Source organism: Bradyrhizobium sp., assembly GCF_049519115.1.
Taxonomy (GTDB): domain Bacteria; phylum Pseudomonadota; class Alphaproteobacteria; order Rhizobiales; family Xanthobacteraceae; genus Bradyrhizobium.
This window is the reverse complement of the sequence record NZ_JBEKRB010000046.1, coordinates 1-52,691: the sequence shown is the minus strand read 5'-3', so window position 1 is coordinate 52,691 and position 52,691 is coordinate 1. Positions and strand designations below refer to the sequence as shown.

Below are 52,691 nucleotides of genomic sequence, written 5' to 3'. Positions count from 1 at the left end.
CCTGCGCCGGCTCGCATCCCTGGTTGCCCGGCCGCCGCCATATCTGGTCCAGCGCACTGCGTAGCGTCGAAGTTGCGTAGAGAGCGTCAACGCCGGCAGATCAAAGCCGGGCGATCTCAGCCGGATGACTGCCGCGCACCCATCGGTGCAGCCGACTTCTGCAACAAAATCGATCATGAGCGGAAGTCCTGGAACTCGGTTTTCGCTCGCGAGTTAGTGATCGAGATCGAGTTTCCGTGATTGGAAGGTTTTTGGATACCCATGCGTGAGATGTCTCAATTGGCGACCGCGATGCTGGCCGTCGTCTTTGCAGCCGTAATGTTGATCGCCGGGCAACTTTTCCTCAAAAGCAGGCCGGAAACGGCTTTCATTATTCCAGCGGCTCAAGCGTTGCCGAGTCGGTTTCCCGATGCACCCGGCACAAAGCATTCACTACCTCCCCAATTCTCCCGCAACGATCAACATCGCTAACCATGCGCTTGACCCACAAGTTCGCGCGGCTTGCATCCGAGAGGAGGCCGCAAGACCCGCAAATGGATGGAAGCGGCCTCCGCTTTGAGATGATGGACCACGGCGGGGAGTATCCCGACACAATGCCTCAAGCGATCAAGCTGATCGACGCCCAAGGCCGCTCGTGCATCTACGTGCCGATCACGCAGGACGGCAAGGTCGTAGATAGTCAAGGATGCACGATGGATATCGAGGACGATGATTGGGGACGCTGACCTCGATTTGTCGGCCGTCACAACGATCGATCAAAGCGCAAATTTTCCAAAGATTCAGGGTCAACCCCGGAGTGAACAGCCCAACATTTGTTCAATGGGTTTAGGAACCATGGGGGTGCCGTTTGGCTTGCCAACAGCTGAACAAATTCAAGGAGATTTTCGTGAAGATCCGGGCAGGCTACGACATCGCATTCCAATGTTCGCAAGCGGTTCCCATGGTGCTGATGCTGACCACGCATCCCTCGCGCGACGGGGACATTGTAAGCGATCAGACCATGCGGTTTTCGCCGGGCGTGGACGCTCGCGACTACTTCGATCCCTTTGGCAACATCTGCACGCGGCTTGTCGCCCCATCCGGTCTGCTCGAAGTCCGCAGCGAATTTGTTGTCGAGGACAGCGGCCTGCCGGATGAGGTATGCCCGGCGGCGCAACAGTGGGACGTCGGTGCGCTGCCCGGCGAGGTTCTGCCGTTCCTGTTGGCGAGCCGCTACTGCGATACCGAAAAGCTCTCGAACCTTGCCTGGTCGCTGTTTGGGGGCATCAACGGCGGCTGGCAGCGGGCGCAGGCGATCTGCGACTACGCGCACGAGCGCATCGAGTTCGGATACCATCATGCCCGCAAGGATCGCACTGCGTCCGAGGGACACGACGAGCGTCGCGGCGTATGCCGCGACTTCGCCCATCTCGCGGTCACGCTTTCAAGATGCATGAACATCCCGGCGCGCTACTGCACCGGTTACCTCGGCGACATCGGCGTGCCCGTGGATCCGGCGCCGATGGATTTCAGCGCATGGTACGAGGTGTATCTCGACGGCCGCTGGTTCACCTTCGACGCAAGGCATAACCATCCCCGGATCGGACGCATCGTGATTGCGCGAGGACGTGACGCGGCCGACGTCGCAATCTCGACGGCCTTCGGTCCCGCCGAGTTGGTGCGCTTCAACGTGATCACCGAAGAACTCAAGCAAACCGATGCCTATCGGGGCGCGCGAATCATGCGGGCCGCCTAGAGCATGATCCGGAAAAGTGTGTAGCGGTTTTCCCTCGCGACAAACGCCTTAAGGCGTTTGTCGCGGAGATCATGCTCAATCAAAAAAGCCAAAGCGCGATGACGATTTAATCAATCTCATTGCGCTTTAGAGGCCAGCAACCGGCAATTTCAATCTGCACCCATCATTCGTGCTGCATGCTGCGCTGCTTCTTGAGCGAGCGTTTCCTCGCTGTCTCAGCCTGGCTGCGCGGCATTTTGGAAGCTGGTGTTTGCTGCACTTGACCGCGTTCCGACGAAGCCTGCGCCATTGGCGTTGCAGCTTCGTCGCGACCCGGCTGGGTTTCCATCGGGACAGATTTGCGCCTCTTGGCCATCGCGCGCGATCCTTCGAACCGGCGATGCAAAAAGGCGGCCCGGGACTTATGCCGCGCCGCCTTTGTTGGGACTGTCCCGCTCCTCGCAGAATTCCATCGCCGGCTAGATAACGCGCAAGGGGCTTTCAGGTTCCTCCGGCGACGCGCCAATCACGTGTCAGACCGTCAACCTCCCTTCATCACATCGATCACCGCTTCGGCAAAGGCTTGCGGGGCTTCCTGCGGCAGGTTGTGTCCGATACCGCCGGTGATGGTCCGGTGCGAATATTTTCCCGAAAACATTTTTGCGTAGGCCGAAGGCTCCGGATGAGGTGCGCCGTTGGCGTCGCCCTCCATGGTGATGGTCGGCACGGCGATGACGGGGGCTTTGGCAAGCTTCGTTTCCAGCTCGTCGTATTTCGCTTCGCCCTGGGCAAGTCCACGCCGCCAGCGGTAATTGTGAATCACAATCGCGACGTGATCCGGATTGTCGAACGCCTTCGCGCTTCGCTCGAAAGTGGCGTCATCGAAATTCCATTTCGGCGAAGCGAGCTTCCAGATCAGTTTTGAAAATTCGCGGCGATATTTCTCGTAGCCTTCGCGGCCGCGCTCGGTCGCGAAATAGAATTGATACCACCATTGCAGTTCGGCCGCCGGCGGCAGCGGCATCTTGCCGGCCTCCTGGCTGCCGATCAGATAACCGCTGACGGATACCAGCGCCGTGCAGCGCTCCGGCCAAAGCGCGGCCACAATATCGGCGGTGCGCCCACCCCAGTCGAAGCCGGCCAGCGTGGCCTTGTCGATTCGAAGCGCGTCCATCAGCGCGATGGTGTCGACTGCCAACGTCGAGGGCTGACCATTGCGCACGGTAGCGTCGGACAGAAACCTCGTCGTCCCATAGCCGCGCACGTGGGGGATGATGACGCGATAGCCGGCCGAGGCCAGGATCGGCGCCACATCGACAAAGGCGTGGATGTCATAGGGCCAGCCGTGCAGCAGGATGACGGGCTTGCCATCGGCGGGACCGGCTTCGACGTAGCCGACATTGAGCAGCCCGGCATTGATCTCTTTCAGCGAGGCAAAGGACGTGGCGCTTCCCGCCTTGACGGAAGTATTTTGCGCGACCGTTTGCGCTGCGGCCGTTGCGTTCAAGCCGAATTCGGTTGCGGCGACGGCCATGGCGGCGGTTCCCAAAAAGCGGCGGCGATCGATTGGGTCTGACATGTTGCACCTCGCTCAAGACGCGGCGACAGAGAGAGCGTTATAGACCTGAATGGGGCCGATTGTGGGATGGCCGGCCGCCCGCCCTGAAGCACCGCCGAAACACCAGCAGTTGTAAACCGGCTGCGCGATAGGTTACTCTCCGGATGAGGGGGTGGGCGCACGGAGCACCAACCGCGATGAAATTTCGAGTAGCATTTGTCATTATGTCCCTTTCGTTCGTCGCTGCCGTGTTTGTTGCAGCGATGACGACCAAAAGGTTCGTCGATACGCATCGGGCAGAAGGATCCGTGATAACGCGGCCTGCCGGCTGATCGGCGTTCCGACAACAGCGATGTCTCCGACCTAGTGTGTTTCTATCAATGACCTCCCTGTCAGAATGTACCAACCAAAGGGTTCTACGGAAGACACTCGGCGCCGAAATGAAATTTGTAACTGTCTTGATCGTAGCACTATTGTTCCCGGTCGCTGCTTCCGCGGCCGAAACTGCCGCGTTGTTCGCCAGACGCGCTATTGCCGAGCCCGGCTTGCATCCCTGGACAATCGTCACGTTACCCGATGAATGCCTCGTGGTTGAGTTCACGCTCGATCCATTCGTTGCGAAGCAGCGAGACTTGAAGAGCGAGTTCGGCGCCATAGCGCGAACGATTGTTCCCGCGGCATTGGCCAAATTCCCGAAACTCAAGAGCGTTCAGCTGACGGGATTGATCACGGCCCACGACAAACACGGTAACGACCACGAGGTCCAGGCCGTCGTGGCGAAGTTCTACCGGGCAAACTCGGCTTCGATAAAATGGGATACAGTCGATCCCGCGGACGTCATCGATCTTTCCGACAAGAAGACCATTTCACCGATGCTTTCAGCAATCGTTGCACGATGACAGCCGTAAGTCGACAGCGGCTCGTTGGCGGACAACGAATAGAACACCCGACCGATGAACCCGATCTATTTTGACCTCGATGGAACGCTGACGAATCCGAAGCCTGGAATCACGCGTTCGATTCAATATGCGCTTCGCAAGCTCGATCACGAAGCGCCATCGGAGGATGAGCTGATCTGGTGCATCGGTCCCCCGCTTCTTGCCAGCTTCAAAAAACTGCTCGGCACCGACGCGCTCGCCGATGCCGCCATCCTGCTTTACCGCGAACGGTTTGCCGATATCGGCCTGTTCGAGAACGAAGTCTATCCGGGCATCGAAGCCACGTTATCCGTGCTTGCCGGGCAGCGCCGGCGCCTGTTCGTTGCGACCAGCAAGCCGAGCGTCTACGCCGAGCGCATTATCGATCATTTCAAATTGCGCGGCTATTTCGAGCGCGTGTTCGGTTCTGAACTCGATGGCACGCGGTCCGACAAGACCGAGCTGCTGGATTACGCGCTGAAGGCGGCGCAGGTCGATCCGGCCGCGGCGACCATGATCGGCGACCGAAGCCACGACATGGTCGGCGCGAGAGGCAACGGCATGACGGCGATCGGCGTGCTCTACGGTTACGGCAGCCGGGAAGAACTACTCGCCGCCGGGGCGCATCAGGTGTGCACGACGCCGCAGGAACTACTTGATCACACGGGCTAGAGCTTGAACTCATGAAGGCCCGCTTCTGAGAGCGAAGCGGAAGCTCCTTGGTTCGGCCGTCGTCGACGGCTTTTGACCCACAACCGAAGTCCCAGAGCTTCATTAAAACTTTAGCGATCTGCCGCCAAACTGGTTGAGAGAAGAAATTTATACAACTTGCGTACTGGGGCGGCGGCGAGGAATGCCTATGAAGCTGCGAAACCTTCAGAGCGGCACGATTATTTTCGTATTTGGTAGTCGTTCTCGCTGGCTGCGGCGAAAGGACCGAGAGCTATCGATATAAGCTGACGGTCGCGGTCAATACACCGGACGGGGTCAAGCGTGCTTCGAGTGTCGTTGAAGTACTGTTCGGGGAAATCTCAATTCCCGGAAGAGGCATCTTACACAAGCTTCGCGGCGAAGCCCTGTATTTGGATCTTGGTTCTGGCGCTAAGCCGCTGATCGCGTTATTGACACGTCAACTTCACGTCCAACACGGCCGCGGCAGAGAGCCGCTTTGGTCGCGCGACGGCGGACCGGGACCCAAGCTTTATGGTCTAGCTCTATCGGGCGATACCATGGCTGACGTGTCGCGTCTTGCTCGGATGCGCGGGCTGCACAGGATTACTCCTGCTGATCTGCCCGACCTCGTAACGTTTGCGGATGTGAACGATCCGAAGACCGTCATTGAGGTTGATCGAAGTGATCTCCAGGCGACGCTTGGACCCGACATCAGCTGGAACGAAATCACGCTTGAGAGCACCGATGAGCCAATCACTGCTGGGATCGTGCGGAAGCTACCGTGGTTGTCCGCGTATTATGTCGGGATGTTAGACGGCAGTCGATATCACGACCGAGGAACGCTTGCGAACACGTTGAGCGCTGCTGACTTCGATCACTCCGGTGATTTGAAAGAGAGCAAATAAGGGTGGCAAGCGAGCGGTTTAGACCGTATGTCCCTTTCCATGTGAAGGCGACTCGCCCTCGATGTGATGACGAGGGTTGCCCGGATAGGCTGGGTAGAGCCTCACACAAAGGGGCGAGTCATGGAGCATCATAGCGAAGCGTTCGTGGCGTTGGACACTGCGAAATTGCGCAATGCGGTGGCGATTGCCGATGCCGGTCGAGCCGGGGAGGTTCGATATCTCGGCGAGATCGACAATACTGAGGCTGAGACACGCAAGCTCGTGGCAAAACTTGCGAGCAAACATGCTCGATTGACGTTCTGCTACGAGGCTGGCCCGACAGGTTACGGTCTCTACCGCTTGATCAAGAGCATCGGCCATGACTGCATTGTGGTGGCACCGTCGCTGATCCCATCCAAGCCAGGTGATCGGGTCAAAACCAATCGGCGCGACGCCGTCAATCTTGTGAAGCTGCTCAGGGCCGGTGAGTTGACGGCGGTCTGGGTGCCTGATGAGCGTCACGAGGCGATGCGGGACCTCGTGCGGGCTCGCGATGCCGCGGTCAAGGACTACAGAATCAAGCGCCAGAACGTCTCCTCGCTTCTGCTGCGTCTCGGCCGTCACTATCCGGGCAAGAAAACCTGGGGGCGGGCACACATCAACTGGCTCACCGGCCTCAAGCTTGAGCATCGCGAGCAGCGCATTGCCTTCGAGGAAATGCTGTTGGCTGTACGACAGGTACGGGAACGGATCGAACGGTTGGAGCAGGCCATGCGCGAGGCCGTGGCGGACTGGACTCTGGCACCAGTCATCGAGGCAGTCCAGGCGATGCGTGGCATCGACATGGTCGGGGCGATCGCGTTCCTGGCCGAGCTTGGCGATCTGTCGCGCTTCGAGAACCCCCGTCAGTTGATGGCCTATCTTGGCCTTACCCCGTCAGAAAGATCGACCGGGGAGAGCGTCAAACGCGGTGGCATCACCAAGGCCGGCAATACGCGTGCACGACGGCTGCTCATCGAGGCTGCGTGGAGCTACCGATTCCCGCCACGCGTCAGCAAGGACATGCAGGCCAGGATCGGCGCCGCGCCACGGACGGCCCGCGAGATTGCCTGGAAGGCGCAAATGCGGCTCTGTGGCCGCTTCCGGGCACTGACGCGAAAGGGCAAGCGACCGACGATCGTGGTGACTGCGATCGCCCGCGAGCTGTCCGCGTTCATCTGGGCGATCAACCGTGAGGTCGTAGGATCTCATGCAGCGGCGAACCAGTAGTCCGGGGTCATGGACCGCTCGAGCTAATGAAGGGCTCGACCGGCCCACAACTCCTCCACCCTCACACGTAGCAACAGGCTAATAACAGCGGAGCACCATCGAACACCAATCGTGCAGCAGCGAGGGCGGGGCCACGGCAGGGGAATTCCCGCTTGGACTATGTGGCCGATCGCAAGATCGATGCCCGCGTTTAGACAGGGACAGCCCCGGACGAACAAACGGAAATGCGGTACCCAACCCGCGAATCAGAGTTTGATCACCGACGTCTTCAGGTCCCGCCCTCACCCCTGCACGATCCATCGCCAAGACCCTCCAGCCAACAGGGCAGCAAGAGGGCGATCAATCGCGCGCTCGGCGCTTGACTAGGGACATCAGAGTCCTATGGCCCGAAGCCGACCTGCATTTAGACGGACTTCCAAGTCCGCGTTCTGATGACAAAGCGGACGCAGCTCTTGATCGGTTCAGGCCCTAGTCGGTCACCGTCAGGATCGGCATCGGCGTCTCGATCCCGCGCAACAGATGCTCGCCGCAAGGACGCCAGGGAGCGGCGACGGCCTCCGCGAAGGGAGCGGTTACCAATAACGGATGGCCGAGTTGCTTGGTCAGGTCCTGTACCCGGACGACCTCGTTGACCGCGGCACCGACCACCGTGAACTGCAATCGCTCGGGTATGCCGACATTGCCATAGATCACCTCGCCGAGATGAAGCGCGATGCCGAAGTTGAGAACCGGGTCGACTGCCGGCGACGGCAAAGCGCCAAGGCGACGGCGGGCTTCGTGCGCGGCGGCGAGCGCGCGGCCACAAGCTTCCTCCACTGAACCCTCGACGCGGAACAGGCCGAGCACAGCGTCGCCGATCAGCGAGACGACCTCGCCGCCATGGTCGAGCACCGCGGCTGCCGTCATTTCAAAATAGCGCCCCAAGAGGTTGAGGAAATCCTCGGTCGAGAGCCGGCCGGCCAATTTGGTCGAGTGGCGAAGATCGCTGTACCACAGCGCGGCCGTGATCTTTTCGCCGTCGCCGCGCCGGATCAAGCCGTTGAGCACGGCCTGGCCGGCGCGCTCGCCGAGATAGGCGTGCGCGACGTTCTGCGCGACGCTCCGCTCGATCTTAGATTTCAGTGCAATGGCGAGTTGGCGGGTGACGCGCTGGAGCAGCGCGATCTCGTCATCGGTAAATCCTTCCGGCCGATCGCCGAGCCAGGAGCAGATGATTCCGTTCCGCCCGACCTGATCGTAGCCGATGAGAAAGACGAGATAGTCGGTGCCGCCCTGGGCGTGAAATTCCTTCAGCACCTCGAAATCGAGAAGCGCGGTATCGCCGGTCAGCCGGCGCCGCAGCACCGGCAGCCGATGAGTCAGGGTGTGGCCAATCGGACCAAGCACAAACCGGTCCTGCGCACTGTCCTCGGCGCTGAAGTTTTCGACGACGATCCCTGTCGCCGCGGTCCAGTTCACCGTGCTGGCAGCATAGAGCGGATGCAGGATCCGGAACGCCACCTGCGCTCGCAATATCGGCAGTCCAATAGCGCGCAACCGCCGGCACAATTCACCGTAGAGCGCGGCGGGTTCGGATTCGAGTAACGCCTCGTGAGCCAGCCACTCGATGATGGTGTGGCCCAGAACCGTCGATGCCGTTGACTGATTGTCCATGCGGCACAACTTTAGCGGAGATTGCCGGGATGACCAGTGCGATCGAAGCTCCCACAAGCGCGACGGCGGCCCGGATCAACCGGACCGCCATCGCGGCGTTAGCTGTTATTGCTGGAGCGATCAGCTCGGAGGATTGAAGTCCGGATCGTGGTCGCCGATCCGCGAACGGTCGAAGCTGCGATCGAAGGCCGAGCCGTTGACCGACGTGCGCGGGGCAACGAAAGCGGGATCCTGCACCTGGTTATAGCTGCCGCGATAGTGCCGGAGCGCGTGGGCCGGCTTTTGCGGGGCGGCTTCTTCCTGAGCAAAAGCGGAGCTGGAGAGTGCGGCTGTAACGAGTGCGACAGCGCTGAGAGTTTTGATCATGATCAAGGGTTTCCATCTTTAATGTGGTGACCCCCCCAAAGGAAGTTTCCTGATGGTGGGTTACATCCCGACCACCGGAATAGCGAAACACGATACAGGAAATGAATTCAAACGGGCGTGAGTCACGATGACAGACCGCTCCGCCGTTCGTGATCGAGCAAGCGAAGTGCGACTAGCGCCTATTCGTCCTCGAACTCGTCTTCTTCGTTCACCTTCTCGCCGTGCTTGCGCGCGGACGCGGTCTTGTGGCCGCCGAGCGATCCCGTCACCGACTGCTCGCGCGAAGCATAGGGATTGCGCTGCACGGCGTGCGCGGCGACTTCCTCGCCGGAAACCGCGGCAGGCTGGCAGATCAGACGTCGCGAGGCGCGGCGCATCAAGTCGACGTGAATGTGGTCGTAGTGATAGACGTTGGAGCCCGGCGCCAGCACCGTGGTGAATTGCTGGCATGCGCCCGCTTCGACATCGCGCAGAAAGCCCTGCTCTTCCGGCAAGCCCCTCCAGCCATCCTTCACCGAGACGTGACGTCCGTCGGCAAGCGTGAAGGCGGCGATATCGAGCGCGTTGCCGAAAGCGTGTTCGGAAATATGCGCGCTCGGATTGCCGTTCATGCCGCGGCAGGAATAGGCGGAGATCTGCTTGATCTCGACCACGCGCTGGCCGAACCAGCGCTGCGCCGCCGGCTGCACGTTTTCAGTAAGCCAGTGGTCGAGCACGGAGACGATCGGGCATGCGAGTGTCGCCGCCGGCCTCACCGCGACCGGACCCGCTACCGCAAACGGCTGCATCGGCCCCGGACCCAGCCGCGGCGACTGATAGGTTGGAGCCGACGGCACCGAGCCAGGTGCCTCGACGCGCTCCGGCGGCTGGGCATAACGGTCGCGCGGATAAGGAGCTTGCGGCGCATAGCGCGAAGACGGTCCGGCCTGCCAGCCCGGCGCACTTTCGCTCGGCAGAGCAATGTCATCCTCCTCGGGCGGCGCGACACCCGGCGCGCGCAGTGAAATCGGGCCGTTGGACGGCGCGCCGTAATTGGACGATCCATAGCTGGAGCCGCCGTAGTTCGGCGCGCGATACGGCTGGTTGGGATAATAGGACGACGGCGGTGGCGGAGAAGGCGGCGGCGGATTGGCCGGCCAGCGCGGCTGATTGCCGATGGCGCCGGGCGGCCGTAGGTCCTCGTCGGCAAAGCCGAAACTGCCGTTGCTTTCGCCGAGCGCTGCGACCTTGAGCGGGAAATCGGCGCCGCAGGCACCGGGGCCGGAAATCGGGCTGATCCGAACCAGATCCGGGCCTTCCTTGACGCTGCCTGACTTCAGACACGCGACTTCGGCCTCGGCCCGCCACGGTTCGCGCTCCTCGGAAAAAAATCCGTGGCCGCAGCCCGCCAGCGATACGAGGACGAAGGAGCCGACGAGAGACCAACAAACTCCGCGCGTCATGCGGAGAAACTTCAACCAATATATTTAAGGACTCATCAACGCCTTGATTTCACGACTCTTTAACCACGCCGCAACGATTGTGCGCCGCCGAGATGGGCTGGATGGACAGCACGCCTGACTTTTTTGGCGTGAAACCGATCGCTACCTTGTGAGTTATGGCGAGCAGTGGAGCGGATTGGCATTCGCTACAGAGATGAGCTTCGGAGGATTTTCATGACCCTTCGTCCTTTCGTCAGTCAACTGAGCATCGTGACCGCCTATATCGCCTTCGCCTTTGTCGGCGCCATCGTGCTTGGCGTGTTCTAGGTTTGGCGTGTTCTAGAGCGGTACTTGCATCCCTATCCATCGCAGTGAAAAACCCGACGGGCCGCCCGCCGGGTTTTTTCATGGCCGCAATGTTCATGCCGCGTTCAGTCGCAAACCGCCTCAATCGGTGAAGACACGCCTTGCCGCGATCCCTTCGCTCGGCGAAACTGTGTTTTTGAACAGGCGGATTGAAAACGGGCATGTTTTTTTCATTGACGGCGCCGCGTGATCGCGGATCGAACGCGAAGATCGCGCAGCTTATGTCGTCATCGCTGCTTGTCCTGTTCGTTGGCCTGGCGCTTGAAGTTTTTGCGCCGGCCGCTCCCGCACTGGCTTACGCGATCACCGATACGATCGAGAGCGTGGCGGCTTCATCCGTAGCGCTGAGCGCGACCGCCGCACCGATGCGGCTCGCACAAGCGCAATCGGCGCCCTCACCTGCACCGGCCTCATCTGCGCCGACCTCGACCGCGGCTGGGTCCGCCCAGCCGGCGGCACCGGACGAGCCGATCGGCAATGTCGCAACGCTAACCGGCACCGCCAGCGTGACCCGCAACAACCAGAGCGCGGTTCCGTTGAAACTCAAGGACGACATCTACCTCAACGACGTGCTGCAGACCTCAGCGAGTTCCACCCTCGGCGTCACCTTCAACGACGAGACCACCTTCAATCTCACGGCGAACGCCTCGATCACGGTCGATGACTACATCTATCAGGATGGCGGCAAGCAGAACTCGGCGCTGTTCGACGTCACCAAGGGCACGGTGGCCTTTGTCGCCTCCGCCGTCGCCAAGACCGGCAATATGAAAATCACGACGCCGACCGCCACCCTCGGCATTCGCGGCACCACCGGGCTTGTCGAAGTGAACGGCGCCGGCGGCGGCGCGCACAACATCAAGCTCTATCCCGATCCGGATGGGCACGTTGGCACCATCGACGTCAACGACCGCAGCGGCGCGCGGCTCGGCTCGCTCACCCAAGGCTCCAGTGGCTTCACCATCCGTGCCGGCGCCGGCGGCCGCTTGACGGCCGCGCCGCTGATGATCTCGCCGCAACAGGCCGCGCGCGACCAGGGCATCGTGCGTCAGGTGCACGCCGCGCAAGCGGTCGGACGCCGCGTCGTCACCGAACAACGCGCGCTTCGTCGCGCCAATCCGAACCGGACCAACCCGCGCGGTGCGCCCGGCCAGAACGGCCCACAGCGCCAGAACAACCTGCAACAGCGGCCCGGCGTGCAGCCGCCCGGCACGCTGCGGCCGAACGCGCCTGCGCTTCGTCAGGGCGGATTGCCGAACCGGGCAGCGCCGCCACCCAAGCGTCCGCCGCCGCCGAAGAAGCCGCCGCCAAAGGAGAAGAAGCGGTAAGAGGCGCGCTTTACGATCATGTCGTCCCTGCGAACGCAGGGACCCATAATCACCAGCGGGCGCAAGGGCCAAGGCGCCGCCTATCTTTTGCCAACAACAAGGGCCGCGGCGTATGGGTCCCCGCTTTCGCGGGGACGACAAGAACTGATGTCCCGCAGCAAGGGACCGGCCGGCCCAGACCCGCGCTCACGCCGCACGGCGCAACCAGGCCCTGACCCTTTGCAGGAGATCGACGCGCGGGCTTTGCTGTTGCTCAGTCGCCGCGCCCTGAACAAACGGCACCGGATCGCGAGAGGCCCGATCGGCCGGCATGGAATCGGCCGCGGCAGTTTCGGCGGCCGTTTGCGCCGTGTCCGGCATGGCCCAGAGGTCGGACGGGCCCCTTCCGATCGCCTCGTGCTGGGCAAATGCCGGCTGAACCGGCTCAATTGCCGGCACCGCGACGTCAGGCAGCGGCGCAATGGACGGAGCGATTGCCGGCGAAGGTTTGGGCGCAACGGTGCGGCGCCGTCGGCGCTTGACCTGCGCGGCGACCCTGGCTTCTTGCCTGGTCTCCTCGGATCGCCTGGTTTCCTGGGATCGTTTCGCGAGCGCCGCTGACTGGAGCGCGAGCGGTCCGACATTGGCGAGAAACGCCCGTTCATGCTCGCGCGACAGCCGCTCGACCGCGGCTTCCAGCGGCAGCCAGTCGACCGCTCTCACATCGTTCGTCAGTTCGCGGATCGGGCCGCTACTGGTTTCCATCCGCCAATAATGAACGATCTTGGATCGTCCGCCCAAATCATAGGCCAGCGTTCCCAGAAATTCATGCACCGACACATCGTGGCCGGTTTCCTCCCACACTTCGCGCATCGCCGCATCGCGCGGCGTTTCGCCGTCGTCGAGCTTGCCCTTTGGAAGTACCCATTCGCCCTTGCGCAGCCGCACGACCGCAATCAGCGGCGGCCTCGTCTGCCGCAGCACAATACCGCCCGCCGCTAAAACTGGCGCTCGCGCCATCGCCAAAACCCTTGTCGACCCCTTGTCGACCTTTGCCGAATATCGAATCCGCTCGACTCAAGTTTTATATAAGTCAGGAAGTTCGCAAAATCGACGGCGGATTTTTTCTGTTCATCGGCTTTCGCTTTCGGAACTATTGCGGTTTACGCAACAGCGGCTGTCCGGCCTTGATCCACGCGCCCTCGCGCACACCGTCGCAAAAGTCGAAACGGTCCGGCGTCAGCACGATGATGGTCGAGCCATGCTCGAACCAGCCCATCTCGTCGCCTTTGTGCACGTCGACGTCGCAGGGAAACACGGTCGGCCCGCGCGTCTGCGCATTCAGCGTGCGGTCGATGCAATGCAGGCGAAGGCTGGCGACCAGAATGGCGGCGACCGGCACAATCGTCAGCGCTTCGCCGGACGTGAGCCGCGTCTCGATCACCGCGCGTTCGTTCTTGCAAAACAGACGCTCGACCCGCTTCAGCGCGATCGGATTGACATTCCAGGTGTCGCCCGAGATGAAAGTCACCCGCTCGACCCTAGAGTCGGCCGGCGCGTGGAAGCGGTGATACATGCTCGAGGTCAGCCGAAGCGTGATGAAGCGGCCGTTGCGATGCCGTTCAACCACCTCGTCGTCGCCGAGCAGGTCCTTCAACGAGTAATTGGCGCCCTTGATCTGGAACAGTTCCGTGTCTTCGATCGCGCCATGCGCGCCGATGATGGCATCGCTCGGGCTCGCGACGATGGAAGCGTCTTGATCGAACGGGCGCAAACCGTCCTTCAGCTCGCGCGTGAAGCAATCGTGCAGGCTCTTGAATTCGGTCTTTTTGGCCTCAGAGAGGTCGAGGTCGGAAAACAGCCGCCAGCAGGCGATCGAGGCGGCGCAAACCAGCGGGTTCTCGATCTGGCTGAACCAGCCCATAAAACGGGTGACGGCGGCGCGCGGAATCCGGTTGGTCAGGAGGAAATTAACGTTCTCCTGTTCCGTCACGGCTGTAATGATTCCCTTGATTGTCATGAATCTGTCAGATGGAGGCGCTAGCGCTTCTGGCATGGATTCGTCTCTCCCGATTCTCTCATTGTCCGCCGTGGCGGTGGCCGGCGCCGCCGCCACCCTGCCCAGGATCAAGGCGCGCCTCGAATTGTCGCGCGCCAAGCACCGCTCGCTGAGCGGACATTCGAAGATGTCCCGCCGGGTAGCACGCCTGCTGCCGTTCTACGAATTTTCCGCCGATAAATATTTCAACGCCGACGGCGCGCCGCCGGAAATCGCCAGCCAGCGCAAGGATGCCTTCTTTGCGCTCGCCAAACTCTATGCCGAGCGTTTCGCTAAGGGACGGCAGATGACGGCGGAAGCCGTCACCCACATCTCCGACCTGCAGTTCACCCGCGCCTACCGAGTGCCGTTCCAGTTCTCGAAGCTCGTGCAGGAAAACCTCGGCACGTCCGCCTTCATGGCATCGTCCACGGGCGTCACCGTCACCGATGTCGACGGCAACCTGTTCTACGATCTGACCGGCTCCTACGGCGTCAACATCTTCGGCAACGACTTCTATAAAGAATGTATCGCCGAGGGTGAGAAGCGCGCAGAAGGGCTCGGCCCGATGCTCGGCTTCTATCATCCCGTTGTCGCCGACAATGTCCGGCGCATCTGCGACATTTCCGGCCTCGACGAAGTTTCCTTCCACATGTCCGGCACCGAAGCGGTGATGCAGGCGGTGCGGCTGGCGCGCTATCACACCAAGCGCACGCATCTGGTTCGGTTCGCCGGCGCCTATCACGGCTGGTGGGGCGACGTGCAGCCCGGCGTCGGCAATCCGATCTCGCCGCACGAGACCTATACGCTCGCCGAGATGTCGGAGAAGACGCTGCATGTGTTGCGCACGCGCCGCGATATCGCCTGCGTTCTGGTCAATCCGCTGCAGGCGCTGCATCCGAACGCCAACGCCCCCGGCGATTCCGCGCTGGTGGATTCGTCGCGAAGCGCGCATTTCGACCGCGACGCCTATACCGCGTGGCTGAAGGAATTGCGCCAGGTCTGCACCGAGCGTGGCATCGTGTTGATCCTCGACGAGGTGTTCTTGGGTTTCCGGATCGCCGCCGGTGGCGCCCAGGAATATTTCGGCGTCCGCGCCGACATGGTGACCTACGGCAAGAGCCTCGCCGGCGGTCTCCCCATCGGCGTGGTGTGTGGCACCAAGGAACTGATGCGCCGTTTCCGCGACGATCGTCCGGCCGACGTCTGTTTCGCCCGCGGCACCTTCAACTCGCATCCCTATGTCATGACCGCGATGGACGAGTTCCTGTCTCGTCTCGCGAGCCCGAATTTCCGCAGCATCTATGACGGGCTCGAAGCCACCTGGAATGGCCGCGCCGAGGCGCTCAACGCGCGGCTGGAGCAGGAAAACCTTCCCGTACGCGTCGCCAACATGTCCTCGGTCTGGACCGTGCAATATACCGAGCCTTCCCGCTACAACTGGATGCTCCAGTATTACTTGGGCGCCGAAGGGCTGGCGCTGAGCTGGGTCGGCACCGGACGGTTGATCTTCAGCCTGAACTTCACCGACGGCGATTTTGCGGAAGTCGAGCAGCGCTTTGTCGCGGCTGCGCAAAAGATGAAGCGCGACGGCTGGTGGTGGCATTCGCCCACGCTGACCAACAAGGCGATCCGCCGCCAGATCCTCAAAGAGATGATCGCCAGCAAGTTCGGGCGCTGAGGTTTTCCCATCTCTTCCCAAGGCGGGGAAAATGATTGCAGCAAGCCGCTTTCTTTTCCCTCCCCCTTGTGGGGAGGTCCGAGGCGAGCAAAGCTCGCTCGCGGGATCATCGAGAGCGCAAGCGAACGATGAGCCGGGTGGGGGTATCGTTACAAGAAAGAACCCCACCCGACCGTCGCTTCGCTCCTGCCACCCCCCCCACTGCTCGCTGCGCTCGCGGGGGAGGGATAAGAAGCAACTCATCGATTTCCCGCAAAAAAGCACATGCCCGGAACAAGCCCGGGCATGACGCAGATTGTAGCGGCGCAAAGCAAGTCTCAGGCGTGCTGCTCGGTGAGCTCGTTGTGCTCGATGATGTCGAGGCCCGGATCAATCAGCTCGCCGCGCAGCAGCGCCAGTGGCGCCTTGCGATAGAGCTGGAAGTCGTTGAAGGGGTCCGTGAGGATCTTGGTCATCCAGACGAGGCCGGTTTCGACGTCGCGGATGAAGAACAGGTGCACGGTGCGGAACAGAAGACCGCCGACGCCGACCACCAGCCAGATCTTGGCGACCTGCCGCATGAAATCGGCCGGGGTCGCCCAGGGCGTGAACAGGCCGAACAGCGTCGGGTCAACATAGAGCACGACCGGCGACAGAGCCCAGATCGTCATCAGCACGACCTTGCGGCGCAGGTTGTAGCCGACCTTGATCTCTTCCTTGTGCTCGTGGGTCACGTCGTTGATGTGGTCGTAGTCGCGCGGCTCGAAGAAGAAATGCCCGGCTTGGCGCGAGGTCATCGAGACCAGCCAGCCGATCAGCGCCGACATCATCGGATCGAAGAACATCATGACATAGCCGATCATGAAGCTTACGGCGCTGACGAAGTGCAGGCTCTGGTTGATCCGGCTGTGGTGATAAAAGCGATGGTCGTCCCAGCGCTGGATACGCAGCTGCTCCAGGAAATTCTTGATCATGGTCTTCCCCAAAAAGGATGAGTCGAAGGAACTCTACAGGACTTCGATGTCCGGCGTGTGACATCATCATAATGTCACACTCGGCTTTACGGCGACGCTGTCACAAAAGTCGGCCGGGCTTGAAACGCCGGCCGAAAGATCAGGCGGGTTTGGCGACCTTGCGGATCCGGACCAGCGAGAAGTGGCCGAGCGGCGGAATCAGACGGCGCTCCGCCAGTTCGACGTTCTTCGCGCCCGCCAGCCAGGTCGTGTAGCGCGACCAGGAGAATTCGGCGGTACGGAAGCCGAGATGGCGGACCACCGGCTGCAATCCCTGCTCGATGAAGCGGCGCACGCCTTCGTCAGCGCTGACACGGGTCAGGATGATCAGTTCGCCGCCCGGCCGCAGCACGCGGGCGAATTCGTCCAGCGCCACTTCCGGATTCGGCACCGCCGTGACGACATATTGCGCCATCACGACATCGAAGGAGTCGTCTTCGAATTCAAGCTTCTCGGCATCCATTACCGCAAGCCCCTCGACATTCTTCAGCTTCTGCTCGGCGACGCGCTTCCTCGCCTTGTTAAGCATCGCTTCGGAAATGTCGGTACCGAAGATGCGCACGTTCGGCGCATAGAGCGGCAGCGAAATGCCGGTGCCGACGCCGACTTCGAGCACGCGGCCACCGAGCTTGTTGGTGGCCTGGATCGCGGCGGTGCGGCCCTTCGAGAAGACCCCGCCGAACACGAGATCGTAAATCGGCGCCCAGCGGTCATAGGCCTGCTCGACCATTTCGCGGTCGAAATCCAGATGCGTGGCGTCGTCCAGTTTGATGCTCTCTGCCATAGTTGCTTTCTCGTTTTCCTTCTGAGGCCGATCTGGCGTCGCCCGATCCAGCCTTTGCTGTGGTGTTTAGCCGCCCACCGCGTGGCTTTCGGCGGTGATCGGCACGGCGCGGGGAGACCGGCTCGGCTGCAACGCACTCAAATTACCGATGAATTGCCGGGCGCTGTTTTCCCAGGAACGCTCCAGCGCGAATTGACGGCAGGTTTCGCGCGACATGTTGAGCGCGCGCAGGCAGGCGAGCCTCAGATCCCTGTCCAGCGCGCCAATCGGATGGTTGGCGATCACGTCGATCGGGCCGGTCACCGGGAATGCCGCAACCGGCGTGCCGCAGGCCAGCGCCTCAAGCTGCACGACACCGAACGTGTCGGTCAGGCTCGGGAACACAAAGACATCGGCGGCGGCCAGATGCGCGGTCAGGTCCGCGCCTTTCTTTTCGCCCAAGAATTTGACATCGGGATATTTCTGCGCCAGTTCGCGCCGCTGCGGCCCGTCGCCGACCACGACTTTGGAGCCGGGCAGGTCGAGCGACAGAAACGCCTCGATGTTCTTCTCGATCGCGACACGTCCCATGGTCATGAAGATCGGGCGCGGCAGATCGAGGTAGGCGGGGTGATCCGGATTGAACAACTCGGTATCGACGCCGCGCCCCCAGAAGCCGAGCTTGCGGAAGCCGCGTGCGGCAAGCTCATTATAAAGAGAGGGCACCGCGACCATCGTCGTCGCCGCCGCGTTATGAAACCGGCGCAACACCGCATAGGTGACGGACGCCGGAATGATCGAGCGGACCGCGATATATTCCGGAAACCGCGTGGTGTAGGACGTCGTAAAGGCAAGCCCGCGGCGCAGGCAATAGGCCCGCACGGCCCAGCCGACCGGGCCTTCGGTCGCGATATGAATGGCTTCAGGAGCCGCCGCCTCGATACGCTGCGCGATCTCGCGCCGGTTGGTCCACGCAACCCGCAAACCCGGATAGGTCGGCAGCTCCATTGAGGGAAATCCCTCGGGCGTCAGGAATTCGATTTCGGCGCCGAGCGAGCTCGCTGCACGCTTGAGCGAGGTCAAACTCCGCACCACGCCGTTAACCTGTGGGTGCCAAGCGTCTGTCGCAATCAAGATTCGCATCGGCCAGCGCCCCTTTCCGAAGTTCGTTGCACCTCAGCACCCACCTTTCGCGAACTTCGGAAAGTAATGGGCACTAGCAAATTTAAGACTCTAGTACCGCTTTCCATTTGAAGTCCCCGAACCGGATTCGCCGCTTGCGGTGCGGGGACTTCGAATGGGCGGCACTAACGCCTCGTTGATTCTTTAAGGGGCGACGTTGTGCCAGAGATATTTCAAGCGTGTGACGTCATAGAGGTTAACGGTCCTGAATTTGGTATGCCGGGTCTGTTTTCCCGTTTTCCAGCCCTTCATGACAGTGAGATGAAATAATTGATGAACGTGGAGAGGGCATTTTGGGCCTATGCCGAAAATGTCCGGAAATGATTTGCGGTTATGAATCGCCGCCAACGACGCACGGAAACCGTGCGCACAAGAGATCAACAGAACAAGAAATCGACAGGAAACGGCAGATGTTTGCTTGCAGCGCCTTCAGACCAAAGATCCGTCGCGCGTTCGCAACTGTTACGCTGACCGCTGGCGTGACAGTCTTGGCTGGTTCGGCGATCGCCGTGCCGTTCCCGTTGTTTCCCTTTGCGGTGCCGGAACCGCCGCAAGCGGTTCAACCGGTGCCGTCCGACGAGCCGGACGCACCGTTCGAATTGCCGGCGCGCTTCAAGCGCCAAGTCGTCAACTATTCGACCCGCGAGGCGGCCGGCACCATCATCATCGATACCCCCAACACTTATCTTTATTATGTGCTCGGTAACGGGCAGGCGATCCGCTACGGCATCGGCGTCGGCCGCGAGGGCTTCACCTGGTCTGGCACGCAGACGATCACGAAGAAGGCCGAGTGGCCGGACTGGACTCCGCCGCCGGAGATGATCGCGCGCCAGCCTTATCTGCCGCGCCAGATGGCCGGCGGCCCCGGCAATCCGTTAGGCGCGCGGGCGATGTATCTCGGCGGCACCGTCTACCGCATTCACGGCACCAATGCGCCTTCGACCATCGGTACCCATGTTTCCTCCGGCTGCATCCGCCTGATCAATCCCGATGTCAGCGATCTCTATTCGCGGGTCAATGTCGGCACCAAGGTGATCGTGCTGCCGATGGATCGCCGCGCGGAGAACCCGTTCGGCCGACAGGGCTGGTCAAAACAGCCCACTTAAACTGGGTCAATCGGTCACAAACCGACTAAAAGGCACGGACCCTTTCATCGTGCCAGGCATTTAACCAATGCAGCATTTCGCTGCTCGGAGAGCAGCGCGATGTTTGGCCCCTTTTTCTCGACCGTGTCCCTGGCATTTGAATCCGGCAACGTCATTGGTCTTCGAATGATGAAGATCATGTCTGGCGGCAGCGGCTCGCATGACGAAGCGAATCTGATGGTGACGGAAAAGGTGCAGGCTATGATAGAGGCCAGTGCAAGCCTTTTGTCCGGAGCCACGGCAAGCAGTGTTGTTGATCGGTTTCGAGAACACGTCGCCGCAAACGCCAAGCGACTGTCGCGTTAAACTTGGCTTGAAGCCTTACTTGGCCGCCCGCCATCTGCAGCGCGAGAGGGACGGCCGGGAGGTCGCCCGGTACGCCCGATAGATCGATCCGGGATACCGATGCATCGGGCGCGTTCCCCCACGCGCCTTTCTTTTGCATTTCCGGCCAGCAATCATTCCACCACAATGCGGCCAAGGCCTTGAGCTATATCGTATTTCCTCAAGGCCGGGTCCGCCGCTCTAGCGCCCTCCACCCCGGCCCTATAGACTCTCCTTGAATCAGTCCGGGGGGACGATGCGTCTTAACGCCATTTTGCTCGCGATCGCGGTGGTCGCGGTCTCGTTCTTCGTTAGCCTGAAAGCGATGGACTGGTTTTCGCCGCGCGGCGTGGACGTTCGGCTGACCCGAGCCGACCTGCCTCCGTTGCCGCCCGCCCCCCGCAGTTCCGTAATTCTGGCCCAGGTGGTCATTCCCATCACCGCGATCCGCGATGCGGCCGATCGCGGCGCGCCGCGCAATTTTTCCGGCAAGGCCGACAACCCGGTATCGCAGGTGCTACAAAACGCCGATATCGGCTGGACCGCCTCGCGCGGGCCGATCGGGATCACCGGCGGCCAGGACGTGCTGTCGCTGAACACGGCGCTCAACGGAAAGCTCAACGTCACGGGCTCGCTGGCGGCGAAGGCCACCGGCGCGGTCGGGGACGCCATCGGCGGACTGCTCGGCGGCAATGTCGCCAAGCAGATCGGCAGCATCAACATCAAGAACGTCAATGCCTCTGCCGAGATCAAGGGTAATGTGACGGTCACGGCACGGCCGAAGTTCGCAGCCAACTGGCGGATCGAGCCCAATCTGAACGGAAGTGTGAATCTCGGCGACACCAGCCTGTCGGTGGCCGGCGCAAAGCTCAACGTGCCCGCCCAGATCAAGCCGGTGCTCGACAAGAATGTCGCCGACCAGATCAACGCCGCAAGCAACCGCATCCGCAACGATCCGTCCTTCGAGCGCAATGCGCGGATTCAATGGAGCCGGGCCTGCCGTTCGATTCCGCTGACGGCAGGCAACTCTTCGGCGCCGCCGCTCTGGCTTGAGTTGCGGCCGACGCGGGCGGTGGCGGTGCAGCCGAGCATCAGCGCGACCGCGATCAACATGACGCTCGGCATCGAGGCGGAAACCCGAATCACGCCGAAACAGACCACGCCGATGTGCCCGTTCCCCGACAAGATTTCGATCGTGCCGCCGACGCAGCCGGTGGTGAGCATCGGAATCCCGATCGACATCCCCTTTGCCGAAGTCGACAAGCTCGTGGAAGCGCAATTGATCGGGCGCAACTTTCCCGAAGACGGATCGAGTTCGGTGAACGTGACCGTGAAGCACGCGCAGGTCTCCGCCTCGGGCGACCGGCTGTTGATCTCGCTTCTGATCAACGCCAAGGAGAAGGCAAGCTTCCTCTCGTTCGGCGGCGAAGCCACCGTGCAGATCTGGGGCCGGCCGGTGCTCGATCAGGCGAACCAGATCCTGCGGCTCACCAATGTCGAAATGGCGGTGGAGTCGGAGGCCGCCTTCGGACTGCTGGGCGCGGCGGCGCGCGCCGTTATGCCGCATCTGCAAAAGACGCTGGCCGAGAAGACCACCGTGGACCTCAAGCCGTTCCTGGGTGACGCGCAGAAAATGGTCGCAGGCGCCATCTCGGATTTGCAGAAGAACGACGCCTCGGTGCGGGTGACCGCGGATATTGCGAACCTCGCGCTTTCCGACATCGCCTACGATTCCAAGACGCTGCGTCTGATCGCGGAGGTCTCCGGTACCATCAACGTCATGGTGGCGGCGCTGCCGGGTCTTTGAGCCCCTCTTAACCTCCCCGCCTCCCCTAACGCTTCTGGAGCCGCCGAAGAGCGCAAGGTTAATGCGCGACCTGCCTGACGTTCAGGCTTTGCGGGGCCCGCCGAAGCCGGTTAAAACAGGCGATCAAAAACAAAAAACAGCCAGATAACTCCGAGAGGGAACATGATGAAATCATTTGCAGCCACGTTAATGGCCGGGCTTGCCATCGTCGCGTCAGGTGGCGCCGCAAACGCGCAAATTTCCGACGACGTCGTCAAGATCGGCGTCTTGACCGACATGTCGAGCCTTTACGCCGACGCTACCGGCAAGGGTTCGCTCGCCGCCGTGCAGATGGCGGTCGCCGATTACGGCGGCAAGGTAAAGGGCAAGCCGGTCGAAGTGATCGCGGCCGACCACCAGAACAAGCCGGACGTCGGCGTTTCCATCGCCCGCAACTGGTATGACAACGAGAAGGTCGATGCGATCTTCGACGTACCGACCTCCTCGGTCGCGCTGCCGATTTCGGCGCTGACCCGCGAGAAGAACAAGATCCACATCAATTCCGGCGGCGGCACCTCCGATCTCACTGGCGTTGCCTGCTCGCCCAATACCGTGCACTGGACCTACGACACCTATTCGCTCTCCAACGTCGCCGGCAAGGCGATGGTCAAGCGCGGCGAGGACACCTGGTTCTTCATCACCGCCGACTACGCTTTCGGCATGGCGCTGGAGCGTGACGCGGCCAATGTCGTCAAGGAGAACGGCGGCAAGGTGCTGGGCGACGTCCGCCATCCCTTGAACTCGTCCGACTTCTCCTCGTTCCTGCTGCAGGCGCAGGCCTCGAAGGCCAAGGTCATTGGACTTGCGAATGCCGGCGGTGACACCACCAACGCGCTGAAGCAGGCGGCCGAATTCGGCATCATGCAGGGCGGCCAGAAGATGATCGCGTTGCTGCTGGAAATCACCGACGTGCATTCGCTCGGCGTCAAGGCGACGCAGGGCCTGATCGTCACCGACGCATTCTATTGGGATCAAGATGACGAGTCGCGCGCCTTCTCCAAGCGCTTCAACGACAAGGTCGGCCACATGCCGACCATGATCCAGGCCGGGCTTTATTCGGCGACCATGCATTACCTCAAGGCGATCGATGCCATCGGCACCGACGACTCGATGAAGGTGATGGCGCAGATGCGGGAAACGCCGGTCAACGATTTCTTCGCCAGGAACGGCAAGATCCGGATCGACGGCCGCATGGTCCACGACATGTATCTGTTCGAGGTCAAGAAGCCCGAAGAATCCAAGGGCGAGTGGGATCTTTACAAGCTGCTCGCCACGGTTCCGGGCGACGAGGCGTTCCGTCCGCTCGACAAGGGCAATTGCCCGCTGGTGAAGACGAACTGAGGCTCGCCAATTTCACCGAGGCATCCACAAAAAAGGCCCCGACCGAAGTCGGGGCCTTTGATTTTCTGGATGACCGCGTTCGTCAATACTTCGCCACGACCGGCCCAAGCGGGGTAATCGGATCGAACTTCAGTGAAAAGCGCGCCTGAACGACGTCGGCGCTGGTCCTGATGGTACGACAGTCGACAGAGCAGAAGGCGACGCCATCCACCGGGCTGATCATCGTGGCCGTGCCAAGGTCGACATGCTTGTACTCCAGACCGACGATGATCGCGGTTTGCCTGCCCTTCCAGACGGCATAGTCGACGCCGGCACCAGCGAACCAGCCATCCCGGCGCTTGCTAAGGTTATCCTGAATACCGCCCGCGCTCATAGCACTGGTATTGATTTCGCCGCTTGCGTAACCGCCGGTGCCGTAGAAGAGGAAGTCCCGGAACGCGTAGCCGACACGCGGACCCACGGTGAAAACACTCGCCACGCCGGCTGCGCAGCTGAAGGCGACATTGGGACAACCCGTATTCGGCGCGCCGGTGACCTGCGTGTCATCAAAGCCGCTGAACCAGGCGAGATCCAGGCCGAGCACCCAGTTGTTGCTCCACTGATATTGGGCCCCGGCATGAAAGCCGCCGACGCCGAACGACCCATCGTGGCCGAAGTTACCTATCAGGGTTTGTGGAATTCTGTTGGGCCAGAAGGCGCTCTGAGATGTCCACGTGCCTCCGAAGTTGGCTCCGACGTAAACACCGGTCCAGCTGAATTCAGGGACGATGCACTGGCGGCGCTTTGACCGGCAAATCCGCAGCGACCGCCGCGGTGGTTCCGAAAGCCAAAGCGGAAAGCAGCAATGCGATTTTCTTCATGACACCTCCCAATGACTTCTAAAAAAGCTGCCGCTAGCATAGCGCCAACGCTTCCGAAGGCGACGAATACCTCTACGCTTGCGCGGTTCCACAGCGTTTTGCTGCCGCGAGTGATCCGCTTGCAACAAAATGAAACAAATATTCTCTACGCGACCAGACCTGACCAAGTTGCCGCACTGCAAAAAACGCGCCCGGCAAACCGGACGCGTTTTCTGTATTCGGAAATCCGAACTCGAGCCTGTTCGTCGGTGTGGCAACTCCGACGTTCCTTTTCAATTTCGCCGCCAGTTCTTCGAAGGAACGTCACAGTCAAAGCCACACTGAAATCGCATGGTTGCTAGTGTCCTTTTTGGTTCTGACATTCGTAAAAGTGTCCGCAGCGATGTCGTGCGAATGTCAGAACCGGGACACTAGTCCTCGAATTTGAACGAGACGTTGAGCTTGGCGCGGTAGGCTTCAACCTTGCCCTTGGCATCAAGTTGCAGGTCGAGCTTGACGACTTCGGCGACGCGAAGATCTCGCAGAGATTTTCCGGCCCTTTCGATGGCGGCCCCGGCAGCCTTCTCCCATGATTCCTGGCTGGTACCGATCAGTTCAATGACTTTGTAGACGCTCTCAGCCATGTCGTCCTCCCGTTCGATGTTAGGCAGGACGCAGGTGCTCCTGCCGCTTGGGAGCGTAGCATCGGGATATCGGCGCTGAAAGGCGCAAAGCTCCCAACAAATACTCCAAAATGAAGCGCGCCCGGCAAAAACTGGACGCGCTTTTGTCCTGCGATCTCTATCTACGCAGAGACGACAATTCTTCCTGCGTCAGTCAATTCGAATACTTGAACTCCGGCATTGCGGTCAGCTCATCCTTGGTCGCGTTGAACACCGCATGATCCGGATACCACGGATTGGCCTTGGCTGTAGCCGGACCACCGGCGGAGCCGGTGGTGGTCGAGGCAGGCGGAGCCGGCGGATTCATCATGGTGCCGCCACCGCCATTCGGCGCGGCGGTAGAGGCCGTGCCGGCGTAAACGATCGGCTCGTCGACGAATTTCACCTTGTCCAAGGAAACTGCGACCAGGTGCTCGCCCATGCCGAGGAAGCCGCCGACGCCAAGCACGACCGCCTTGATGTTCCCGCTCTTGTCGATCAAGAAGTCGTTGATCGAACCGAGCTTCTCTTTGTTGTCGTTGTAGACGGAAATACCAACGACCTTCGAGGCACGCCAGTCACCTTGCAGCTGGGAAGCTGACATCGTGTCGGACGCCGCCGTATTGGCGCGATCGGTGGTCGGGGTCGGGGTTTGCGCCGAGGCCACCGTTGCCAGCAACGCTGTACCGGCCAAAGCTGCCGTGAGTGTTTTTACAAACATGTGCTTTCTCCATCAGTCGAAACGTGAAGAGAAAACACGATGAAGCTGTCGCCGTTCCGTTGTTCCCCTAATTTCGGTTTGCGTGCGGTGCGGCGTACATGTTCCGCAGGAACCAAAGTTCAACCAAAGTTCCTGGTCCGATCATGTTGGCAGCGGTGAAGTGAAGATCAGGTTCTGCCCAAGAGCTCAATATCGGCCACGGCTGAAGGCTGCATCACGGCGCGAAATTCCACGCCGTGCAGATGGATCGTCGGCGACACCCCGAAGTAACCGCCGCCAAACACCTTCAGACGAAGCTCCAGTTCGCTCTTCGAAATGTCGAGTGGAATCTCGCACATCGCGCGATAGCATTTGCGCGAATATTTTCTGTTGGCCCACTGCACCGGTAGCGCCGGCGGTGGGACAACATCCGATGCCAGCCATTTCGCCATGCGCCAGAACAGGAACGCCAGGTGCGCGTAGGCAAGACCTTCGAGGCCGAGCACGGAGGTGTGCGGCGGAATCGGAAACGACGCGAACTCGAGAATCGGACCGGCGTCGACCTGCTCGACCATCATGTGCACCGTGGCGCCGAATTCGGTGGCCTGGTCGTAGAGCGCAAAATGCGAGGGCGCCCAGCCGGGATAACTCGGCGGCCCCGGATGAAAATTGAAGGCGCCGTAGCCGAGTTGGCTCAAGATCGAGCCGGGCACGATCACCGGCGTTACGAAAGCGACCAGCCGCGAGCGGGCCAGTACGTCCGCGTTCACGTCCGCGAGTTCGCTCGACCGTTCGACCGGCAGCACAGTGAGCGCCGGGTTGTGCCCGAGAAGAGCCGCCGGCAAAACCGTTCGTTCGACCGGGCCGGTAAGGAGAATGACGGTATCGAACATGAGTTTTTTGTAAGACTTCTTGCCGACGACCCCGTGCTAAGAATCACCCGGAGCTGCGGAATCATCTTTCCGGTGACGCGCTCGCATTGCAAAAGCGGACATGTTGCATCGTGTTGCGTCTGCGAGATCGGAAATATCTGGAAACAAAAAAGTGGCCACGTTGCCGTTATTCTCAGGCAGAGGACTCATGATGCCGCCCGTGCCGCCTAACATCCTTGTCGTGGAAGACGACCGCGAGACGCGGGCTCTGATCGCGAAATATCTCCGCACCAACGCCTGCAACGTCACGACCGCCAACGACGGCCGCGAGATGGCCCGCGCTTTGACCGACCATCGCGTCGACCTCGTGATCCTCGACGTGATGCTGCCCGGCGAGGACGGCTTGAGCCTGTGCCGGAAAATCCGCAGCGAGTCGCAGGTGCCGATCATCATGCTGACCGCGCGCGGCGAAGACGTCGATCGCATTCTCGGCCTCGAAATGGGCGCCGACGATTATCTTGCAAAACCCTTCAATCCCCGCGAACTGCTCGCCCGTATCAATGCCGTGCTGCGCCGACAGGCCGCGGCCCAGACCGCAAGCGCAGTGATGGGCGCCACCGTGCTGACCTTCCAGGGCTGGCGGATCGATTTCCGCCTGCGCGAATTGCGCAATCCGGCCGGCGCGCGCGTGGCAATGACGTCGGCCGAATTCGATCTGCTTCGTGCTTTCTGCGAGCGGCCGGGCCGGGTCTTGTCGCGCGACAGTCTGCTCGATTTGACGCAAGGCCGCAGCGCCGGCTCGTTCGAGCGCTCGATCGACGTGCTGGTGAGCCGCATCCGCCGCAAGATCGAAACCGATCCGCAGGATTCCAGCATGATCAAGACCGTGCGCTCGGGCGGATATCTGTTCACGCCGACGGTGGAGGCGGCATCCGCGCCTCTCGATGCCGTCAAATGAAGCTGGTCGATTTCCTGAACTTGAGAACCATCGGCGGCCAGATCACCGCGCTGGTGATCGCATCGATCGTCGCCATTCATCTGATCCTGACCATCCTCTTCCTGATCAGCCGTCCGGATCAGGAGCCGCCCGATCCCGGCATTGATCGCGGTCACGCGCAGTTTGGCGCGGCCGTGCAACTGCTTGGCGCCGCGGCTCCCGCCGATCGCCCGCGGCTGATGAGCGATCTGGCGCGCGCCTTTCCCAAGCTCGACATCGAACCGTTGCCGCCGGGTTCTGTTCCCGCCGAAGCGGGTGACATGGAAGGTCTCGACCTGCGCGGCCTGCACCGGCGGCTCGACAGCAGCTATCGCATTTTTCCTCTCGCCAATGACCAGAAACACCAGAAGGTCGGCATTGCGCTGCCCGACGGCAGCCTGATCTCTGCGCGGGTATTGCGCGACCCGCGGCCGCGGCCGTTCTGGGCCGGATCGTGGATCGCGACGCTGTTGTTTGCGATCGTCAGCGTCAGCCTGCTCAGCCTGTGGGCGGCACGCGCGCTGACGGCGCCGCTGTCGGCCTTTGCCAGGGCGGCCGAGAGTTTCAGCGTCAACGGCGCGGCCGCAGCACTTCCCGAGCGCGGGCCGGAAGAAATCCGGTTTGTCGCCAAGGCGCTGAACCGGATGCGCGAACGCATCACCGTATTGATCGACGACCGCACCAAGATGCTCGCCGCCATCAGCCACGATCTGCGGACGCCGATCACGCGGATGCGGCTGCGGGCGGAGTTCATCGAGGACGAGGTGCATCGCCGCCGCATGATGAGCGATCTCGACCAGATGCGCTCGATGCTGGAATCGGTGCTGTCGTTTCTGCGCAACGACCGCAAGCTCGAAGCGATGACCCTGACCGACATCGCCTCCACGCTGCAACTCGTCGCCGACCAGTTCTCCGACATCGGCCACAAGGTGTCCTACGAAGGGCCGGAACACGCGATGGCGACGGTGCGGCCGGACGACCTGACGCGCAGCGTCACCAACCTCGTGGAAAATTCCGTCAGATACGGCGCGCTCGCCACCATTCGTCTGGTGGCCTCGCCCGACACGGCGACCATCGAGGTCGAGGACGACGGTCCGGGCATTTCCGATGCCCGCAAGGAAGTGATGCTGGAGCCGTTCGTGCGCGGCGACGACGCCCGCAACATGGACGACACTACCGGCTTCGGGCTCGGCCTTTCGATCGCGCGCGCCGTCGCGCTGGCGCATGGCGGCAAGCTGTCGCTGCACGACCGGCAACCGCACGGGTTGATCGTGCGCATCGAGCTGCCGGTGCGGCAACAAAGCCGAAAATCGGCGGCGTGAAATCAGGCGGCGATCGCTTCGCCGTCCGCCTCTTGGGGTTCAAAATAGGCCACCGACTCGAAACGATAGTCGCAGGCCATGCAGCGCCAGAGATAGAAGGTGCGGCCGACTTCGTGCTCGACCCATTCCGGCAATGCGATCGATCTGCCGCACTGGGCGCAGGGATTTTTCCGGGGCAATGAACGGAGTCCGATTCCGGGCATGACGTAGCTCCCGTTTGCAGGTCTTTGGTGACCAGGTCTCTGATGAGATGTCTGTGTCTCGCACCTGAACGCGATGGGACAGTCATGCTGTCAGACCGGCGCGCCTCGGGCGTGCGGGTTGTGAACCGGCAATGGGGCAAATCAGCGGCAATGTCGTCACGACGCGGCGTCGTGATGAATCAAATTCGTTTATCGTTTGAATTTACTTCGCGTTTCCAATTCACTTCACAGCGGGTTCCGCCGTGTGCAGCGCACCCGCCTTGCGAAGGTGGATTGTGGCGACGTCGTCGCTGTAGATTTTCTGCCAGCCGTCGATGTGATCGAGCAGTTTGGTCGCGGCACTTTGCGTGCGCATCAACGTCGCCTGGATCTGATACTCGCCCAGCAGACGGAATAGATTTTCCGGCTCCATCAGGCCGGAAGCATTGTTGTGATCGACAAAGAATTTCTCGCCGTAGAGTTCGGTGCGGCCGTCGATGAAGGGCGCAACGCCGCTCGCAATCAGATAACCGCCGAAGTCGTAGTCATTGAAGACGCGTTCGAGGTTGAGCTTCTTCAATTCGGCCACCGCCACGACCGGCGAATTGCTGGTGTTGGGCGCGAAACGATGCATCTCGGCAAAGATCAGCGTGCCCGCCGCCAGCACCACCGCAAAGCAGGCGACGATCACCCCGCGCACGGGCCGCAGCGAAGGCAAGGAGGTTTCCGGGCCGCCGATCTGAGGCGCAAGAGGGGCAGCGAGAACCAGCGGCGACAGCAGCGCCAGGATTTCCGCGGCGCGTCCCTGCGAAAGCGCCATGTGAACGAGCCCGAGCAGGATCACGATGCGGATCGGCGGCAGGACGATGCCGCGATAGAGCGCGAGCCCGATGGCGCCGAGCAGGCAGATCTCGAACGGACGCACCGTGGTGAAATCGGCCGCCCGCCATTCGGTGATCAGCGGCAAGGCGCTGCCGAGCGCCAGGATCTTCCGCGACGCCAGCAGCGATTCCCAGCCATAGGGGGTGCAGCAGCCGGCGCCGAGCGCTAGCCCCGCGAATAACGCCCATCGCGCCGCCAGCTTCATCCGGTCGCCGGCTTGCGCGTTGATCACGGCATCAAGCGCGATCGGCGCGACCATCATCACACCGAAGACAAAGCCGCCATGGAGGTTGGCCCACAGCGCCATCAACGGCAGCAGCCCGAACGACGGCGCGGTGCGCCGGTCGGCGGCCGCGATCAATTCGCCGATCCAGGCGACCATGATCGGCAAAGCCAGCACATGCGGCCGCGCCAAAAGATGCGGCGCCGTCAGCGCCAGCGCGACTGCGACGAAAATCAACGCCGCGCTCTCGTTCAGGCTTCGGACCAGGTATCGCGCCAACAGCGCGAAGGTCGCGGCACTCGCGGTCGCGGCCAGCACCACCAGCCCAGTCCAGCCGAACCACGCATAGACCTCGGCATAGAGAACCTGCGCCAGCCACTGCGTCGAAATCCAGGGCGCGCCGCGCATGGTGAAGGAATAGATGTCGGTGTGGGGCACCGCGTGATGGTCGAGGATCCACTGCCCGACCGTGATCTGCCACTGCGTGTCGGGATCGAGCAGCAGGCGATCGCCGCTGATGATCAGCACCGCATAGGTCACGACGCCGACCCATAGCGGCAACGATCCGCGTATGATCTTGGTGTCTGGCGCGATGTCGGCGGTGGCCAACGACATGGAAACGTTCCGCAATGTCCTTTTAATTGAGCATGATCTATTCGGAAAACCGCTACACACTTTTCCGGCCCAGGCTCGAGACTCGCCGCGGATCGAAGCACATCAGGGCATAATTCCTGGTAAACCGGACTTGCGCGATTGGCATACACCCAGGGAAGAAAGCTGGCTTTTCGCCATATCCTCGCCGCCTCCGTCGCATTCCATACGCGAACCGGCCGGCTTTCGGCCGAAGGGTCACCTATTCCATGAAGCCTCTGTTAACCCTCACCTCGCTCGCTCTGGCGATCGCCCTGCTCTGCCCAAGCGGGGCATTCGCCCAGCGCAGCCAATATGAAGAGATGGTCGCCAAGCATGCACAGGCCAATGGCGTCCCTGTGACGCTGGTGCATCGGGTGATCATACGCGAGAGCCGTTATGACGCTTCGCTGGTCGGACGCGGCGGCACGATTGGCCTGATGCAGATCAAGCTCGCGACCGCGCGCAGCCTCGGCTACACCGGCACCGCCGAAGGACTGCGCGACCCCGACACCAATCTCGCTTATGCGGTAAAATACCTCGCCGGCGCCTATCGTGCCGCCGGCGGCGATCACGACCGGACCGTCCGTTACTATGCCGGCGGCTATTACTACGCCGCCAAACGGCAACGGACGGAATCGCGCGTCCCGGATGCAGTGCGCAGTGACGTCATGCCCCGCTGAACGGGTCCCGGGCGCGTTGCACTGCGTCCTGGGCACGCCTGCGAAGCGCCCCGGCCATGCAATCGGCGATGTTCCCGCTTCTACGCGTTGACACTGCTGCGCATCGGCCTAAATTGAGGTTGTTCCGAGGGGAGCTCCGATGAGGAGCTGAGAGACCGCATCCTCTATCCCGTTTCACGGGTCCAGAGACCGCGGTGACCCTTTGAACCTGATCCGGGTCATGCCGGCGAAGGGACAGGGATGTACCAGAGTTCGACGAGCCCACGGGGGCAATCCCCGATTTCCGTCATCGGCGCCGGCATTGCAGGCGCCTGGCAGGCGTTGCTGTTTGCAAGCTCCGGCCGCAGCGTCACGCTGCAAGAGCGCAGTGACGCCGCGATGACGCAATCCACCAGCCACTGGGCCGGCGGCATGCTCGCGCCCTGGTGCGAGGCGGAAGGCGCCGAGCCCGCGATCGTGCGCCTCGGCCTGCGCTCCCTGAAACTCTGGCGCGATTACTTTCCGCAAACCCCGTTCAACGGTTCGCTGGTGGTGGCGCATGCGCGCGACCGCGCCGATTTCGAACGCTTCGTGCGGCTGACCAGCGGTTATCGGCGATTGGATGCGCAAGGCGTCAGCGAAATCGAGCCTTCGCTGGAGGGGCGTTTTCGCGAGGGTCTTTTTTACGCCGACGAAGGTCATGTCGAGCCGCGAAAAATCCTTCCCGAATTGCATGCGCGCATCCGCGAGGCCGGCGGCGCCATCGAATTCAACAGCGACGTCGACCCCGCTGATATCGAAGGCATCGTGATCGATTGCCGGGGGCTTACGGCACGCGACAAACAGAGCGAGCTTCGCGGCGTCAAGGGCGAGCTCATTTTGATTGAAACCGATGAAGTCGAACTGTCACGTCCGGTGCGGCTGATCCATCCGCGCTTTCCGCTCTATGTGATCCCGCGCGGCGACCACCGCTTCATGCTCGGCGCGACATCGATCGAAAATGAAAGTAGCGGCGTCAGCGTCCGCTCCGCGCTTGAGCTGTTGGGCGCGGCCTACGCGGTGCATCCGGCCTTTGCCGAAGCCCGTATCCTCGAATTCGGCTCGGGGCTTCGCCCCGCCTTTCCCGACAATTTGCCGCGCATCGCGGTGAACAACGAGAAGATCGCGGTGAACGGGCTTTACCGCCACGGCTTCCTGCTGGCGCCGGCGCTGGCCGAGCTGACGCTCGGTTATGTCGAGCGCGGCACCATCGATAACGAGGTGATGCGATGCGCGTGATCATCAACGGCGAGGCGCGCGAGATCGCCTCGATGAGCGTCGACGCGCTACTCGGCGAACTCGACTATGAAGGCACGCATTTTGCGGTCGCAGTGAATTACGACGTGCTGCCGAAGAGCCGCTGGGCCGAGACGCAGCTCAAGAGCGGCGACGAGGTCGAGATCATCACGCCGCGGCAGGGAGGATAAGGATGGTATGCGCCACGACTGCGCTGTCGTCCCTGCGAAAGCAGGGACCCATACGCCGTGGCGCCTCTGTTCGAGCACCGCTGGTCGACAATTCCCGCAACAACGGGGGCCGGTGGTTATGGGTCCCGGCTCGCGCTTCGCTTGGCCGGGACGACGAGGATAGACGCTGATGCTGAATTTCTACAACAAAACCTTCACCTCCCGCCTGCTGATCGGCACGGCGCTGTATCCCTCGCCGGCGATCATGCAGAGCGCGATCCGCGCCTCGGCTGCCGAGATCGTGACCGTGTCGCTGCGGCGCGAGGCGGCCGGCGGCAAGACCGGCGATGCGTTCTGGAATCTGATCCGCGAGCTTGGCGTGACGGTGCTGCCGAACACCGCCGGTTGCCGCAGCGTGCGCGAAGCGGTGACGACGGCGAAACTCGCGCGCGAGCTCTTCGCCACCTCCTGGATCAAGCTCGAAGTGATCGCTGACAACGATACGCTGCAGCCCGACGTGGTCGGCCTGGTCGAAGCGGCTGATATCCTGATCAAGGACGGCTTTGAGGTGTTCCCCTATTGCACCGAGGATCTGTCAGTCGCCATGCGGTTGGTCGATGCCGGCTGCAAGGTGGTGATGCCGTGGGCCGCGCCGATCGGCAGCGCGAAAGGCATCATCAATCCGGACGCGCTGAAATTGCTGCGCGACCGTCTGCCTGACATCGCGCTCGTGGTCGATGCGGGTCTGGGCGCGCCGAGCCACGCCACCCGCGCGCTCGAACTTGGTTACGACGCCGTGCTGCTCAACACAGCGATCGCGAAAGCCACCGATCCCGTCGCGATGGCACATGCCTTTAGACACGGCGTCGAGGCCGGCCGCGCCGCCTTTGAGGCCGGTCTGATGGAAGCACGCGACTTCGCCTCCCCTTCAACCCCTGTCGTTGGGACCCCGTTCTGGCATGCCGTATCCTGACCGCTTTTATCCCGTCGTCGATAGCGTCGCCTGGGTCGCGCGGCTCGCGCTGCTTGGCGTCGGCACCATTCAGCTCCGCGCCAAGAACCTGAGCAAATCGGATGCGCTGCAGACCGTGAAGGACGCGCTTGACGTTATCCATGGCACCAACGCAAAGCTCGTGGTCAATGACTATTGGCGCGCGGCGATCGAGGCCGGCGCGAAGCACCTGCATCTCGGCCAGGAAGACCTCGCCGACGCCGACGTCGCCGCCATTCGCGACGCCGGGCTCACGCTCGGCATCTCGACCCATGACGATGCGGAGCTTGAGACCGCGCTCGCCGCCAAACCCGATTATGTCGCGCTCGGCCCGATCTTTCCGACCACGCTGAAATCGATGCGGTTCGCACCACAAGGGATTCCGAAGATCACCGAATGGAAGAAGCGCGTCGGCCACCTTCCGCTGGTGGCGATCGGCGGCATCAAGCTCGAACATGCGCCCGAGATTTTCGCCGCCGGCGCCGATTCGATCGCGGTCGTTTCCGACGTCACCCAGAACGCCGACCCCGACAAACGCGTGCGCGCCTGGCTCAAATTGAAAGAGGCCGCGTGATGGCCATTATTCTCACCGTCATTGCGAGGAGCGAAAGCGACGAAGCAATCCAGTCTTGCTCTACGATTCTGGATTGCTTCGCTGACGCTCGCAATGACGACAACAAGCGCTTGTGCGCACCACAATTGGTAAGGAGGACCCCATGAACATTCGTCCCAACCCCGACACGACCCTTCCCGCCGTGACCACGGGCCCGTTGCCCTCCTCACGCAAGATCTTCGCAACGCCGCAAGCGGCGAGCGATCTGCGCGTGCCGTTGCGCGAGATCATTCTCTCCGAAGGCGCCGGCGAGCCGAACCTTCCCGTATACGACACCTCCGGTCCCTACACCGACCCCAGCGTCGTTATCGACGTCAATGCCGGGCTTTCGCGTCAGCGTACTGCCTGGGTGAAAGAGCGCGGCGGCGTCGAGCAGTACGAAGGCCGCAGCGTCAAGCCCGAAGACAACGGCAATGTCGGCACCGCGCACGCGGCCAAGGCCTTCAACGCGCATCACCAGCCGTTGCGCGGGCTTGACGGCCACAAGATCACGCAGCTTGAATTCGCCCGCGCCGGCATCATCACCAAGGAGATGATCTATGTCGCCGAGCGCGAGAATCTCGGACGTCAACAACAGTTGGAGCGCGCCGAAGCAGCCTTGGCCGACGGCGAAAGCTTTGGCGCTTCGGTGCCAGCTTTTGTCACGCCGGAGTTCGTCCGCAGCGAGATCGCGCGCGGACGAGCGATTATTCCATCGAACATCAACCACGGCGAACTCGAGCCGATGATCATCGGCCGCAACTTCCTCACCAAGATCAACGCCAATATCGGCAACTCGGCGGTGACGTCGTCGGTGGAAGAGGAAGTGGACAAGATGGTGTGGGCGATCCGCTGGGGCGCCGACACCGTGATGGACCTCTCGACCGGGCGCAACATCCACACCACGCGCGAATGGATCCTGCGCAACTCGCCGGTACCGATCGGAACGGTACCGATCTATCAGGCGCTGGAGAAGTGCGACGGCGATCCCGTCAAGCTGACCTGGGAGCTGTACAAGGACACGCTGATCGAACAGTGCGAACAGGGCGTCGACTATTTCACCATCCACGCCGGCGTGCGCCTGCCGTACATTCACTTGACCGCCAACCGCGTCACCGGCATCGTGTCGCGCGGCGGCTCGATCATGGCGAAGTGGTGCCTAGCGCATCACAAGGAAAGCTTCCTCTACACCCACTTCGACGAGATCTGCGACCTGATGCGCAAATACGATGTGTCGTTCTCGCTCGGTGACGGCCTGCGGCCGGGTTCGATCGCGGACGCCAACGACCGCGCGCAATTTGCCGAGTTGGAAACGCTCGGCGAACTCACGAAGATCGCATGGGACAAAGGCTGCCAGGTGATGATCGAAGGTCCCGGCCATGTGCCGATGCACAAGATCAAGATCAACATGGACAAGCAGCTCAAGGAGTGCGGCGAGGCGCCGTTCTACACGCTCGGGCCGCTCACGACCGACATCGCGCCGGGCTATGACCATATCACGTCGGGCATTGGTGCAGCGATGATCGGCTGGTTCGGCTGCGCGATGCTTTGTTACGTGACGCCGAAGGAGCATTTGGGGCTGCCCGACCGCAACGACGTCAAGGTCGGCGTCATCACCTACAAGATCGCGGCGCACGCCTCCGATCTCGCCAAGGGCCATCCGGCGGCGCAACTGCGTGACGACGCACTGTCGCGCGCGCGGTTCGACTTCCGATGGGAAGATCAGTTCAACCTCGGGCTCGATCCGGAGACCGCGTGCAAATTCCACGACGAGACGCTGCCAAAGGACGCGCACAAGGTTGCACATTTCTGCTCGATGTGCGGCCCCAAATTCTGCTCGATGAAGATCACGCAGGACGTACGCGACTACGCGGCGACGTTGAACGACCAAGAGCAAAAGGGATTTGGAGCCGAAGGCGATCAAATCCCGTCTGAAATCGAAAAAGGCATGGCGCAGATGAGCGCCAAGTTCAAGGAAATGGGCTCAAGCGTCTATCTCGACGCGGACAAGGTCAAGGAGAGCAACAAGGCGTTTTGAAGTACGCGGAACGCCGTGGAAAAACTTCCTGACTTGCTCCGGGATGATCTAAAGCTGGTCTTCGTCGGCACCGCTGCTGGGCAGCGGTCAGCCGACGTGGGCCATTATTACGCCCATCCCGGCAATCGCTTCTGGCGCACGATCCACGAAATCGGCATAACGCCGCGCCAATATCAACCGCATGAATTTCCGAACCTGTTGGACCTCCGCATCGGTTTCACCGACATGTGCAAGACCGGTGCGGGAATGGATCATACGGCCCTCAATTTTCCCATCGACGTCCGGGCTTTCCGCGAGAAGGTGCGCCGTCATCGACCAAAGACGATCGCCTTCACCAGCAAGAAGGCCGCAAGTCTCTTCTATGGACGGTCGACGAAAACGATTGCGTTGGGCCGGCAGCCGCTCGATCAAGACTTTCCCGAGGTCTTCGTGCTGGCCTCGCCTTCCGGCGCCGCGGCCGGCCATTGGTCCGTACGGCCATGGCAGGAGTTGGCCGATTGGATCAGAGACACTTAAACTGTTTGAGGACCACCGATGCCCAACCTGACCTTCCGCCGTGCGGTCGAAGCCGACGTACCGGCCATCATCAAGATGCTTGCCGACGACAAGCTCGGCGCAGCGCGGGAAACACTCGGGCCAGAAAGCCTCCCGCGATATCTGGACGCTTTTCGCGTCATCGACGCCGATGCAAACCAGTTTCTGCTGGTCGTCGACAACGGGGGCGAGATTGTCGGGACGCTTCAGTTGACGTTTATCGCTGGCCTCGCCCGCGGCGGGTTGAAGCGTGGCCTGATTGAAGCGGTACGCGTGGCAAGCGACCGGCGCGGCGAGAAGATTGGAGAAGCCATGTTCGCCTGGGTTCTGGAAAAATGCCGGCGTGAGGGTTGCGGGATCGTTCAATTGACGACCGACAAGTCACGAACGGATGCTCATCGTTTCTATGACAGGCTGGGCTTTGAGCCGTCCCACGTCGGTTACAAGATGATGCTCTAGCGAGCTGCTGGCTGCAACACCCGTCAAAATTCGCTTTGCCGCCCCGAGATCACGCCTTTTCTAATTGCAAAAGCCGTGCTTTTGCCGCACCACCTGCGCGTCAACGCCATCACTTACGATGGGAATCGCTTGGCCTCATGATGGCCGATGCGGTATGAGGACAACATCTCAATATCCAATGGGGAGATCTTTCATGCGTCGCGTTTCCGCTTTCTGTGCCGCCGTCACCATCGCCGCCACGACCCTTGTCTCGGGCGCCGCCTTCGCGAAGCACATGCGTGCTCCGGAAAATGGCTATTACGTCATCCGCTGGAATAACACCGGCGTCTGCACGATCTGGAATACGGATCTTCAGGAAAAGCCGTGGCACTTCTTCTCTGACTATACGGTCGTCAGCAAGCCGGTGCCGACCTTCACCGAAGCCGCAGGAATCCAGGAAAACATGCGGCAGAGCCGCCATTGCACGCTCTGAGCAGGATGAGGCCAAGCGGCCCCTTCGGGTCGCGGGCGTACTGTCGATCAAGCCATTATCGATCGAGCCTAGAGGCCGGGCAATTGCCCGGCCTTCTGGTTTTGACGCCACTGACATGAAATAATATTTCCAGCACAGGGGCAGATCATGTCAGGCGCTTTTCGGCTGGAAAACTATCTGACGCGGATCGGTTACGCAGGCGCACGCTCGGTCGGCCTCGAAACGCTCAAAGCCCTTCAGGCTGCGCATCTCGAGGCGATCCCGTTCGAGGGCATCGATCCGCTGCTCCACCGCCCCGTGAGGCTCGACCTCGCCTCCGTGCAGGCCAAGCTCGTCGACGGAAGCCGCGGCGGCTATTGTTTCGAGCACAATCTATTATTCGGATCAGCACTTGACGCCATCGGCTTTCAGGTCACCGGGCTCGCCGGCCGGCCGCGCTGGATCGCCCCGCCCGGCAGTCCGCTCGGGCCGAAGACGCATATGACGCTGAAGGTCGATCTCGCCGACGGCGCTTATCTGGTCGATGTCGGCTTTGGCGCCTGTCTCCTCGACGCGCCGCTGCAACTGAAAACCGATATCGAGCAGACCACCGCGCTCGGCACCTACCGGCTCACGGCATCGGATGGCCTGTTCCTGCTCAGCGCTAAACGGCAGGCCGGGTGGCGGGACATGTACGTCTTCGACCTGCAGCCGCAAATCCAGGCCGACTACGAACTCGGCAACTGGTTCACCTCGACCAGTCCGCTGGTGCCGTTCACCACTCGGCTGGTCATGGAGCGGATCGCCGGCCGTCAGCGCTTCAAGCTGATCAATCGTCGACTCTCGACCGAGGCGCGCGACGGCGAAGTCGTTGCCGAACGCACGCTGCAAAACGCCGGCGAGTTAGGCGAGGCGATGCGTGATGTCTTCAAAGTGACGCCGCCGGTGCGGCCTGAAGAAATTTTCGGGCGCACCGGCGGCTAGATCCTCTCCGCACGTCGTTCCGGGCTTGAGCAGGGACGACCACCAAAGGCTAGCGTATCGAAATCGCTAAGCCGCTCAAATCGGCATTCGCCATCAAGCCGATCTGCGAGCCCGCGAGTTCGAGCACCACACCCTTGGCGTTGGTGATCGCGATACCGCGAACGCCGCCGCCGACCACAATGCCCGCGCCGCCCGCCGCATAGACGCCGGCGATATCGGACGGCCGCCAGATGTTATGCACGCGGCCGCGCAGCACGGCGCGCGATCCGCCGAACACCAGGCCGTAATCGATCCCGCCGATCCCGAGCGAATAACGGCGGCCATGGAAATCCAGCACCCCGCTGCCGCCGTTGCCGCCGATGATCCATCCGGCCTTGATGATCGTGAGTTGCACATAACCTTCGTCGGCGCGCGCGGCCGACGAAAGACCAGCGAAAGCAACAAGCGCGAGAAGGGTCGTGCGAATGGTGGATGACAATCTCATAGGTTTCCCCCCAAGTTTAAGGTTCAAAAGCAATAGAATCGTACGGCGGCGGGACTTTAACCGGTCGAAAGCGCCGGCAAAAAGGCATTGGCGGCCGGCAGCCGGGCCCCTATCGTGGCAATTCGTAGGTCGTGGCTCGCAACGGGAGGCAGAAGATGCATCATTTCACGCCGCTCAGCGGATTATTCGGCGGTGCCCTGATCGGACTTGCCGGCGCGATGCTGATGCTGTTGACGGGGCGCCTTGCCGGCGTCAGCGGCATTCTCGGCGGCGCGCTGATCTCAGGCGCCGACCGCGCCTGGCGGGCGGCCTTCATCGCGGGGCTGATTGCAGCCGCCATCATCGCCCCCTTGATCGGGGCGCCGTCGCCTGCCCACCTCGCCTCGTCAAATCTGGTTCTGTTTGCGGTCGCGGGCCTTCTGTTCGGCTTCGGCAGCCGGATGGGCAATGGCTGCACCTCCGGTCACGGCGTCTGCGGCTTTGCCCGGTTTTCGACACGCTCGATCGTTGCTACCATCGTGTTCATGGGCGTTGCGGTCGCAACGGTGGCGCTTATTCGTCACGGTTTTGGGGGATGATGTCATTTGAGGGATGATGCCATGGCGCTCATGATCGCAAGCTTTGTTGGCGGCCTTGTCTTCGGGCTGGGTCTTTTGATCTCCGGCATGACCGAGCCTGCAAAAGTGCTCGGCTTCCTCGATATTTTCGGAGCGTGGGACGCGACGCTGGCCTTCGTAATGGCCGGCGCGGTCACTGTGGCTGCCATCGGCTTCGCGCTGGCGGGCCGTCGCAGCGCACCCGTTCTCGCCTCCCATTTTTCATGGCCGGCGCGTAGTGACATCGATGCGCCACTTGTCATCGGTTCGGCGCTGTTTGGGATCGGCTGGGGACTGTCCGGAATCTGTCCGGGGCCGGCGCTCGTCAATCTTGCAGGCCTCAGCGCGCCGATCCTCGTCTTCGTCGCAGCGATGGTCGTTGGGATGTTCGGCTACGAACTGTGGCACCGCCGGAATGCCGCACTCGATGCCGCAAAAGGCCCGCCGCCCGGCACGGCCGTCGCGGCACCCTCGGACGGGTGACCCGGTGCTGACGGTCCTTACGCCTTCTCCGCCGCTTCCAGCCGGGTGTATTCGGCCTTGACCAGCTCGTGAAAGACGTCCTTGTCGAGCACGCCGGATTTGCGGAAGGGCGCAGCCGCGAGCGCGTTGACGACCGCATCGTGAACTTCGAGGCCGCCTTCCGAGTGCTCGACCATGCCCCATTTAAGCAGCTTCTTGTCGCTGACGATTTCCGTGAAGCGCTGCAGCCGAAGGCTGAGGCTCAGATACTCTTTCGGGTCAGGAAATTCTCGCTTCACCGCGAGCATGGCGCGCAGGCTCGCGGGTTCATCCGGCGATGCCGCGCCTTCCCCGCCGGCGTCCGGCTCGCCGGCAATGAGCGCCGACTGGTAAATACCGAGCGCCTGATGCAGCCGCACGGGCTCGACAGGGTTAATCTTTTCCTCGGTCGCAGCACTCATCTCAATCCTCCCGTCCCGGCCGATCGTGTCCCCTTAAGGCCCGCGCCATGCGCCAACGGACGTCGCTTTTGCTCCAACGCAAGCGGCTTTGCAACCTCCCAGAAGAAACCATTTTGAAGCCATACTAGTACCGCCGATCTGAAGTCCCTGCACCACAAGCGGCGAGTTCGATCAGGGACTTCAGATCGATAAAGCGGTACTAGATTCAATAAGTTTGCTAGTGCCCATGACTTTCCGAAGTTCGCGACGGTGGGCGCTGAGATAGAGCACGAACTTCGGAAAGTGGGCACTGGAACCCGATTGATTGAACCACTTCTGCGGTCGACGACACTCAAGGGCATTCGGGTCGATCCCACAGGTCCGAACGACACAACCTCCGCACAAGGCCCTCTTCAACGGGACTGGCAGAGAAACACAATTACCCCATCAGGAGATAACCCCTGCATCACATCCGCACCCTTGCTGCTGCGGCCATTGTCGCCGCCACTGCGTTTGCCGCCGCGAGCCCGGCGGCAGCCGCCCCCTTCCATGTGATCCGCTATGCGGACACCGGCTTCTGCCAGGTCTGGGACAACGGCTTCCGGACCAACCCGTGGCCGACGCACTACACTGTCATGACCCATCGCCAGCCGACCTACGAGCGGGCGGTCGCCGTCAAGGGCTGGCTGATGAACAAGCACTACTGCACGCTGTAAGCCGCATGATCCGGAAAAGTGGGCACCGGTTTTCCCTCGCAACAAACGCGAAGCGCGTTTGCGCGGAGATCATGCCCAATTAACTCAACGAACTGGAACGATGGGCACGGGTGCGCGTTATGCATCCTGCCCATTTTCTCTTTTCTTCAACGGGAGGCTTGATTGCTCCATCAGTTCTCCAGATCCACGGTTGGCTTTATCGGCGAACGGGATGGCGCTCACGAGCTGCGGCTCAAGGAAGCGATTTCCGTGCTGCTCGATCTCAGCGCGACCGTTGCGCGAGCCTATCTCGTCCGCGCAAACACCGGCGGCATCGCCGGCGGCGTCATGCTTGGTCTTGTGACTCACGACAAAAAAGAGAGCGGGAAGCTCGCGTTGCAGATGGACCGCGTCTTCGGGGCGCTGTTCAACACCGAGGCGCATCTCGACGTCGTCTTTCTCGATGATGAGGGCGATGCGCGAATCCGGGAAAGCTGCCTACCCTTCTATCACGACCGGGCCCGTTACCACTGAACACCGGTCAGTGACGCGGCATTCGCCGCTCCTTCATCAGCACCTCATGCGCGGCCGATATTTTCAGGAAGGCTTCCGCATCGCCGCCTGCGTCCGGGTGGGCGCGCTTGGCCAGTAGCTTATAGGCGCGGTGAATTTCGCCCTCGGACAAGCGGCGGTCGAGTGGCAAGCCCAAAAGCTCGCGGCAACGTTCCTCCGCCGTCAGGATTTTCCGCGCCGCCGTTCGCCGGCCGAATTGTGGCGTGGTAAGCGCCGACAGGACCTCGCGAATGATGGCGATCCGCCGCCGCGCGGCTTCGTGCGTGGTGTGGTCGGCATCCTCGTCCGTGGCGCGGCGCAAGATCGGCAGCGCCTGGGAAGCGGCCTGACGCAGCATTTCCTCTTCGACGCTGCCCGCAATTTGTTGCGCGAGCCGCACCGCCTCAACGTAGTCCGGCGCATGCGCCGACCAGATGCGATCGAGCTCAGTCTTCCACTCCGCCAGACGTCTTTCCATGACACGCGTACCGTAGGCCATTTCCATACTACGCCCGACTTACGGTTTTCGTTTCTGTTGGCGCGGATTTGAATTAACCTGTTGGGAAAATCTCAAGGCTCGAAGAAAACCCCAAAGAAGATTTCAAGGAAGATCTCAAGGAAAAATCTCATGGCCCTGCTCGAACACCATATTGCTGTTGTCACCGGTGCCGCGTCCGGCATCGGCCGCGCGATCGCGGCCGGTTATGCCCGCGAAGGCGCCGAGGTCGCGCTGCTCGATATTAACGAACAGGCCGCCGAAGAGGCCGCGGAGGAAATCCGTCGCGAAGGCGGCCGTGCCTCAAGTTTCCGCCTTGACGTCACGAAGCGCGAGGATTGCGTGGTAGTTGCCAAAAGCGTCGGTGAACGGGTCGGGCGCGTTTCGATCCTGGTCAACAATGCCGGCATCAACCGCCGCAACGCGTTTACCGGCGAGGCTGCGGCCGTGATCAAGGATTGGGAAGATATTATCTCGATCAATCTCAACGGCGTTTTCAACGTGACGCATGCCTTCCTCGAGCCGCTTCGCGCCGCCAAGGGCCGCATCGTCAATATTGCTTCGATCCAGTCCTTTGTGCATGTGCGCACGCCGAACTCGCCGGCCTACACCACCTCCAAGCATGGCGTGCTCGGCTTTACCCGCGCGTTGGCCGCCGAACTCGGCAAGTTCGGCGTGCGCGTCAATGCGATCGGCCCCGGCCTGATCGAAACGCCGCTCAATGCCGCGGCGCGCGCCAACAGTCCGGAGCTGGTGAAGATTTTCATCGATCACACCCCGTTGGGGCGCGCCGGTAAACCCGAAGACATCGTGGGACCGGCGATCTTCCTCGCCTCCGACCTGTCAGCCTATGTCACGGGATCGATCGTGATGGCGGATGGCGGCTACCGCGCGATTTGACGCAGCGCTACTTTTCGATGAACCGGGCCTTCAGCCTGTCCTGTGCGTGGAGCTGAACCTGCCGCAAGTGCTCGGCCCAGACGCCGCACATTAAGATCAGCGCAATCAGCGACACGCTGCCTGATATCAGTTCGAGCGCGCGCAACACCACCGCTGTCCCGACCGCCCACAAAGGCTGCGGCACGTCGGCGAACGCGACCGGCACGATGTCAGGCACGAACGTCCGCTCGGCGCCGAAGGCTGCGGCGAATACGATCGAGAACAACCAAAACACCTTCCAGCCTTCATTCATTGTTTTTTCCTCGCACCAGGACCCGCTACTTTCGCTCATACTACGGCCGGCGAGGTTTACGATTGATGTTGATCACTCTCCCGTAGAATTGCTGGTGCCATTCATCGTCTGCTAAACAGTTGAGAAATTCACCAGGAGTTAAGCACGTGGCAAACAACACCGCCGGCCGACGCGGACCGCCCGGACCGCAGGGGCATCCCGGCCGGCCCGGTCCCGCAGGCCCGAGCGGCAAGCCGGGACCGCAAGGCAAGCCGGGAAAAGCCGGACTGCAAGGCAAACGCGGTGAAGCCGGTCCGCAGGGAAAGCCGGGCGTACAAGGCGAAAAGGGTCCGCGCGGCGAAGCCGGTCCGGCCGGCCAGTTACCGTCGATCGAACAGGCGATGCCGTGGCTGCATTTATTGTTCGATGCCTACGAAGACTACAAGCGCCAGCGCGAACGAGAGGCGATCGAGGCCGCTGAGACTGCCGAACGCGAGGCCTCGACGCAAGCAGCCCTTACCGAACCCGACGACGACATGTTCGACGAAGAGGACGACGAACACCCCAAGAAAAAGGACAAGAAGCACAAGGACAAGAAACACAAGGACAAGAAGGACAAAGAGAAGAAGCATAAAGACAAGAAGTAGTGCGCTTCAAGGGACACGGACCATCGCAAATCCTTATCTAACGCTGAACCAGAGACGTTAGCCGAAGCGCAACCGCGAACGCTCCTTGGCCTTCTCGGCTTCCGTTGCGCGGTCACGCGCCGGCGCGTGGGTATGCAGCGAAGTCAGCAACCGATGCGCGGCAGCGGTGACTTCTTCGACCGCGCGGTCGAAGGCAGCTTCATTGGCCTGCGACGGCTTGTTGAAGCCGGACAGCTTGCGCACGAATTGCAGGGCGGAGGCGTTAATTTCGTCATCCGTCGCCGGCGGCTCAAAGTTGAACAGCGTCTTGATGTTTCGGCACATTTTGATTTCCCCTTTTGCGAAAGGTTGCAAGTGTGGCGGTTCCGAAGTTCGAAACGTGGCTCCCCGAAATGCTACGAACTTCGGAATCGGGGCACTAGCCGGATGGCAACCGGCTGGCTCACTGCCCATTTTGTCGTAGAATAACCGGCGCGCTTGCTTTCCGTAAGCCCGGCTGAACCACGAAAGGCAAGTTCCCGATGAGCCATGTCACCTACAAGATCGTCGAGCATGATGGCGGCTGGGCCTATACCGTCGATGGTGTGTTCTCGGAAAGCTTTCCGACCCACGCCAAGGCGTTGGCCGCCGCCCGGCGCGCCGCTGCCGAACAGCGCGTGCCCGGACGCACCGAGGCGATCGAATACGAGACCGCCGACGGCAAATGGCACACCGAGACGGCTGCCGGCAGCGATCGCCCGGAGACCGATGTCCAGGACAAGCCCTAAGACAAGCCTTAAGGCAAACCATAAGACAAATCACAACAAGACACGCCATCACGTGAGGACGACGCCATGAGAGCTCTGCGGCTGGTGCTGCCTGTGATCTTGGCTGCCATCTCTTCGGCAGCAATGGCCGCGGAGTATCCACCGCCCCGACAGGCCGACTTTATCGCCCTGGATTTCAAATTCCACAGCGGCGAGTGGATGAAGGAGTTGAGGCTTCACTACACCACCGTTGGCGAGCCGACCGGCCAGCCGTTGCTGGTACTGCACGGCTCCGGCGGCTCAGCCGCCAGCATGCTGACGCCGGCCTTTGCCGGCGAATTGTTCGGAAGAGGCCAGCCGCTCGACGCTTCGAAATACTTCATCATCATTCCCGACGGCATCGGCCACGGAAAATCCTCCAAACCCTCAGACGGGATGAAGACGGCATTTCCGAACTACAATTACGACGACATGGTCGAGGCGCAATTTCGCCTGGTGAAGGAAGGCCTCGGCATCAAGCACCTGCGGCTTGTGATCGGAAATTCCATGGGCGGCATGCATGCCTGGCTTTGGGCCGAAAAATATCCGGACATGATGGACATTGTGGTGCCGATGGCCTCGCAGCCGGCCGCGATGGCGGCGCGCAACTGGATCTTGCGGCGGATGATGATCGAGACCATTCGCAACGACCCCGGCTACAACGACGGCAACTATGTAAGCCAGCCACGAATGATGAAATATGCCGTCGCGGCGTACGGCTTTGCCAGTTCCGGCGGCACCCTCGCTTATCAGAACCAGGCGCCGACGGCAGAGCAGGCAGATCGCATGATCGACGAACGGCTGGCAGCACCGGTGACAACTGACGCCAATGATTTCATCTATCAGTGGCAGGCCTCGCACGACTACGATGCGTCCGCGCGGCTTTCGAGGATCGAGGCGACGCTGCTTGCGATCAACTCGGCGGACGACGAGCGCAACCCGCCGGAAACTGGCGTCACGGTTGACGCGATCAAGCAGATCAAGAACGGCAAGCTCTATTTGATACCGGCTTCCATCGAGACGCGCGGCCACGGCACCACGGGAAGCGCGAAATTCTACAAACAGCAATTGGAAGAATTGCTGCGCTAGTGTGGCGGTTCAGAAGTCCGCATCATTGTGCCGCGAGTTCGTTATGCGGACTTCTGAACCAAAGTCACACTAGATCAATAGGTTTGCTAGCTTCCTTTCGATTCCGAAGTTCGAAACGTGGCTCCGTAAAATGCTACGAACTTCGGAATCGGGACACTAGTGACGCTGGCGCCTTCGCGCGCGATGTGGAGAAGCCAGTCATTTCGCGCCGCATCAATTTACGCTGCGCCGCCAACTCATATCAAACGCATATTATTTGAGCGTGCATCCGCAAGCGAGCTCGGGCCTAATCGCATTGTTTGATTCGCCTGATAGCGTGTGGAGGATCGAATGCGGAGGTTCGCGCCAATCGCCTTGCTGGCCGCCTGTTGCGCGTGTGCGGGCACCGCGCTCGCCTTCGACAACGGCCAGTATGAAAATGTCCCCGCCGATATCCGCGCCTGGTTCAAGGGCGTGATGGCGCCGAACGGCGTCCCCTGCTGCGACATCTCCGACGGCCATACCACCGAATATGATTTTCGCGCCGGCGCCTATTGGGTGCCGATCGAAGGCCAGTGGATGGAAGTGCCTTCCCATGCCATCATTCGCGACCGCGGCAACCCGGTGGGTCAGGCCGTGGTGTGGTACGTCCATCATCGCGGCGGCATCGTGATCTCTTGCTTCGTACCGGCGGACGCGGTCTGAAGCACGCCATGCAATTCGATCGTTTCTCGACTGCGCGCGCCGTCATGCGATGGGTGATGGCGGCATTCTATGCCGCCGCCGGCATCGCCCATCTTGTCGCGCCGGATCAATTGCTCGCGATCACGCCGTCATGGGTGCCGTTCGCGCCGCAAGTCATCTTCGCGACCGGCTTATGTGAACTGGCTGGCGCAATCGCGCTGGTGACGCGGCCGTTGCGGCGCTGGGCCGGATTTGCGCTTGCGGCCTATGCGATTTGCGTGTGGCCGGCCAATTTCAAGCACGCCATCGATGGCATCGACCTGCCGTATATCGCGGGCAGCTGGCTCTATCACGGCCCCCGGCTCGCCTTCCAACCCGTACTGGTGTGGTGGGCGCTGTTCAGCGCTGATATTATCAACTGGCCGTGGCGGCAGGATTTGGGGTAGCTGCCGTTTCGCGGCGGTGATAATTTGCGTTCGCCTTTGTGATTTCGGAGAGCGATGGTGAGCGACTTTTGCGCCGACGACCTCAAGACGATCTACCCGGCTCCGACCGCGCGCGTGATCGCCAAAGCACGGCCGGAGATCGATATTCACGCCCGAAAATTCATCGAGATGTCGCCGTTCTGCGTGCTCGCGACGTCAGGCTCCGACGGCAGCGTCGACGCCTCGCCGCGAGGCGGCCATCCCGGCTTTATCCATGTCGAGGGGCCGCATACGCTGCTGATGCCCGATCGCCCCGGCAATAACCGAATCGACAGTTTTAAAAACATCGTCGAGGGTTCGGGCCTGTTGCAGCTGATCTTTTTCGTGCCCGGCATCGACGAGACCCTGCGCGTCGGCGGCAGCGGCACGATCACGACCGACCCCGCGCTGCTCGAAGCGATGAAAGAATTCGGTAAGCTGCCGCGCGCCGTGCTGCGCATCGACGTCGCGGAAGCCTATTTCCATTGCGGCAAAGCCCTGATGCGCTCCAAGCTATGGTCGAGGGACACCCAGGTCGAACGCGAGGTGTTTCCTTCGATCAGCCAGGTGATCCACGACCAGACCAGCCTCGGCGAAGCGGAAACGCAGGTCGAAGTTGAAGCGCGTTACAAGACGCAGTTGTAAGCATCTCACCGCTGTCGTCCCGGCCAAGCGAGCTTGTAGCAACGCAAAGCGTTGTCCAGAGCGAGTGCGAGTCGGGACCCATAACCACAGCAGCATTAGTGCAAAGAGCGTTGCGCAGAGCGCTCTATCGAAAGATTCCGCGGTATGGGTCCCTGCGTTCGCAGGGACGACGCGTTGGAGTAGCCGTCAGCTCCCGCTCTCGAGCCCGCCGATATGCTTCTGCGTATAGAGTTCGAGGCCGACCCGCCCGATCAGGTCGAGCTGGGTCTCGAGGAAGTCGATGTGGTGTTCCTCGTCCTTCATCAGCTTCTCGAACAGGTCGCGCGAGACATAGTCCTTGACGCTGTGGCAGTAGGTTGCGGCTTCCTGATAGAGGTTGCGCGCGCTGTGCTCGGCCGCCAGATCGCACTCGATGATTTCCTTGACGTTCTGGCCGATCCGCAAGGGATCGAGCACCTGCATGTTGGGAAAGCCGTCGAGAAACAGGATGCGATCGGTGAACTTGTCGGCGTGCTCCATCTCCTCGATGGATTCCTTGCGCCAGACCTTGGCCATCTCCAGCAGGCCCCAATTGTTCAGGAGCCGGTAATGCAGCCAGTACTGATTGATGGCCGTGAGTTCGTGGCGCAAACCCTTGTTGAGATAGTCGATGACCTTGGCGTCGCCTTGCATGATGCACTCCGGTTGGAAGACCGCGGACCGGGTCTCACGCGGTAATTTAGAACATTTCTAAATGAGATCTCGAGCAGGAGCAACCCTTTTGCCCAAACGACAAAAGGGACAACTATTCAATATGATATGAGGCCGTCAGCTCGCCGCGATGGCGAAATCGGCAGGTGCGTGTGAGCCGGTTTGGCCATGACCGTGACTATGGCTGTGCGGACAACCGGCGCAGCAGGCCTTGGCACAGGCGCCTAACGCTTCGTCGATGATGGTCTTGATCGTGCGCGCGCAACGGCCGCACTCGGCACTGCATCCGAGACAGCCGTAAATCTGCTTGGCATTGCGGGGAAGGTGTTGCGAACTCTCGACGACACTACGGACATCTTGGTCGCTAAGCACGTTGCAGGAACAGACGATCATTACAGCAGCAAGCCCATCGAGAATGTGGACCTTTTCGATATTGAATGGGCGCGCCGGATGCAACCGGATGCAAAGCAAAAAGCAGCGTTTTGAAACAATTCCAAACTGATAGCCCGGTCACACTGGAATGAATCTAAAGTGGCCGACGGGTCAATCGCCACCACCCCCGCCGCCGTCACCACCACCGCCATCACCGCCGCCGCCATCACTACCGCCGGCATCGGCGCCGCCGTGATCCCCGGAGTGGCCGTGACCACTGAACCAGCCGTGATCGCCGCCTTCGCCACCGGCATCGGAGCCGGACGAGCCGTCATAGCCCGATCCGCGGTGCTGATCTTTGCGGCGCTGGTCCCGCAGCACGATCCAGCAGACAAAAACTGCGCCGCCGACGACGACGCCCGCCAATAGCCCGTCCTTCACCCCCGTCTCCTTCCATGATAGCTCTTTGTGCAATGCACAATTGTTTCGCAACACTGCTGGATTGAGCCGGCATTATGACTGCGCCGTTCATTGATCATTCAAGTGGAATATGGAACGTTTGGGGGACGGACAGCTTGGAATGCGCAGTCTCGTGTTTAATCAGAAAGGTGATGCCATGAGGAAAATGCTGGTGGCGCTGGCCACTCTTGCCACCCTGGCCTTCTCGGCCTCGGCGCCCGCCCATGCTCAACGCGCCTTGGGCGCGGCGATTGCCGGCGGAATTATCGGCGGCGCCATCGTCGGCAGCGCCGTTGCGAATCCTTACTACTACGGCCCAGGTCCGGGATATTACGGACCCCGCCCCTACTACGGCGGCCCGGCCTATGTCGCGGCTGAGGATCCTTATGGCTGTTACTGGCAGCGTCAGCGCTTCTGGGATGGCTACGGTTGGCGCATCCGCCGCGTTCGAGTTTGCGGCTAAGCTGTTCATCTTCATTAAATCATGCGGAGCTAGCTGCTAGTTCCGCATGATTTCGAAAACGCCCGGGAATAAAGGCCTGAAAAAACCGTTTTTAGAACGAATGTCCTTCAGGACGTTCACTTTTGGTTGGCCGTTGTGCGCGTCGTCGGCGGCAGGGTAAATTCCAGGCTCAGCGTCAGCGTACGAATCAACTTAACCCTCATAACTAACCACTGGCGCTGACAGGCGCCGCATCTTTCCAGGAGAGTCCAAAACATGAAGAAGACATTTGCTGCGCTCCTTGCGGTCGCAACGGTCGCCGGCGCGCTCACCACGACCCCGGCCAGCGCCCAGCGCGCGCTCGGCGCCGCAATTGCCGGCGGCATCGTCGGCGGTGCGATCGTTGGCGGCGCGGTTGCTGCCAGCCAAGCGCCCGCTCCGGTTTACGTGGCGCCTCCGGGCCCGCCCTGCCGTTGGGTGCGCGAGCGCTTCTGGGATGGTTACGACTGGCGCTACCGCCGCGTTCAGTACTGCGATTGATCTAGTCTAATCTGATCTTCGAAAACCCGGCCCCAGCGGCCGGGTTTTTACTTTTCAGGCCTCATCCTGAGGAGCGGCACATGCCGCGTCTCGAAGGGGGGAGGCCGTTTACAAAAGGTTTAACGCGCAGATTCGATCGAGCGCAGCACGACCTCGCTCGGCCAGCAATCCACCTTCAGGCTCGCCTTTTTCTGATAGGCGCCAAGCGCTGCTCGGGTCTTCATCCCGGCCTTGCCGTCGACCTTGTCGGCGTAGAGTCCGATGCGCGTCAAGCCGCGCTGCATCGCCTCGACGTCCTTGGTGCGCAGCTGGGTCGACGCCGACCACGGCGTGGCGAAAGCAAGCGGGCTCACGATGCGATCGGCGAGATGGCCGACGAACAGCACATAGAGATCGGAGAAATTATACTCCTTGATCACGAAGTAGTTCTTCGTGGCCAAAAAAGACGGGCCGTAAATGCCTTCGGGCTGCAGCAACGAAGCGTCCTCGGCCTGCTCGGCCACGCTTAACTGTTGCCCGCGCACCGGCACGAAACCTTCACGTAGCCATTGGCGAAGCGGCTTCGTCACCTCGGGCACGCCCGAGGTGCAATCGACATTGACCGGCGGGGTCACCTCATAGGCCCAGCGCACGCCCTTCTGCCAGCCCTTGTTGACGAGTTGCGCGGCGGCGGACGCCAGCGCATCCGGCACCGAGTGCCAGATGTCCTTGTGGCCGTCGCCGTCGAAATCGATCGCGTGCTTGTAGAACTCGGAGGGCAGGAACTGCGTCAGCCCGGTCGCGCCCGCCCATGAAGCGCGCAGATCCTTGCGCGTGACCTCGCCGTCGTTGATGAGCTTCAGAGCCAGGATGAATTCGTCGCGGTATTGATCCTTGCGCCGGCCGACATAGGCCTGCGTCGCCAACACGCGCAGGCCGTCGTAAGGCAACGTATAGCGGCCGAAATCCGTCTCGCGGCCCCAGATCGCGAGCACGATCGGAGCCGGCACGCCAAATTGCTTTTCGATGCCGTCGAGCGAGGCGCGATATTTCGCCATCAGCCTCTGCCCTTCGGTGGCAAGCCGCGCGATCGAAGCTTCCTTGATGTAATCGGCCGGCACCTGCACGAACTCGGCCTGCGACGGCGCGCCGGTGGCGGGCCGTCCGGGCAGGATCAGGTCAGGCAGCTTGTAATCGGGTTCAAGGCCGCTGGTTTCGCGATCGAAGGTGGCGCGCGAAACACCTTGTGTCTCGGCTTCCGGCCACAGCGAGGCGATGAACTGGGTGAAGGCGGGATCGGCTGCGGCGTGGACGGGGGGCGGCGTGATCAACAGCGCGAGCAGAATTAAGGCTGGCCTTAGCATGCCCACCTTGAACCATCGGCCAAGGCCGTATATATTGATCATATACAATGATTAGCCTTGAAAAAATTGTCGGCTTCGATTGGGACGAAGGCAACAGCCACAAGAGTGCGGATAAACATGACGTTAGTCAGGCGGAAGCGGAAAGCATTTTTTTCGGCGATCCACTGATCGTGGTCGAGAATTCGAAACATAGCACCGAAGAGCGGCGCTTCCATGCTTTGGGCCAGACCATTCAGGGACGCGCGCTACATGTCTCTTTCACGCTGAGAGAAAACGAAACACTGATCCGCGTGATATCGGCGCGAGATATGAACCGAAAGGAGCGACAACTCTATGAGCAAGCCTAAAACGATCCCTCGCTTCAAAACGGAGACCGAAGAACGGAAGTTTTGGGAGACCCATGACTCCACCGATTACGTCGACTGGAGCAAAGCAGAGCGCGTGCGCTTTCCGAACCTGAAGCCCTCCACGACAGCAATTTCCATCCGGCTGCCTACCGGCCTGCTGGAGCAGATCAAGATCGCCGCCAACAAGCGCGACGTTCCGTATCAATCACTGATCAAGATGTGGCTAGCGGAGAAGGTGGGATAGCAGCGAGCGGTCAATCAACGAATCCGCGCTGGCGCAATTCGGATAGAAAATCGTCAAATACACGGAATTCAACCTCACGATCGGGATTCTTAGCCACGGCCGCCGAGAGCACCTTGAGATGATTGCCTAACGAGCTCCAAGTGTGCGCGCCGAATTTGATACTCCGTATTACCTCGTCATACGCC

General features: G+C 61.4%; 64 protein-coding genes and 1 riboswitch. Of the genes, 39 read left to right on the top strand and 25 right to left on the bottom strand.

The window, feature by feature from the left end:
* Window positions 1-593 precede the first annotated feature (593 nt).
* A complete protein-coding gene (locus ABSE61_RS27765) occupies window positions 594-725 on the top strand; it encodes a hypothetical protein (protein WP_423874350.1) in 132 nt (43 codons plus the stop codon).
* Between the two features lie 161 nt (window positions 726-886).
* Window positions 887-1,735: a transglutaminase domain-containing protein gene (locus tag ABSE61_RS27760; protein WP_423874349.1), complete on the top strand. Its 849-nt coding sequence runs from the start codon at window positions 887-889 to the stop codon at window positions 1,733-1,735.
* A 163-nt stretch (window positions 1,736-1,898) separates the two neighbouring features.
* Here ABSE61_RS27760 and ABSE61_RS27755 read toward each other — a convergent pair whose 3' ends face one another.
* Both ABSE61_RS27755 and ABSE61_RS27750 read right to left on the bottom strand, forming a co-directional pair.
* A complete protein-coding gene (locus ABSE61_RS27755) occupies window positions 1,899-2,090 on the bottom strand; it encodes a hypothetical protein (RefSeq protein ID WP_423874348.1) in 192 nt (63 codons plus the stop codon).
* Between the two features lie 165 nt (window positions 2,091-2,255).
* Entirely contained in the window at window positions 2,256-3,293 is a 1,038-nt protein-coding gene (locus tag ABSE61_RS27750; RefSeq protein ID WP_423874347.1) for an alpha/beta fold hydrolase, read from the bottom strand.
* 419 nt (window positions 3,294-3,712) lie between these two features.
* Here ABSE61_RS27750 and ABSE61_RS27745 point away from each other — a divergent pair, with 419 nt between their 5' ends.
* The 4 genes from ABSE61_RS27745 to ABSE61_RS27730 all read left to right on the top strand — a co-directional run bounded on the left by ABSE61_RS27745 (window position 3,713) and on the right by ABSE61_RS27730 (window position 7,014).
* Window positions 3,713-4,171, top strand: coding sequence for a hypothetical protein (locus tag ABSE61_RS27745; RefSeq protein ID WP_423874346.1), 459 nt, complete (start codon window positions 3,713-3,715; stop codon window positions 4,169-4,171).
* Between the two features lie 54 nt (window positions 4,172-4,225).
* A complete protein-coding gene (locus tag ABSE61_RS27740; RefSeq protein WP_423874345.1) occupies window positions 4,226-4,861 on the top strand; it encodes an HAD family hydrolase in 636 nt (211 codons plus the stop codon).
* Between the two features lie 230 nt (window positions 4,862-5,091).
* A complete protein-coding gene (locus ABSE61_RS27735; protein WP_423874344.1) occupies window positions 5,092-5,766 on the top strand; it encodes a hypothetical protein in 675 nt (224 codons plus the stop codon).
* A 120-nt stretch (window positions 5,767-5,886) separates the two neighbouring features.
* Window positions 5,887-7,014, top strand: a complete 1,128-nt coding sequence (locus ABSE61_RS27730; protein ID WP_423874343.1) for an IS110 family RNA-guided transposase — start codon at window positions 5,887-5,889, stop codon at window positions 7,012-7,014.
* A 468-nt stretch (window positions 7,015-7,482) separates the two neighbouring features.
* On the opposite strand, the gene ABSE61_RS27725 is transcribed toward ABSE61_RS27730, so the two are convergent.
* The 3 genes from ABSE61_RS27725 to ABSE61_RS27715 all read right to left on the bottom strand — a co-directional run bounded on the left by ABSE61_RS27725 (window position 7,483) and on the right by ABSE61_RS27715 (window position 10,475).
* Window positions 7,483-8,667, bottom strand: coding sequence for an adenylate/guanylate cyclase domain-containing protein (locus tag ABSE61_RS27725; RefSeq protein WP_423874342.1), 1,185 nt, complete (start codon window positions 8,665-8,667; stop codon window positions 7,483-7,485).
* Between the two features lie 120 nt (window positions 8,668-8,787).
* Window positions 8,788-9,033, bottom strand: a complete 246-nt coding sequence (locus tag ABSE61_RS27720) for a hypothetical protein (RefSeq protein WP_423874341.1) — start codon at window positions 9,031-9,033, stop codon at window positions 8,788-8,790.
* A gap of 179 nt (window positions 9,034-9,212) precedes the next feature.
* Entirely contained in the window at window positions 9,213-10,475 is a 1,263-nt protein-coding gene (locus ABSE61_RS27715) for an extensin-like domain-containing protein (RefSeq protein WP_423874340.1), read from the bottom strand.
* A 506-nt stretch (window positions 10,476-10,981) separates the two neighbouring features.
* Here ABSE61_RS27715 and ABSE61_RS27710 point away from each other — a divergent pair.
* Window positions 10,982-12,145 (top strand): FecR family protein, encoded by a 1,164-nt coding sequence (locus ABSE61_RS27710; RefSeq protein WP_423874339.1) that lies wholly within the window; start codon window positions 10,982-10,984, stop codon window positions 12,143-12,145.
* 186 nt (window positions 12,146-12,331) lie between these two features.
* Here ABSE61_RS27710 and ABSE61_RS27705 read toward each other — a convergent pair whose 3' ends face one another.
* Both ABSE61_RS27705 and asd read right to left on the bottom strand, forming a co-directional pair.
* Window positions 12,332-13,144, bottom strand: coding sequence for an NUDIX hydrolase (locus ABSE61_RS27705; RefSeq protein ID WP_423874338.1), 813 nt, complete (start codon window positions 13,142-13,144; stop codon window positions 12,332-12,334).
* A gap of 133 nt (window positions 13,145-13,277) precedes the next feature.
* Entirely contained in the window at window positions 13,278-14,144 is an 867-nt protein-coding gene (gene asd, locus ABSE61_RS27700; RefSeq protein ID WP_423874337.1) for an archaetidylserine decarboxylase, read from the bottom strand.
* A 34-nt stretch (window positions 14,145-14,178) separates the two neighbouring features.
* Here asd and ABSE61_RS27695 point away from each other — a divergent pair, with 34 nt between their 5' ends.
* Window positions 14,179-15,843 carry an aminotransferase class III-fold pyridoxal phosphate-dependent enzyme gene (locus tag ABSE61_RS27695; RefSeq protein WP_423874336.1) on the top strand — a complete coding sequence of 555 codons (1,665 nt, stop codon included), beginning with the start codon at window positions 14,179-14,181 and terminating at the stop codon, window positions 15,841-15,843.
* A gap of 317 nt (window positions 15,844-16,160) precedes the next feature.
* Here the strand turns inward: ABSE61_RS27695 and ABSE61_RS27690 are convergent, their stop codons facing one another.
* The 3 genes from ABSE61_RS27690 to ABSE61_RS27680 form a co-directional block, all read right to left on the bottom strand.
* Window positions 16,161-16,796, bottom strand: a complete 636-nt coding sequence (locus ABSE61_RS27690; RefSeq protein WP_423874335.1) for a hypothetical protein — start codon at window positions 16,794-16,796, stop codon at window positions 16,161-16,163.
* A gap of 139 nt (window positions 16,797-16,935) precedes the next feature.
* On the bottom strand, window positions 16,936-17,619 hold the full coding sequence (locus tag ABSE61_RS27685; RefSeq protein ID WP_423874334.1) for a class I SAM-dependent methyltransferase: 684 nt from the start codon (window positions 17,617-17,619) through the stop codon (window positions 16,936-16,938).
* Window positions 17,620-17,685: 66 nt separating this feature from the next.
* Window positions 17,686-18,741 carry a glycosyltransferase family 4 protein gene (locus tag ABSE61_RS27680; RefSeq protein WP_423874333.1) on the bottom strand — a complete coding sequence of 352 codons (1,056 nt, stop codon included), beginning with the start codon at window positions 18,739-18,741 and terminating at the stop codon, window positions 17,686-17,688.
* Between the two features lie 449 nt (window positions 18,742-19,190).
* Between ABSE61_RS27680 and ABSE61_RS27675 the strand changes: the two genes are divergently transcribed.
* The 4 genes from ABSE61_RS27675 (at window position 19,191) to ABSE61_RS27660 (ending at window position 23,436) form a co-directional block, all read left to right on the top strand.
* Window positions 19,191-19,886 carry a L,D-transpeptidase gene (locus tag ABSE61_RS27675; RefSeq protein ID WP_423874332.1) on the top strand — a complete coding sequence of 232 codons (696 nt, stop codon included), beginning with the start codon at window positions 19,191-19,193 and terminating at the stop codon, window positions 19,884-19,886.
* A 99-nt stretch (window positions 19,887-19,985) separates the two neighbouring features.
* Complete coding sequence (locus tag ABSE61_RS27670) at window positions 19,986-20,231, top strand: hypothetical protein (protein ID WP_423874331.1); 246 nt, start codon at window positions 19,986-19,988, stop codon at window positions 20,229-20,231.
* Between the two features lie 274 nt (window positions 20,232-20,505).
* Complete coding sequence (locus tag ABSE61_RS27665) at window positions 20,506-22,056, top strand: DUF4403 family protein (protein ID WP_423874330.1); 1,551 nt, start codon at window positions 20,506-20,508, stop codon at window positions 22,054-22,056.
* Between the two features lie 165 nt (window positions 22,057-22,221).
* Window positions 22,222-23,436: an ABC transporter substrate-binding protein gene (locus tag ABSE61_RS27660; RefSeq protein ID WP_423874354.1), complete on the top strand. Its 1,215-nt coding sequence runs from the start codon at window positions 22,222-22,224 to the stop codon at window positions 23,434-23,436.
* Window positions 23,437-23,518: 82 nt separating this feature from the next.
* Here ABSE61_RS27660 and ABSE61_RS27655 read toward each other — a convergent pair whose 3' ends face one another.
* The 4 genes from ABSE61_RS27655 to ABSE61_RS27640 form a co-directional block, all read right to left on the bottom strand.
* The gene (locus ABSE61_RS27655; protein WP_423874353.1) at window positions 23,519-24,205 is read right to left on the bottom strand and encodes an outer membrane protein; all 687 of its coding nucleotides are present in this window, start codon (window positions 24,203-24,205) and stop codon (window positions 23,519-23,521) included.
* A 501-nt stretch (window positions 24,206-24,706) separates the two neighbouring features.
* On the bottom strand, window positions 24,707-24,919 hold the full coding sequence (locus tag ABSE61_RS27650; protein WP_423874329.1) for a dodecin family protein: 213 nt from the start codon (window positions 24,917-24,919) through the stop codon (window positions 24,707-24,709).
* A gap of 193 nt (window positions 24,920-25,112) precedes the next feature.
* A complete protein-coding gene (locus ABSE61_RS27645; protein WP_423874328.1) occupies window positions 25,113-25,658 on the bottom strand; it encodes a PRC-barrel domain-containing protein in 546 nt (181 codons plus the stop codon).
* Between the two features lie 167 nt (window positions 25,659-25,825).
* A complete protein-coding gene (locus tag ABSE61_RS27640; protein ID WP_423874327.1) occupies window positions 25,826-26,530 on the bottom strand; it encodes a formyltransferase family protein in 705 nt (234 codons plus the stop codon).
* A gap of 190 nt (window positions 26,531-26,720) precedes the next feature.
* Between ABSE61_RS27640 and ABSE61_RS27635 the strand changes: the two genes are divergently transcribed.
* Both ABSE61_RS27635 and ABSE61_RS27630 read left to right on the top strand, forming a co-directional pair.
* Entirely contained in the window at window positions 26,721-27,467 is a 747-nt protein-coding gene (locus tag ABSE61_RS27635; protein ID WP_423874352.1) for a response regulator, read from the top strand.
* Complete coding sequence (locus ABSE61_RS27630; RefSeq protein ID WP_423874326.1) at window positions 27,464-28,807, top strand: ATP-binding protein; 1,344 nt, start codon at window positions 27,464-27,466, stop codon at window positions 28,805-28,807. Before ABSE61_RS27635 ends, ABSE61_RS27630 begins: the two co-directional genes overlap by 4 nt.
* A 2-nt stretch (window positions 28,808-28,809) precedes the next feature.
* Here ABSE61_RS27630 and ABSE61_RS27625 read toward each other — a convergent pair whose 3' ends face one another.
* Both ABSE61_RS27625 and ABSE61_RS27620 read right to left on the bottom strand, forming a co-directional pair.
* Window positions 28,810-29,010, bottom strand: a complete 201-nt coding sequence (locus ABSE61_RS27625; protein ID WP_423874325.1) for a hypothetical protein — start codon at window positions 29,008-29,010, stop codon at window positions 28,810-28,812.
* A 220-nt stretch (window positions 29,011-29,230) separates the two neighbouring features.
* Entirely contained in the window at window positions 29,231-30,709 is a 1,479-nt protein-coding gene (locus ABSE61_RS27620) for a hypothetical protein (protein WP_423874324.1), read from the bottom strand.
* Window positions 30,710-30,954: 245 nt separating this feature from the next.
* Between ABSE61_RS27620 and ABSE61_RS27615 the strand changes: the two genes are divergently transcribed.
* The 10 genes from ABSE61_RS27615 to ABSE61_RS27570 all read left to right on the top strand — a co-directional run bounded on the left by ABSE61_RS27615 (window position 30,955) and on the right by ABSE61_RS27570 (window position 38,880).
* On the top strand, window positions 30,955-31,407 hold the full coding sequence (locus ABSE61_RS27615) for a transglycosylase SLT domain-containing protein (protein WP_423874323.1): 453 nt from the start codon (window positions 30,955-30,957) through the stop codon (window positions 31,405-31,407).
* 117 nt (window positions 31,408-31,524) lie between these two features.
* A riboswitch (TPP riboswitch) is annotated at window positions 31,525-31,660 on the top strand.
* Window positions 31,648-32,664, top strand: coding sequence for an FAD-dependent oxidoreductase (locus ABSE61_RS27610; protein ID WP_423874322.1), 1,017 nt, complete (start codon window positions 31,648-31,650; stop codon window positions 32,662-32,664). Its footprint overlaps the riboswitch before it by 13 nt.
* Complete coding sequence (thiS, locus tag ABSE61_RS27605) at window positions 32,655-32,852, top strand: sulfur carrier protein ThiS (RefSeq protein WP_423874321.1); 198 nt, start codon at window positions 32,655-32,657, stop codon at window positions 32,850-32,852. Before ABSE61_RS27610 ends, thiS begins: the two co-directional genes overlap by 10 nt.
* A gap of 169 nt (window positions 32,853-33,021) precedes the next feature.
* Complete coding sequence (locus tag ABSE61_RS27600) at window positions 33,022-33,804, top strand: thiazole synthase (protein ID WP_423874320.1); 783 nt, start codon at window positions 33,022-33,024, stop codon at window positions 33,802-33,804.
* On the top strand, window positions 33,791-34,396 hold the full coding sequence (locus ABSE61_RS27595; RefSeq protein WP_423874319.1) for a thiamine phosphate synthase: 606 nt from the start codon (window positions 33,791-33,793) through the stop codon (window positions 34,394-34,396). Before ABSE61_RS27600 ends, ABSE61_RS27595 begins: the two co-directional genes overlap by 14 nt.
* Window positions 34,397-34,538: 142 nt before the next feature.
* On the top strand, window positions 34,539-36,452 hold the full coding sequence (gene thiC / locus ABSE61_RS27590) for a phosphomethylpyrimidine synthase ThiC (protein WP_423874318.1): 1,914 nt from the start codon (window positions 34,539-34,541) through the stop codon (window positions 36,450-36,452).
* 15 nt (window positions 36,453-36,467) lie between these two features.
* On the top strand, window positions 36,468-36,968 hold the full coding sequence (locus ABSE61_RS27585) for a mismatch-specific DNA-glycosylase (protein WP_423874317.1): 501 nt from the start codon (window positions 36,468-36,470) through the stop codon (window positions 36,966-36,968).
* Window positions 36,969-36,986: 18 nt separating this feature from the next.
* On the top strand, window positions 36,987-37,445 hold the full coding sequence (locus ABSE61_RS27580) for a GNAT family N-acetyltransferase (protein WP_423874316.1): 459 nt from the start codon (window positions 36,987-36,989) through the stop codon (window positions 37,443-37,445).
* A gap of 193 nt (window positions 37,446-37,638) precedes the next feature.
* Window positions 37,639-37,917, top strand: coding sequence for a hypothetical protein (locus tag ABSE61_RS27575; RefSeq protein ID WP_423874315.1), 279 nt, complete (start codon window positions 37,639-37,641; stop codon window positions 37,915-37,917).
* Between the two features lie 147 nt (window positions 37,918-38,064).
* Window positions 38,065-38,880, top strand: coding sequence for an arylamine N-acetyltransferase family protein (locus ABSE61_RS27570; protein ID WP_423874314.1), 816 nt, complete (start codon window positions 38,065-38,067; stop codon window positions 38,878-38,880).
* A gap of 49 nt (window positions 38,881-38,929) precedes the next feature.
* On the opposite strand, the gene ABSE61_RS27565 is transcribed toward ABSE61_RS27570, so the two are convergent.
* Window positions 38,930-39,364, bottom strand: coding sequence for a hypothetical protein (locus ABSE61_RS27565; protein ID WP_423874313.1), 435 nt, complete (start codon window positions 39,362-39,364; stop codon window positions 38,930-38,932).
* A 155-nt stretch (window positions 39,365-39,519) separates the two neighbouring features.
* On the opposite strand from ABSE61_RS27565, the gene ABSE61_RS27560 reads away from it, so the two are divergent.
* The gene (locus ABSE61_RS27560) at window positions 39,520-39,942 is read left to right on the top strand and encodes a YeeE/YedE family protein (protein WP_423874312.1); all 423 of its coding nucleotides are present in this window, start codon (window positions 39,520-39,522) and stop codon (window positions 39,940-39,942) included.
* Between the two features lie 21 nt (window positions 39,943-39,963).
* Window positions 39,964-40,443, top strand: a complete 480-nt coding sequence (locus ABSE61_RS27555) for a DUF6691 family protein (RefSeq protein WP_423874311.1) — start codon at window positions 39,964-39,966, stop codon at window positions 40,441-40,443.
* A gap of 17 nt (window positions 40,444-40,460) precedes the next feature.
* On the opposite strand, the gene ABSE61_RS27550 is transcribed toward ABSE61_RS27555, so the two are convergent.
* Window positions 40,461-40,883: a hypothetical protein gene (locus ABSE61_RS27550; protein WP_423874310.1), complete on the bottom strand. Its 423-nt coding sequence runs from the start codon at window positions 40,881-40,883 to the stop codon at window positions 40,461-40,463.
* A 530-nt stretch (window positions 40,884-41,413) separates the two neighbouring features.
* Here ABSE61_RS27550 and ABSE61_RS27545 point away from each other — a divergent pair.
* A complete protein-coding gene (locus tag ABSE61_RS27545; RefSeq protein ID WP_423874309.1) occupies window positions 41,414-41,578 on the top strand; it encodes a hypothetical protein in 165 nt (54 codons plus the stop codon).
* Between the two features lie 162 nt (window positions 41,579-41,740).
* Window positions 41,741-42,091, top strand: a complete 351-nt coding sequence (locus ABSE61_RS27540; RefSeq protein ID WP_423874308.1) for a hypothetical protein — start codon at window positions 41,741-41,743, stop codon at window positions 42,089-42,091.
* Between the two features lie 7 nt (window positions 42,092-42,098).
* Here the strand turns inward: ABSE61_RS27540 and ABSE61_RS27535 are convergent, their stop codons facing one another.
* The gene (locus tag ABSE61_RS27535) at window positions 42,099-42,587 is read right to left on the bottom strand and encodes a DnaJ domain-containing protein (protein WP_423874307.1); all 489 of its coding nucleotides are present in this window, start codon (window positions 42,585-42,587) and stop codon (window positions 42,099-42,101) included.
* Between the two features lie 150 nt (window positions 42,588-42,737).
* On the opposite strand from ABSE61_RS27535, the gene ABSE61_RS27530 reads away from it, so the two are divergent.
* Window positions 42,738-43,505 carry an SDR family NAD(P)-dependent oxidoreductase gene (locus ABSE61_RS27530; protein WP_423874306.1) on the top strand — a complete coding sequence of 256 codons (768 nt, stop codon included), beginning with the start codon at window positions 42,738-42,740 and terminating at the stop codon, window positions 43,503-43,505.
* Window positions 43,506-43,512: 7 nt separating this feature from the next.
* Here ABSE61_RS27530 and ABSE61_RS27525 read toward each other — a convergent pair whose 3' ends face one another.
* Entirely contained in the window at window positions 43,513-43,797 is a 285-nt protein-coding gene (locus ABSE61_RS27525) for a hypothetical protein (RefSeq protein WP_423874305.1), read from the bottom strand.
* Window positions 43,798-43,943: 146 nt separating this feature from the next.
* Here ABSE61_RS27525 and ABSE61_RS27520 point away from each other — a divergent pair, with 146 nt between their 5' ends.
* Entirely contained in the window at window positions 43,944-44,423 is a 480-nt protein-coding gene (locus tag ABSE61_RS27520; RefSeq protein WP_423874304.1) for a collagen-like protein, read from the top strand.
* 57 nt (window positions 44,424-44,480) lie between these two features.
* Here the strand turns inward: ABSE61_RS27520 and ABSE61_RS27515 are convergent, their stop codons facing one another.
* Entirely contained in the window at window positions 44,481-44,747 is a 267-nt protein-coding gene (locus tag ABSE61_RS27515; protein WP_423874303.1) for a DUF2277 domain-containing protein, read from the bottom strand.
* Window positions 44,748-44,944: 197 nt separating this feature from the next.
* Here ABSE61_RS27515 and ABSE61_RS27510 point away from each other — a divergent pair, with 197 nt between their 5' ends.
* The 5 genes from ABSE61_RS27510 to ABSE61_RS27490 all read left to right on the top strand — a co-directional run bounded on the left by ABSE61_RS27510 (window position 44,945) and on the right by ABSE61_RS27490 (window position 48,069).
* Window positions 44,945-45,190: a DUF2188 domain-containing protein gene (locus tag ABSE61_RS27510; RefSeq protein ID WP_423874302.1), complete on the top strand. Its 246-nt coding sequence runs from the start codon at window positions 44,945-44,947 to the stop codon at window positions 45,188-45,190.
* 66 nt (window positions 45,191-45,256) lie between these two features.
* Window positions 45,257-46,297 (top strand): alpha/beta fold hydrolase, encoded by a 1,041-nt coding sequence (locus ABSE61_RS27505; protein ID WP_423874301.1) that lies wholly within the window; start codon window positions 45,257-45,259, stop codon window positions 46,295-46,297.
* A gap of 330 nt (window positions 46,298-46,627) precedes the next feature.
* Complete coding sequence (locus ABSE61_RS27500; protein WP_423874300.1) at window positions 46,628-46,981, top strand: hypothetical protein; 354 nt, start codon at window positions 46,628-46,630, stop codon at window positions 46,979-46,981.
* Window positions 46,982-46,989: 8 nt separating this feature from the next.
* A complete protein-coding gene (locus ABSE61_RS27495) occupies window positions 46,990-47,406 on the top strand; it encodes a DoxX family protein (RefSeq protein WP_423874299.1) in 417 nt (138 codons plus the stop codon).
* Between the two features lie 57 nt (window positions 47,407-47,463).
* On the top strand, window positions 47,464-48,069 hold the full coding sequence (locus tag ABSE61_RS27490) for a pyridoxamine 5'-phosphate oxidase family protein (protein ID WP_423874351.1): 606 nt from the start codon (window positions 47,464-47,466) through the stop codon (window positions 48,067-48,069).
* 186 nt (window positions 48,070-48,255) lie between these two features.
* On the opposite strand, the gene bfr is transcribed toward ABSE61_RS27490, so the two are convergent.
* The 3 genes from bfr to ABSE61_RS27475 form a co-directional block, all read right to left on the bottom strand.
* Window positions 48,256-48,741 (bottom strand): bacterioferritin, encoded by a 486-nt coding sequence (gene bfr, locus ABSE61_RS27485; RefSeq protein ID WP_423874298.1) that lies wholly within the window; start codon window positions 48,739-48,741, stop codon window positions 48,256-48,258.
* Window positions 48,742-48,876: 135 nt separating this feature from the next.
* Window positions 48,877-49,152: a (2Fe-2S)-binding protein gene (locus ABSE61_RS27480; protein WP_423874297.1), complete on the bottom strand. Its 276-nt coding sequence runs from the start codon at window positions 49,150-49,152 to the stop codon at window positions 48,877-48,879.
* A gap of 150 nt (window positions 49,153-49,302) precedes the next feature.
* Window positions 49,303-49,572: a hypothetical protein gene (locus tag ABSE61_RS27475; RefSeq protein ID WP_423874296.1), complete on the bottom strand. Its 270-nt coding sequence runs from the start codon at window positions 49,570-49,572 to the stop codon at window positions 49,303-49,305.
* A gap of 175 nt (window positions 49,573-49,747) precedes the next feature.
* On the opposite strand from ABSE61_RS27475, the gene ABSE61_RS27470 reads away from it, so the two are divergent.
* Together ABSE61_RS27470 and ABSE61_RS27465 are read left to right on the top strand one after the other, a co-directional pair.
* Window positions 49,748-50,053 carry a hypothetical protein gene (locus tag ABSE61_RS27470; RefSeq protein ID WP_423874295.1) on the top strand — a complete coding sequence of 102 codons (306 nt, stop codon included), beginning with the start codon at window positions 49,748-49,750 and terminating at the stop codon, window positions 50,051-50,053.
* A gap of 255 nt (window positions 50,054-50,308) precedes the next feature.
* Window positions 50,309-50,572 carry a hypothetical protein gene (locus tag ABSE61_RS27465; protein WP_423874294.1) on the top strand — a complete coding sequence of 88 codons (264 nt, stop codon included), beginning with the start codon at window positions 50,309-50,311 and terminating at the stop codon, window positions 50,570-50,572.
* Between the two features lie 119 nt (window positions 50,573-50,691).
* Here the strand turns inward: ABSE61_RS27465 and ABSE61_RS27460 are convergent, their stop codons facing one another.
* Window positions 50,692-51,915, bottom strand: coding sequence for a lytic murein transglycosylase (locus ABSE61_RS27460; RefSeq protein WP_423874293.1), 1,224 nt, complete (start codon window positions 51,913-51,915; stop codon window positions 50,692-50,694).
* 47 nt (window positions 51,916-51,962) lie between these two features.
* On the opposite strand from ABSE61_RS27460, the gene ABSE61_RS27455 reads away from it, so the two are divergent.
* On the top strand, window positions 51,963-52,262 hold the full coding sequence (locus ABSE61_RS27455) for a BrnT family toxin (protein WP_423874292.1): 300 nt from the start codon (window positions 51,963-51,965) through the stop codon (window positions 52,260-52,262).
* The gene (gene brnA / locus ABSE61_RS27450; RefSeq protein ID WP_423874291.1) at window positions 52,249-52,506 is read left to right on the top strand and encodes a type II toxin-antitoxin system BrnA family antitoxin; all 258 of its coding nucleotides are present in this window, start codon (window positions 52,249-52,251) and stop codon (window positions 52,504-52,506) included. Before ABSE61_RS27455 ends, brnA begins: the two co-directional genes overlap by 14 nt.
* The last annotated feature ends 185 nt before the right edge of the window (window positions 52,507-52,691 follow it).

Excerpts from the sequence above, each read along its gene's own strand:
- ABSE61_RS27765 (WP_423874350.1), top strand. The coding sequence starts at position 594 with ATGCCTCAAGCGATCAAGCTGATCGACGCCCAAGGCCGCTCGTGCATC.
- ABSE61_RS27755 (WP_423874348.1), bottom strand. The coding sequence starts at position 2,090 with ATGGCCAAGAGGCGCAAATCTGTCCCGATGGAAACCCAGCCGGGTCGC.
- ABSE61_RS27750 (WP_423874347.1), bottom strand. The coding sequence starts at position 3,293 with ATGTCAGACCCAATCGATCGCCGCCGCTTTTTGGGAACCGCCGCCATG.
- ABSE61_RS27745 (WP_423874346.1), top strand. The coding sequence starts at position 3,713 with ATGAAATTTGTAACTGTCTTGATCGTAGCACTATTGTTCCCGGTCGCT.
- ABSE61_RS27740 (WP_423874345.1), top strand. The coding sequence starts at position 4,226 with ATGAACCCGATCTATTTTGACCTCGATGGAACGCTGACGAATCCGAAG.
- ABSE61_RS27730 (WP_423874343.1), top strand. The coding sequence starts at position 5,887 with ATGGAGCATCATAGCGAAGCGTTCGTGGCGTTGGACACTGCGAAATTG.
- ABSE61_RS27725 (WP_423874342.1), bottom strand. The coding sequence starts at position 8,667 with ATGGACAATCAGTCAACGGCATCGACGGTTCTGGGCCACACCATCATC.
- ABSE61_RS27720 (WP_423874341.1), bottom strand. The coding sequence starts at position 9,033 with ATGATCAAAACTCTCAGCGCTGTCGCACTCGTTACAGCCGCACTCTCC.
- ABSE61_RS27715 (WP_423874340.1), bottom strand. The coding sequence starts at position 10,475 with ATGACGCGCGGAGTTTGTTGGTCTCTCGTCGGCTCCTTCGTCCTCGTA.
- ABSE61_RS27710 (WP_423874339.1), top strand. The coding sequence starts at position 10,982 with ATGTTTTTTTCATTGACGGCGCCGCGTGATCGCGGATCGAACGCGAAG.
- ABSE61_RS27705 (WP_423874338.1), bottom strand. The coding sequence starts at position 13,144 with ATGGCGCGAGCGCCAGTTTTAGCGGCGGGCGGTATTGTGCTGCGGCAG.
- asd (WP_423874337.1), bottom strand. The coding sequence starts at position 14,144 with ATGACAATCAAGGGAATCATTACAGCCGTGACGGAACAGGAGAACGTT.
- ABSE61_RS27695 (WP_423874336.1), top strand. The coding sequence starts at position 14,179 with ATGGATTCGTCTCTCCCGATTCTCTCATTGTCCGCCGTGGCGGTGGCC.
- ABSE61_RS27690 (WP_423874335.1), bottom strand. The coding sequence starts at position 16,796 with ATGATCAAGAATTTCCTGGAGCAGCTGCGTATCCAGCGCTGGGACGAC.
- ABSE61_RS27685 (WP_423874334.1), bottom strand. The coding sequence starts at position 17,619 with ATGGCAGAGAGCATCAAACTGGACGACGCCACGCATCTGGATTTCGAC.
- ABSE61_RS27680 (WP_423874333.1), bottom strand. The coding sequence starts at position 18,741 with ATGCGAATCTTGATTGCGACAGACGCTTGGCACCCACAGGTTAACGGC.
- ABSE61_RS27675 (WP_423874332.1), top strand. The coding sequence starts at position 19,191 with ATGTTTGCTTGCAGCGCCTTCAGACCAAAGATCCGTCGCGCGTTCGCA.
- ABSE61_RS27670 (WP_423874331.1), top strand. The coding sequence starts at position 19,986 with ATGTTTGGCCCCTTTTTCTCGACCGTGTCCCTGGCATTTGAATCCGGC.
- ABSE61_RS27665 (WP_423874330.1), top strand. The coding sequence starts at position 20,506 with ATGCGTCTTAACGCCATTTTGCTCGCGATCGCGGTGGTCGCGGTCTCG.
- ABSE61_RS27660 (WP_423874354.1), top strand. The coding sequence starts at position 22,222 with ATGAAATCATTTGCAGCCACGTTAATGGCCGGGCTTGCCATCGTCGCG.
- ABSE61_RS27650 (WP_423874329.1), bottom strand. The coding sequence starts at position 24,919 with ATGGCTGAGAGCGTCTACAAAGTCATTGAACTGATCGGTACCAGCCAG.
- ABSE61_RS27645 (WP_423874328.1), bottom strand. The coding sequence starts at position 25,658 with ATGTTTGTAAAAACACTCACGGCAGCTTTGGCCGGTACAGCGTTGCTG.
- ABSE61_RS27640 (WP_423874327.1), bottom strand. The coding sequence starts at position 26,530 with ATGTTCGATACCGTCATTCTCCTTACCGGCCCGGTCGAACGAACGGTT.
- ABSE61_RS27635 (WP_423874352.1), top strand. The coding sequence starts at position 26,721 with ATGCCGCCCGTGCCGCCTAACATCCTTGTCGTGGAAGACGACCGCGAG.
- ABSE61_RS27630 (WP_423874326.1), top strand. The coding sequence starts at position 27,464 with ATGAAGCTGGTCGATTTCCTGAACTTGAGAACCATCGGCGGCCAGATC.
- ABSE61_RS27625 (WP_423874325.1), bottom strand. The coding sequence starts at position 29,010 with ATGCCCGGAATCGGACTCCGTTCATTGCCCCGGAAAAATCCCTGCGCC.
- ABSE61_RS27620 (WP_423874324.1), bottom strand. The coding sequence starts at position 30,709 with ATGTCGTTGGCCACCGCCGACATCGCGCCAGACACCAAGATCATACGC.
- ABSE61_RS27615 (WP_423874323.1), top strand. The coding sequence starts at position 30,955 with ATGAAGCCTCTGTTAACCCTCACCTCGCTCGCTCTGGCGATCGCCCTG.
- ABSE61_RS27610 (WP_423874322.1), top strand. The coding sequence starts at position 31,648 with ATGTACCAGAGTTCGACGAGCCCACGGGGGCAATCCCCGATTTCCGTC.
- thiS (WP_423874321.1), top strand. The coding sequence starts at position 32,655 with ATGCGCGTGATCATCAACGGCGAGGCGCGCGAGATCGCCTCGATGAGC.
- ABSE61_RS27600 (WP_423874320.1), top strand. The coding sequence starts at position 33,022 with ATGCTGAATTTCTACAACAAAACCTTCACCTCCCGCCTGCTGATCGGC.
- ABSE61_RS27595 (WP_423874319.1), top strand. The coding sequence starts at position 33,791 with ATGCCGTATCCTGACCGCTTTTATCCCGTCGTCGATAGCGTCGCCTGG.
- thiC (WP_423874318.1), top strand. The coding sequence starts at position 34,539 with ATGAACATTCGTCCCAACCCCGACACGACCCTTCCCGCCGTGACCACG.
- ABSE61_RS27580 (WP_423874316.1), top strand. The coding sequence starts at position 36,987 with ATGCCCAACCTGACCTTCCGCCGTGCGGTCGAAGCCGACGTACCGGCC.
- ABSE61_RS27575 (WP_423874315.1), top strand. The coding sequence starts at position 37,639 with ATGCGTCGCGTTTCCGCTTTCTGTGCCGCCGTCACCATCGCCGCCACG.
- ABSE61_RS27570 (WP_423874314.1), top strand. The coding sequence starts at position 38,065 with ATGTCAGGCGCTTTTCGGCTGGAAAACTATCTGACGCGGATCGGTTAC.
- ABSE61_RS27565 (WP_423874313.1), bottom strand. The coding sequence starts at position 39,364 with ATGAGATTGTCATCCACCATTCGCACGACCCTTCTCGCGCTTGTTGCT.
- ABSE61_RS27560 (WP_423874312.1), top strand. The coding sequence starts at position 39,520 with ATGCATCATTTCACGCCGCTCAGCGGATTATTCGGCGGTGCCCTGATC.
- ABSE61_RS27555 (WP_423874311.1), top strand. The coding sequence starts at position 39,964 with ATGGCGCTCATGATCGCAAGCTTTGTTGGCGGCCTTGTCTTCGGGCTG.
- ABSE61_RS27550 (WP_423874310.1), bottom strand. The coding sequence starts at position 40,883 with ATGAGTGCTGCGACCGAGGAAAAGATTAACCCTGTCGAGCCCGTGCGG.
- ABSE61_RS27535 (WP_423874307.1), bottom strand. The coding sequence starts at position 42,587 with ATGGAAAGACGTCTGGCGGAGTGGAAGACTGAGCTCGATCGCATCTGG.
- ABSE61_RS27530 (WP_423874306.1), top strand. The coding sequence starts at position 42,738 with ATGGCCCTGCTCGAACACCATATTGCTGTTGTCACCGGTGCCGCGTCC.
- ABSE61_RS27525 (WP_423874305.1), bottom strand. The coding sequence starts at position 43,797 with ATGAATGAAGGCTGGAAGGTGTTTTGGTTGTTCTCGATCGTATTCGCC.
- ABSE61_RS27515 (WP_423874303.1), bottom strand. The coding sequence starts at position 44,747 with ATGTGCCGAAACATCAAGACGCTGTTCAACTTTGAGCCGCCGGCGACG.
- ABSE61_RS27510 (WP_423874302.1), top strand. The coding sequence starts at position 44,945 with ATGAGCCATGTCACCTACAAGATCGTCGAGCATGATGGCGGCTGGGCC.
- ABSE61_RS27505 (WP_423874301.1), top strand. The coding sequence starts at position 45,257 with ATGAGAGCTCTGCGGCTGGTGCTGCCTGTGATCTTGGCTGCCATCTCT.
- ABSE61_RS27500 (WP_423874300.1), top strand. The coding sequence starts at position 46,628 with ATGCGGAGGTTCGCGCCAATCGCCTTGCTGGCCGCCTGTTGCGCGTGT.
- ABSE61_RS27495 (WP_423874299.1), top strand. The coding sequence starts at position 46,990 with ATGCAATTCGATCGTTTCTCGACTGCGCGCGCCGTCATGCGATGGGTG.
- bfr (WP_423874298.1), bottom strand. The coding sequence starts at position 48,741 with ATGCAAGGCGACGCCAAGGTCATCGACTATCTCAACAAGGGTTTGCGC.
- ABSE61_RS27480 (WP_423874297.1), bottom strand. The coding sequence starts at position 49,152 with ATGATCGTCTGTTCCTGCAACGTGCTTAGCGACCAAGATGTCCGTAGT.
- ABSE61_RS27470 (WP_423874295.1), top strand. The coding sequence starts at position 49,748 with ATGAGGAAAATGCTGGTGGCGCTGGCCACTCTTGCCACCCTGGCCTTC.
- ABSE61_RS27465 (WP_423874294.1), top strand. The coding sequence starts at position 50,309 with ATGAAGAAGACATTTGCTGCGCTCCTTGCGGTCGCAACGGTCGCCGGC.
- ABSE61_RS27460 (WP_423874293.1), bottom strand. The coding sequence starts at position 51,915 with ATGCTAAGGCCAGCCTTAATTCTGCTCGCGCTGTTGATCACGCCGCCC.
- ABSE61_RS27455 (WP_423874292.1), top strand. The coding sequence starts at position 51,963 with ATGATTAGCCTTGAAAAAATTGTCGGCTTCGATTGGGACGAAGGCAAC.
- brnA (WP_423874291.1), top strand. The coding sequence starts at position 52,249 with ATGAGCAAGCCTAAAACGATCCCTCGCTTCAAAACGGAGACCGAAGAA.